Source organism: Paenibacillus sp. FSL R7-0216, assembly GCF_037969915.1.
In the GTDB taxonomy this organism is placed as follows: Bacteria; Bacillota; Bacilli; order Paenibacillales; family Paenibacillaceae; genus Fontibacillus; species Fontibacillus rhizolycopersici.
Genome location: NZ_CP150222.1, coordinates 4,402,501 through 4,457,734, shown reverse-complemented (window position 1 = coordinate 4,457,734; position 55,234 = coordinate 4,402,501). Strand labels below are relative to the sequence as shown.

Below are 55,234 nucleotides of genomic sequence, written 5' to 3'. Positions count from 1 at the left end.
CATCAATCGGTTGCTTCGCCGTAAACATCAGGACGAGGATGCCGATGCCCAGGAAATGTATCGTCCGAAGCGTTAAGAACGAATAACCCTATAACTATACGAAAAAGGCATGGATCTCCCGCGGGCGGAATGGATCGATGCCTTTTTGATATACACATTAACATTTACGTTTACGTTTACGATAAGTTGAATAACCCCAGCGTAGCGCATTTCTGCGACTCGCGCTCCACGATTTCCTCCATATTGATCCCCAGCAGATTGCAAAGGGCGGACATATAGAAAAGGTTACGTCCAAGCTCATTCGTAATCGCATCCCGGCAATTTTCGCACAGTTCGCCATGAACATGCTTGGCGATCGTTTCTTTGGCGTGTTGCAAATCCATGCCAGGCTCGAAGTCTTGTTTGGTGGCATGCAGCTCGATGCAACCGCATTCGGTTACCGATTTGGTCACGGAACGGACGGCAGCGGCGTTGGTTTGTCCCATCTTCGACATGACGTCCAACAGGCTGCGGTGACGGAGCAACAATTCAGAAACTTGTTCTTGAAAAGACTGAAGGCTTGGTGCGCTCATTTTCCATCCACCTCAATATTATGAATTGAATTCATTATATTCCACCTTTTCCTCCAAGATCAACCTGAAATCCCATAGCCAAGGGCTGTGTTTGAATATGGATTGGTTATTTTTTGGTAAAAAAGTTATCATCCACGGATTATGTGCCTCCAAATTGGTTCATACTGGCTAAAGAAGATACTTAACTAGGAGGTGAAGAGAGACGTGCTGAAAAAATACTTAATGATTCTAGCCGGTTTATGCGGGGCTTGGTTCGGTTACACGACCGGCGGTGTGTCCGGTGTGCTACCGGGTGCCGCCAGTGACTGGTTTCGTGAAATGAACCCGATCGCGGCAAATTTGATCTGGGCCGCAGCCGGTGCGCTACTGTTCTTGTTCCTGTTCTCCTTGGCTGCAGACGTCGTTTCTTCCAGAGTGAAATCGTGGATTTCCGCTTTGACGCGGATTCCGATGAATGAAATGGCTGCCGGTGCGGCCGGTTTGACTGCGGGACTTCTTCTTTCCTTAACGGTCTATCCCCTGCTGTCCTGGCTCGGTACGCTGGAGAGCATGGCTCAATTCGCAGTATCGGCGTTGTTTGGCTACATTGGGCTATACGTCGGACTGGCCAAGAAGGAAGAGCTGTCCTCACTTTGGAAATCCGGCAAATGGGGAGCGTCCGTTCCGGAAGAGGAGCGTTGGGCGGAGGAACACAAAATTTTGGATACCAGCGTCATTATCGACGGGCGGATCGCTGACATCTGCAAAACCGGCTTCATTGAAGGGACGATCGTTATTCCGGAATTCGTGCTGGAGGAGTTGCAGCATATCGCCGATTCCTCGGATCTGCTCAAGCGGAACCGTGGGCGGCGGGGACTGGATATTTTGAACAAGATCCAGAAAGAGCTGGACGTCAAAGTCATGATCTATGAAGGGGATTTCGAGGAAATCTCCGAGGTCGACAGCAAACTGGTCAAGCTGGCGAAAGTCCTGCAGGGGAAAGTGGTGACCAACGACTTCAACCTGAACAAGGTGTGCGAGCTGCAGGGCGTATCCGTGCTGAACATCAACGATTTGGCCAATGCGGTCAAGCCGGTCGTGCTGCCTGGCGAGGAAATTATGGTCCAGGTGATCAAGGACGGCAAGGAGCATGGACAAGGTGTCGCTTACTTGGATGACGGAACGATGATCGTCGTGGAAGGCGGACGCGATTACATCGGCACCATTACGGAGGTGCTGGTCACGAGCGTGCTGCAGACTTCGGCGGGACGAATGATTTTTGCCAAGCCAAAACTGTTGGAAAAAGCGCAGTAATTCGGTATGATGGGATTAACTACGCTGCGCTGGCCGCGGCGCGGGTGAATTCCGGACAAAGGTGAGGCAGAACATGATGGGTTTACAAGCAAGCGGCGATACGGGAGTCATCGTGGTGGCGGCAGGCCGCGGTACGCGTATGGGAACGGTGGAAAGCAAGCAGTATCTTATGCTGGACGGCAAGCCGATCTTTATCCATACACTGGAGGTTTTTCACCGTCATCCGTCGATTTCGCAAATCGTGCTTGTCACCGGGGAACAGGATGTGGACCGGTGCCGGTCATGGATCGCCGAGTATGGCATGGCCGAGCAAATACAAGTTATTCCGGGCGGGGCTGAACGTCAACACTCGGTGCGCCAAGGATTGCTGTCTCTCAGCACACCTTGGGTACTGGTGCATGACGGTGTCCGCCCTTTTGTCACGAGAGAACAGATTACGGCTTGTTGTGAAGCGGCCAGAACGTATGGAGCCGCCGTGCTCGCCGTACCCGTGAAGGATACGATCAAACTGGCGGACGAACAGGGATGGGTCGCGGCAACACTGGACCGGCGGAGTCTGTGGGCGATTCAGACGCCGCAGGCTTTTCGTCGCGCTGACCTGCTGGCAGCCCATGAGCGGGCTGCGGAGGATGAAATCGTCGGCACCGACGACGCGATGTTGGTCGAACGGCTGAGCATCTCCGTTAAGCTGGTGGAAGGGGCTTACGACAATATTAAGATCACGACACCCGAGGATCTGGGTTATGCGGAGTTTATCCGGGGGAAGAGGGAGTAGCGGAGCGTAGGTAGTCCTACGTGAGCAACGGAGCGATCGACTGAATTCAAGATTCGACGTCGAAAGACTTCCTCGAGTTACTTCGTGATTAAAAGGAAGTCAGGTTTTAAGCACCGAGAAGGTTGGATGAAGGAGGGAGGGAGTAGCGGAGCGTAGGTAGGCCTACGTGAGCAACGGAGCGATCGACTGAATTCAAGATTCGACGTCGAAAGACTTCCTCGAGTTACTTCGTGATTAAAAGATGACTGGGAGAGGATGGGAAGGATGTTTAGAGTAGGACAAGGCTTCGACGTGCATCAGCTCGTGGAGGGCAGGCCGTGTATCATCGGCGGGGTGCATATACCTTATGAGAAAGGATTGCTGGGACACTCCGATGCCGACGTGTTGCTGCATACGATCAGTGACGCGATTTTGGGTGCGATAGGTCTCGGAGATATCGGGCGTCATTTCCCGGACACCGATCCGGCGTTCAAAGATGCGGATAGCATAGTTCTGTTGCAGCGGGTGTGGGACATGGCGGTTGAGAAAGGTTACCGTCTCGGCAACCTGGACGCAACGATTATCGCGCAAAAACCGAAGATGGCCCCATACATTCCGCAAATGGTTGAGGTCATTGCTCGTACCCTGGGGACGGAGCCGGAGCTCGTCAATGTGAAAGCCACCACCACGGAACAGCTCGGGTTTACCGGACGCGGCGAAGGGATTGCGGCACAATGCATTGTGTGTCTTGTGCAGAATGTGCTATCATCGTAACTTGCATCGAGCTTTTTTTCATATCATGAAGAACTGCAATTTAGGGAGGGATTGAAATGGCTGAAGTCCGCGTGCGCTATGCGCCAAGTCCGACGGGTCATTTACATATCGGGAACGCCAGAACGGCGTTGTTCAATTATTTATTTGCTAGACATCACGGGGGGAAATTCATTATCCGCATCGAGGATACGGACGTGAAGCGCAACGTGGCCGGTGGCGAGGAAAACCAACTGACCTACCTCAAGTGGTTAGGCATGGATTGGGACGAAAGCGTGGACGTCGGCGGGAACTACGGGCCGTACCGGCAGACGGAGCGTCTAGATTTGTACCGTCCACTGGTACAGGACTTGTTGGACCGGGGTCTGGCGTATCGTTGCTACTGTACGGAAGAGGAGCTGGAGAAGGAGCGGGAAGAGCAAATGGCTCGCGGCGAAACCCCTCGGTATTCCGGGAAGTGCCGTCACTTGACGCCTGAGCAGCTAGCTGCGTTTGACGCAGAAGGCCGTCAGTACAGCATTCGCTTCCGCGTTCCGGAAGGCCGTACGTTTACATTTGACGATCTGGTCAAAGGACCGATCTCGTTCGAGTCCGAGGTTAGCGGTGATTTTGTAATCGTGAAAAAAGACGGAATCCCCACCTACAACTTCGCGGTCGTACTGGACGATCATCTGATGAACATTACCCATGTATTGCGTGGAGAGGATCATGTGTCCAATACGCCGCGTCAGCTCATGATCTACGATGCGTTTGGCTGGGAGCCGCCGGTATTTGGCCATATGACTTTGATCGTTGGGGAGAACCACAAAAAGCTGAGCAAACGCGACGAATCGGTGATTCAATTTATCGAGCAATATGATCAGCTTGGTTATCTGCCGGAAGCGATGTTTAACTTTATCGCCCTGCTCGGCTGGTCGCCGGAAGGAGAAGAAGAGATTTTCAGCAAGGATGAATTGATTTCGATCTTTGACGCAAATCGCTTGTCGCGTAGTCCGGCCGTGTTCGATACGAACAAGCTGGCCCATTTGAACAACCACTATATCAAGAACGCCGATCCGCAGCGGATTGCGTCGTTGGCCATCCCGCATTTGCAACGGGCCGGCAAGCTTCCAGTCGAGCTGTCGCCGGAGCTGCAGGCATGGGCCGGGGCGCTCGTCGCGTTGTACCAAGAGCAAATGACCGCGGCTTCCGATATTGTGGAGTTGTCGGAGATGTTCTTCCGCAATGAGCCGGCGTTAGACGAAGAAGGTGCCGCCGTGTTGGCGGAGCCGCAGGTGCCGACCGTGCTTGCCGCGTTTTTGGTGAAGATTGAAGGCCTTGCCGAATTCAGCGTGGAGAACATCGGCGCCTCGATCAAAGAGGTACAGAAGGAAACGGGCAGCAAGGGCAAAGGTCTATTCATGCCGATTCGCGTGGCGTTGACCGGACAGATGCATGGCCGCGACTTGAACCAGACGATTTATCTGCTTGGACAGGACAAAGTCATCGATCGGTTGAAGTCGCGTATCGCTGCTTTGTAAGGCGGCGGGGTCACTGGACGCAGGGATAAAGTGTCTGAGGCTCGTACTTATGCTAACGCTTGCCAGGAAGCTTATTTTTGGAAAAAGAGGCTTGTTTCATTTCTAACACTTGTTTGTATGCTTATAGGGACGATTCCTCCCCTTTTCGTTAATAAAATAAGGGGATAAGGTTGCAGGTAAGCGTTAGCGCAGAGCAAGTGCCTTTTTCGCCCAGATAGCGTTTGATATAAGCGTTAGGTACGTATTTTTTTCGGGTACCATTGTCAGTAGGCCGTCCATTAGGTAATATATAGGCAGGAATACCTTACAACTAGATGACTGGCGGCCATTAGCCGCCTTAATGCCACCGGCATAGATCGGGAGAAGTACGCGATCAGCCGTATCGTCCAGAGAGGATAACCGGGACCCTTCGGTGCGGACCGCGCAAAGAAGTTACCAGGCTGGAAGTTATCCGGATACGCGCTGGCGGAAATGCACCCGGGAGCCGCGAATGCGAACTCGCCTAGAGAGGCGAAGTAGCTTTCGCCGTTTCGTCCGCGTTAAGGATCTTGAGAGGGAGGAGTCGGCTTTTTATAGAGGCTGGCTCATCCAAGGCAGAGTGGAACCGCGTCGTTAGGCGTCTCTGTAGCGAAAGCTGCAGGGGCGCCTTTTTTGATTGGATCTGTCCGTATGCGATAGGAATAGAAGGTGGGGGGAAACTATGTTCAAAAGAATCCGATCCGATATCCAGGCGGTGTTCGACAACGACCCGGCAGCACGAAGCTGGTTCGAAGTGATCTTTACCTATTCCGGTCTGCATGCGATTTGGAGTCACCGGATTGCGCACTTTTTTTACCGCCGCCGCTGGTATACCGCTGCACGTACGATTTCGCAGATCAGCCGGTTTTTCACCGGCATCGAGATCCATCCGGGAGCGCGGATCGGCAATCGGCTGTTCATCGACCACGGGATGGGCGTTGTGATTGGGGAAACTTGCGAAATCGGGGACGATGTGGTTATCTATCAGGGAGTCACATTGGGCGGCAGCGGTAAGGAAAAGGGCAAGCGCCACCCGACCGTCGGCAACAATGTCGTTATCGGGTCGGGGGCAAAGGTGCTTGGTTCGTTTAAGATCGGAGACCAAGCGAACATCGGAGCAAACTCGGTTGTCCTGAAAGAGGTGCCTACCGGCAGCACCGTGGTTGGCATCCCGGGCAAAGTGGTTCGCCAGGACGGAAAACGCCTGGACCGCCTCAGCCATCAACTGCCCGATCCGATGGTTGACGCGATGCGCGAGATGCAGCGCGAGATCGAACAACTGCGAGGCGAGGTCCTCGAGCTCAGGGGGCAGCTTCGCGATAAGCAGCCGAGTGAGCTGTGAGCTACTGCTAGGCGAAAATCTTTTATGCGAGGGGTCTGGACGACCGGCGGGACAGCGGAACTTGAGGTCCCTTGATATTGTCGGTTATGCGATCGTGGTTTCCGAGTATAACGGACTCCAGAGACGTTAATGTGATGGAATACCAGCGGTCTCCATTGTAACGGACTGAGGTGACGTTATTTGCCCTGGATCAGCGACTTAGCATGTGAATTGGGCGAAATAGGGTCAATGGAGTCCGTTAAATCGGGAAATCCCCGGGAAATGGGAGAATAGCGTCTCTGAGGTCCGTTAGCGGTCGATAGCGACCGAATGAATTCAAGAATCGAGGGAGCAACGGAGCGACCGACTGAGTTCAAGATTCGACGCCGAGTCCACTCCCTTGAAATACTTCGTGATGGGAAGCCAATTTGAAAACGACCTCAGATAAATCAAGGTTTTCAAATGGGGTTATCAGCACCAAGAAGGTTGGATGAAGGAGAGAGGGAGTAGCGGAGCGTAGGGAGGCCTACGTGAGCAACGGAGCGACCGACTGAGTTCAAGATTCGACGCCGAGTCCGCTCCCTTGAAATACTTCGTGATGGGAAGCCGATTTGAAAACTACCTTAGATAAATCAAGGTTTCAAATGGGGTTATCAGCACCAAGAAGGTTGGATGAAGGAGAGAGGGAGTAGCGGAGCGTAGGGAGGCCTACGTGAGCAACGGAGCGACCGACTGAGTTCAAGATTCGACGCCGAGTCCACTCCCTTGAAATACTTCGTGATGGGAAGCCAATTTGAAAACTACCTTACAAGGAAGGAAAGTGCAGTATGGGATTGCAGATTTATAACACCTTAACCCGCGCCAAGGAAGAGTTCGTCAGCCTGACGCCCGGAAAAGTGAAGATGTATGTTTGCGGACCTACCGTCTACGGTTATATTCATATTGGGAACGCGCGGCCGATGATCTTTTTTGACGTGGTGCGCAGTTACCTGGAGAATCAACAATATGATGTGAATTACGTCGTAAACTTTACAGATGTGGACGATAAACTGATTCGCAAAGCGGAAGAAATGAACCTGACCGTACCCGAAGTGGCTGAGATGTTCATTGAGGCCTACTACGAGGATTTGGATGGTCTCGGGATTCCGCGCGCCACAGCCAATCCGCGGGTCACGGAGAACATGGAAGTGATCATCGATTTTATCCGCGACCTGGAACAAAAGGGATTTGCTTACGAAAGCGGCGGGGACGTGTTCTATCGTACGAACAAATTCCCGGAATACGGCAAGTTGTCCGGACAAAATATCGGCGAGCTGCAGTTCGGTATCCGCATTGACGTGGACGATCGCAAGGAAAATCCGGAGGATTTCGTGCTATGGAAAGCGGCCAAGCCCGGCGAAATTCACTGGAGTAGTCCATGGGGCGAGGGTCGCCCCGGCTGGCATATTGAATGCTCGGCAATGTCCCGGCAATTACTGGGCGATACGCTGGATATCCACGGCGGGGGTCAGGACCTGCAGTTCCCTCACCACGAGTGCGAGGTAGCGCAGTCGGAGGCCGCCACCGGCAAGCCGTTGGCGAATTACTGGATGCATAACGGATATATCAACATAGACGGGGAGAAGATGTCCAAATCGCTTGGCAATGGCGTACTTGTCAAGGATTTGCGCTCGCTATACAAGCGGGAAGCCATCCGTTACTTCATGCTGTCGACCCATTATCGCAATCCGCTGAACTTCTCTGAAGATACGATGCAGCAGGCGGAACGCAGTGTAGAGCGGATCAGCAATGCCGCAAACAATCTTCGTCATCGGATGAATGCGGCGCCACAAGGCGGAGATACGCAGGTCACGCCAGATTGGGCCGAGAAGCTGAAGGCGGTCCGCGCTTTGTTCCACGCCAAAATGCAAGATGACTTCAACACGCCGGACGCAATTACGGCGGTGTTCGAATGGGTGAGCGAGGTCAATACGCTGCTGCAGCAGCCGGTCGCCGGCCGCGGGGATCTTGAAGCGGCGCTGAAGCTGTTCGAGGAGATGAACGGCGTACTGCGCATCGCATTGCCGCCGGAGACTGAACTGCCCGGCGAAGAGATCGAAGCGCTGATCGCGGAGCGGGCCGAAGCAAGGAAGGCCAAGAACTGGACCCGTGCGGACGAAATCCGCGACCTGCTGGACGCTCGGGGCATCGTGCTCGAGGACACGCCGCAGGGCATGAGATGGCGGCGCAAATGAGCGGGCCGCACGGGCCAGGCGCAGGGCAAGGGGCGCTGACCGGGCCGCAGCCAGGGCAGACGGCTCCCGGCGAAGAGACCGCGACGTCCCAAAACGCCGCCGCGCTGCCGCCCCTTGCTCCTGAAGGCGGGGCCGCAGCCTCAGAGCTCGGCACATCCGCCGCGCTCTGGTTCCCCGACCCGCCCGCCAAGCCCGCCCGGCTGCTGCCGCCGCTGGCCCTCGCCTACATCGGCGACGCCGTCTATGAGGTCGCCGTCCGCCAGCATGTGATGGCCCGCCCGAATTTGCGGCCCCACCATCTGCATGGCCAGTCGACGAAGTACGTCTCGGCCAAGGCGCAGGCGCGGCTGCTGGAGTTGATCGAGCCGCTGCTCACCGAAGAAGAGAAGGACGTTGTCCGCCAAGGGCGCAACGCCAAGTCCGGCACGGTGCCTAAGAACGCCAACGTGCTGGATTATCGCCTCGCCACCGCTTTTGAGAGCTTGGTGGGGTACCTGTATTACACTGGAGCGCATGACCGCCTTCGCAGGTTGATCGCCCAAGGATTCGCTGATTTGGAGAATTATCGGGACCGCGGTTAATGACGCGTCACCATTGCATAGGAGGATTCCGATGGAGGAACAAGAATGGATCGGCGGCAAACATTCGCTGCTCGAAGCGCTGCATGCCGGCCGCACGATCAATAAAATATGGGTGGCCGAAGGCGCCCAAAAGCATCTGACCCAGCCCATCGTGGCTGAAGCCAAAAAACACGGCATCATCGTGCAGTTTGTGGACAAACGCAAGCTGGACCAAATGGCACCCGGCCTGCAGCATCAGGGCGTAGTTGCCCAGGTTGCCCCGTATGCCTACGCGGAGGTGGAGGATTTATTGGCCCGCGCGCAGGAACGCGGCGAAGACCCGTTCTTGCTGATTCTGGACGAGATCGAGGATCCGCACAACCTCGGTTCGATTTTGCGGACGGCCGAATGCACGGGGGTGCATGGGGTGATCATCCCTAAACGCCGCTCGGCAGCAGTGACGGCTACCGTGTCCAAAACCTCGGCCGGTGCCGTGGAGTACATCCCCGTCGCTCGGGTGACGAATCTGGTGCAGACGATGGAGCAACTGAAGGAAGCGGGCGTATGGATCGTCGGTACGGACGTAGGTGCAAAAGAAGAGATGTATCGCAGCGGCAACGTGCTGACCGGACCGGTGGCGATCGTCATCGGCAATGAGAACAAAGGCATGGGACGGCTGGTTCGGGAAACTTGCGACGTTCTGGTCAAGCTCCCGATGAACGGTCGTCTTAACTCCCTGAATGCCTCCGTCGCCGCCGGGGTTATCATGTACGAAGTGTTGCGCAGACGACGCGCTGAAGGATAAAGGCCATGCGCGATTTGCGCGATGTGCTATTGGTTGACGGATACAACATGATCGGCGGGTGGGCTGAACTGGCCGAACTGTCCAAACGGGACCTGCAGGCCGCAAGGGACAGATTGCTTGAGCGGCTCGCCGATTATCAAGCCTTTTCTGGAAGAAAGGTGATCGTCGTTTTTGATGCTTATCGGGTTCCGGGGCTTGGGAAGGCCTATTCCCAAAACAAGGTAGAGATGTATTTTACGAAGGAGAAGGAAACAGCGGACGAATGTATAGAACGGCTGGTCGGTGAGCTCAAGCACCGTCGTCGGCAGATTTATGTTGCAACGAGCGATATGGTAGAGCAACACGTGATTTTTGGTCAGGGGGCGTTGCGGGTATCGGCTCGAGAACTCTTAATCCAAGTGGAGCAAAGCGAGAAGGAAATCCAGGCTAAAATCGCCGAGCGCAGCGCGAATTCTAGCCGCAATACACTAGATGCCAAGCTGACGCCAGAGCAGCGTAAGCTGTTCGAACGATGGCGCAGGGAATGAAAGGGCATTCTCAAGTTCTGCTACCAAATGCCCTTGACAAAGTTCGACTTTACATCTTTTGGTACTTTTGCGGTTGACGCTAATATGCACCTTCATATATACTGTTCGTATTACTTGAATGAGTGACGGGGAACCGTGCGTTGCGGCCGGAGGGATTTGTGGTGAGTGTCAAACTCGAAACATGGGTAAGGTTTGACTATGAGATCCAAAGTGACGAAGACATTGTCGAGGCGGTTCGGGAAGGCGACAGTGAAGCGTTGGAGTACTTGATTAACAAGTATCGGAGCTTCGTGCGCGCCAAGGCTAGGTCTTATTTTCTCATCGGCGCCGATCGCGAAGACATCATCCAGGAAGGTATGATCGGACTCTACAAATCGATCCGGGACTTTCGGGGGGATAAGCTCGCTTCTTTCAAAGCGTTCGCGGAGTTGTGCATCACGCGCCAAATTATCACCGCGATTAAGACGGCAACGAGGCAGAAGCATATTCCACTCAACTCGTACGTTTCATTGGACAAGCCGATCTACGATGAGGAATCGGATCGGACGTTACTCGACGTCATTTGCGGCACTCAGGTGAGTGACCCGGAAGAGTTGATCATTAATCAAGAAGAGTTTACCGGCCTAGAGGACAAGATGTCCGAAATTCTCAGTGATCTGGAGCGTAAAGTGCTGATGCTGTATTTGGACGGTAGATCCTATCAGGAAATCGCAGTGGATTTGAATCGCCACGTTAAATCGATCGATAATGCCCTGCAGCGCGTAAAGCGTAAGCTGGAACGTTATCTGGAAGTGCGCGACGGCAGCATTTGAACTTATTTTCATTTTAATTAGGTCTTACATAAACAAGTAGACTCAAGGGTTGCCTGGTTGCAGGAGGCCCTTTTTTTACCACAAAATATCGACACTCCAAAGATTCAGAACGGCCGCAACTAAGCGGATTTACTGACCGAATCCCGTTTCTTCTCCCCTGCTTCTCTTCAGCGTTTCCCCTACGGATTTCTCTCTCAAGGGTTTATCTTCCAAATTCGTGAGCTATACTATAAATAATCGAAGAGGTTGGCTTGATGTCTCGTTGACACGGGTAGTGCCATGTGATAAAGTGTTTTAGGTAGGCCTAATTTTGTGTTTCCCTTTTTTAGGTGACAAACATTTGATTTAGGTCAATATAGAGACAGCTCATTTAGAATGTCTTCGGGAGGTGCACATCATGCGGGTAATAATTACGTTGGCTTGTACGAATTGCAAACAAAGAAACTACACGACAACGAAAAACAAGCGTAACCACCCCGACCGCATGGAGATGAAGAAATTTTGCAAGTTCTGTAACGAGCAAGTTCCTCATCGCGAAACCAGATAGTCTTTGGAGGTGTAGTCGCGCATGAAACGTAGTTTTAAGTCGTTGTTTTCTTTTTTCTCTGAGAGCTGGGCTGAGCTTAAAAAGGTTCGCTGGCCTAATCGTAAAGAGCTGACTAATTATACGCTGATTGTGCTCGGTACAATTACCGTTGTCGCGATTTATTTTTGGGTTCTGGACATCGGCATCTCTGCTGTGATCGAAGCGATAATTTAAGAAGGGTCCCTAGGTGGCTTGATATGGAAAAAAGATGGTATGTCGTTCATACCTATTCCGGGTATGAGAACAAAGTCAAAGCCAATTTAGAAAAACGCGTCGAGTCTATGGGCATGGAAGACAAGATATTCCGCGTTCTTGTTCCGATGGAAGAAGAAGTGGTAAACAAAGACGGGAAGAAGAAGACCGTCATGCGTAAAGTTTACCCCGGGTATGTCTTGGTGGAAATGATCCAAACCGACGATTCTTGGTATGTTGTTCGCAACACGCCGGGAGTCACCGGGTTTGTTGGCTCTACGGGTTCTGGTTCCAAACCTACGCCGCTGCTCCCTGAAGAAGTGGAACAGATCTTGGCGCATATGGGGATGGAGGAGCCGAAGCCGGTCATCGAATTCGAGCTCAAAGAATCCGTGCGCATCAAGGTTGGTCCGTTTGCCAATTTTGTTGGCTCGGTGGAAGAGATTCTTACCGAGAAAAGCAAGGTCAAGGTTCACGTCAACATGTTTGGACGAGAAACCCCGCTTGAACTGGATTACACTCAAGTGGAGAAGATATAAGGTTTCTTAGGGTTTCAAAGTGGGAGGGGCTGGTATCAGTTCCGTCTACCACAATTAGGGCAAGGAGGTGTTTTACATGGCGAAAAAAGTTATTAAAGTGGTAAAACTGCAAATTCCTGCAGGTAAAGCGAACCCTGCACCTCCGGTAGGTCCGGCGTTGGGTCAAGCAGGTGTCAACATCATGGCATTCTGTAAGGAGTTTAACGCACGTACCGCCGATCAAGCAGGTTTGATCATTCCGGTTGAAATTTCGGTGTTTGAAGACCGTTCTTTTACTTTCATCACCAAAACTCCTCCGGCAGCCGTTCTGCTTCGCGTTGCAGCGAAGATCGAGAAGGGTTCCGGCGAACCGAACAAGAAGAAAGTGGCTACCGTGAAACGCGACACCGTTCGTCAAATCGCGGAGCAAAAAATGCCTGACCTGAACGCAGCATCCGTTGAAGCGGCTATGCGTATGGTTGAAGGTACCGCTCGCAGCATGGGCATCACGATTCAAGACTAATCTTGGATCCTCGAATGGAGGTCAAACTCCATTCTCAAGTGGGAGGAGTTTCCGCTAATACCACAAAGGAGGACGAATTCATGGCTAAACACGGTAAGAAATACCTGGAAGCCGCTAAGCTGATTGACAGCGAAGCGACATATGAGCCTTCTGAAGCCGTTGAACTGGTGAAAAAGGCAGCGACTGCTAAATTCGACGAAACCGTTGAAGCTGCAGTTCGCTTGGGCGTAGACCCTCGTAAACAAGACCAAGCCGTTCGTGGTGTCGTTGTTCTGCCGCATGGCACGGGCAAAACCCAACGCGTATTGGTGTTCGCCAAAGGCGACAAAGCAAAGGAAGCGGAAGCGGCCGGAGCAGATTTCGTCGGCGATCAAGACATGATCAACAAAATCCAACAAGGCTGGTTCGAGTTCGATGTCTGCGTGGCTACACCGGACATGATGAGCGAAGTTGGTAAACTTGGCCGTCTGCTCGGCGGTAAAGGCCTTATGCCTAACCCGAAAGCAGGCACAGTTACGTTTGACGTAGCTAAAGCCGTTCAAGAAATCAAAGCGGGTAAAATCGAGTACCGTCTGGACAAAGCGGGCCAAATTCATGCGCCGATCGGTAAAGTATCGTTTACTTCCGAACAATTGAATGAGAACCTCAAAGCTCTCATCGACGCATTGAACCGGGCTAAACCGGCTGCTGCTAAGGGCGTTTACTTGAAGAATATCGCGATTTCTTCGACCATGGGCCCAAGCGCTCGCGTGAATACGGCCGTTTACAGATAATACCTCCCGCACTTTGCGGATCGGGGATTGACACACTAGTGTCGCCCTTGGTATACTGAAACAGTTGTTTTATGTGAGACTTAAATAAGAATATGCTTACCGTAGACAGTAGGTGCCGTAAGGCTTAATTCCCTACCGAGGTGTTGTGATAGAACGTCAATGGATACAGCGTTGCTGTGTGCAGATGATCCATCAAGCCTTCGTGATTCTGCGGAGGCTTTTTTCAATGCCTTGCGGAAGTAGCAAGAGGCTCATGAATCTAATAGGAGGTGTGCAGTTTGGCAAACGCAAATGTCATTCAAGCAAAACAAGAAGCCGTTGACGCTGTAACGTCTAAATTGCGCGAAAGCGCAACGACCGTCGTTGCGGACTATCGCGGATTGAATGTTGCTCAAGTTACTGAACTCCGCAAACAGCTTCGTGAAGCTGGCGTGGAATTCCAAGTGCTTAAGAACACGCTCGTTCGCCGCGCAACAGCTGCTGCGGAATTGACTGAGCTGGACGAAGTGTTGACCGGTCCTACGGCCATCGCGTTCAGTGCAGAAGATGCAGTGGCTCCAGCTAAAATCTTGAGCGATTTCGCCAAGAAGAACGATGCCCTGAAAGTGAAAGGTGGCGTGGTTGAAGGCCGTGTTGTTGGCGTCGACCAAATCAAAGCGCTGGCGGATCTTCCGTCCCGCGAAGGTCTCCTTTCGATGCTCCTCAGCGTGCTTCAAGCACCGGTGCGCAACTTCGCACTGGCTGTCAAAGCCGTCGCCGAGAAAGAAGAAGCAAGCGCGTAAGTTAGCCTTGCGAAAGCAAGTCATCTGATTCGCAAAAAATAAACTATTATATAATGGAGGTTCTACCATGAGTAAAGAAGCAATCTTGGAAGCAATCAAAGGTATGACCGTTCTTGAACTGAACGATCTCGTTAAAGCAATCGAAGAAGAATTCGGCGTAACTGCAGCAGCTCCGGTTGTTGTAGCTGGCGGCGGCGGCGGTGCTGCAGCAGCTGAAGAGCAAACTGAATTCGACGTAATCCTGACTAACGCTGGTGCTTCCAAAATCAACGTTATCAAAGTGGTTCGTGAAATCACAGGCCTCGGCTTGAAAGAAGCAAAAGACTTGGTTGACAACGCACCAAAACCACTGAAAGAAAAAGTGGGTAAAGAAGAAGCAGACGGCGTTAAAGCCAAATTGGAAGAAGCAGGCGCAACTGTAGAAGTGAAGTAATCACTACTTCTCCTATAACAAACCCCTTGAACTTGATTCAAGGGGTTTGTTGCCTATCACCCTCTTATTTGAGGGAGCAGGAATGGATATAATAGGGGACGGACCGTGAATTGATCCTAAGAAATAATGGAGGGAACACGTAATCATGTCAGATCACTACTACTCCAACAAGCCGACCGCAGCTCATGATCGTAAGACTTGGGACGCTAAGTTGAGGGGACAAACCTTTCGCTTTGTGAGTGATGCGGGCGTATTTGCCAAAGGGGGCGTTGATTTCGGAAGCCGTACATTGATCGAATCGATGGACATTCCGGAAGATTCCGAAGTGCTTGATGTTGGCTGTGGTTACGGACCGATTGGACTTGCGGCTGCCAAGCTGGCTAACCGGGGGCATGTGATGATGATCGACGTGAACTCACGTGCCGTGGAATTGGCCAAGGAAAATGCGGCTGCCAATGGCGTGAACAACGTGACGATTACGGAAAGCGATTTGTTCTCGGCCGTAGGAAACCGGCAATTTGACGTTGTGCTGACCAATCCACCGATTCGCGCCGGCAAAGCCACGGTTCATGCGATCTTTGAAGGTGCCTTTGAACGCTTGCGTTCAGGCGGATCCCTATGGGTAGTTATTCAGAAGAAGCAAGGTGCACCATCGGCGAAGGAGAAGTTGGAGACTCTTTTTGCACGGGTGGAGGAAGTGACGAAGGAGAAGGGGTACCGCATCTTTAAAGCGGTCAAAGCCTGAGATGGAATTAAGGTTGACTTGACAAAATCGATATGTTATTATTATAAAATGTCAGCATTAGGATGCCCTCGGTGGCTTTAGTTTGGTGAAATGTCAATAGCTTTGCGAAAACAATGCATAAAAATGTGTTGTTTTACGTATAATATGCACATTTTGGATAAACTAATAAATACGGGGACATCAGAGCAGAAACAGACACGGATAAATGATGCTCTTTTTTCGAAAGCATTCGATAAGGGCTTTTCTTTATTTGTGGATGAATCCGTATGGTCCTATTATAAGGGCACAAACACGGGTTCGCAATGTATTTTTAAAGTGAGTAGACATGAGGGGTGAGTTTAAGTTGGCAGGACATCTTGTTCAATATGGTCGACGCACTCGGCGTAGTTATGCGCGAATTAACGAGATACTCGAAGTACCGAACCTGATCGAAATCCAGCAGAAATCCTATGAGTGGTTCTTGGAAGAAGGCCTTCGGGAAATGTTCCAAGATATCTCGCCGATTCAGGATTTCACCGGGAATCTGGTGTTGGAGTTTATCGATTACAGCCTGGGCGAACCGAAGTATACGGTGGATGACGCGAAGGAACGCGACGTTACCTATGCGGCGCCGCTTCGGGTAAAAGTCCGGCTTATTAATAAGGAAACCGGCGAAGTCAAAGAGCAGGAAGTATTCATGGGAGATTTCCCGCTGATGACCGAAACCGGCACGTTCATTATTAACGGTGCGGAACGGGTTATTGTCAGCCAGTTGGTTCGCTCTCCTAGCGTCTATTTCAGCACGAAAGTGGATAAGAACGGTAAGAAAATGTATACCGCAACCGTTATTCCGAACCGCGGCGCTTGGCTCGAATTGGAGACGGATGCGAAGGATATTATTTACGTGCGGATCGATCGTACTCGTAAAATTCCGGTGACCGTGTTGCTTCGTGCGCTTGGTTTCGGAACCGATGCGGAAATTTTGGAGTTGCTCGGCAACGACGAATATATCCGCAATACGCTTGACAAGGACAATACGGATTCGACGGAGAAAGCGCTGATCGAGATTTACGAACGTCTGCGTCCAGGCGAGCCGCCGACACTAGAAAATGCGAAGAGCTTGCTCGTGGCCCGCTTCTTCGATCCAAAACGTTACGATCTGGCCAATGTCGGTCGTTACAAAATCAATAAAAAGCTGCATATCAAAAACCGTTTGTTCAACCAACGTCTCGCTGAGTCGTTGATCGATACGAACACGGGTGAAATCATTGCCGAAGCCGGCCAAATGGTGGATCGTCGTCTGTTGGACGAGATTTTGCCGCATCTTGAGAACAACGTTGGTTTCAAGAATTACCATGTTGCCGGCGGTGTGCTTGATGCAGATGATGTACCTCTGCAAACCATCGACGTATTCTCGCCGATTGAAGACGGTAAAGTGGTTAAGGTGATCGCGAATCGCAACATCGATAAATCGGTGAAGCATATCACTCCTGCTGATATTATTTCTTCAATCAGCTATTTTATCAATTTACTGCACGGCATCGGCAGCACGGACGATATCGACCATCTTGGCAACCGCCGTTTGCGTTCGGTCGGTGAGCTCCTGCAGAACCAATTCCGCATTGGCTTGTCCCGGATGGAACGCGTCGTGCGCGAAAGAATGTCGATTCAAGACGCTAATGTGATCACGCCGCAAGCTTTGATCAACATTCGTCCGGTCATCGCATCGATTAAAGAGTTCTTCGGCAGCTCGCAATTGTCGCAGTTCATGGACCAAACGAACCCGCTTGCTGAGTTGACTCACAAACGCCGTTTGTCCGCACTGGGTCCTGGTGGTTTGACTCGGGAACGCGCCGGCATGGAAGTCCGTGACGTTCACCCGTCCCACTATGGACGGATGTGTCCGATCGAAACGCCGGAAGGTCCGAACATCGGTTTGATTAACTCCTTGTCGACGTTTGCGAGAATTAACGAGTACGGCTTTATTGAAGCTCCGTATCGTTGGGTTGATCCGAAGACAGGAGTCGTTACCGATCAAGTCGCTTACCTGACGGCAGATGAGGAAGATAACTATATCATTGCCCAGGCCAATGCGAAGTTGACCGAAGATAACAAGTTCGAAGACGAATCGGTTATCGTTCGTTACAACAAACAGTCGGATAACATCTTGACCATGCCGAGCAGCCGTGTAGATTACATGGATATTTCGCCGAAACAGGTCGTATCCGTCGCGACGGCGCTGATTCCGTTCTTGGAAAATGACGACTCGAACCGTGCGCTTATGGGTTCGAACATGCAGCGTCAAGCGGTACCGTTGCTCATTCCGAAGGCTCCGCTCGTCGGAACCGGGATGGAACATAAATCGGCCAAAGACTCTGGTGTCTGCATTGTGTCGAAATATGATGGGATCATCGAGCGTTCGGCGGCTAACGAAATTTGGCTGCGCCGCGTTGAAGTCGTGGATGGCAAGGAAGTCAAAGGCGACCTTGTTAAACATAAATTACACAAATTTATGCGTTCTAACCAAGGAACCTGCATTAACCAACGTCCGATTGTGAAGCGGGGAGAAGTCATCAAGAAAGGTGACATCCTGGCGGATGGTCCTTCGACCGAAATGGGTGAATTGGCACTCGGCCGTAACGTAGTCGTTGCCTTCATGACTTGGGAAGGCTACAACTACGAGGATGCGATCCTGCTTAGTGAGAAGTTGGTGAAGGAGGATGTATACACTTCGATCCACATCGAGGAATACGAATCCGAAGCCCGCGATACGAAGCTGGGGCCGGAAGAAATTACCCGCGACATTCCGAATGTCGGCGAAGAAGCGTTGCGTAACCTGGATGAACGCGGGATTATCCGCGTCGGCGCAGAAATTGCCGCTGGCGATATCCTGGTCGGGAAAGTGACGCCGAAGGGCGTAACCGAACTGACGGCAGAAGAACGCCTGTTGCACGCGATCTTCGGGGAGAAGGCTCGCGAAGTCCGCGATACTTCTCTGCGAGTGCCGCACGGTACGGACGGGATTGTCGTCGATGTGAAGGTGTTCACCCGCGATAACGGTGATGAATTGCCGCCGGGCGTGAATCAACTCGTTCGCGTATACATTGCGCAAAAACGGAAAATCTCCGAAGGCGATAAAATGGCCGGACGCCATGGTAACAAAGGGGTCGTGGCTCGTATTTTGCCGGAAGAAGATATGCCGTTCATGCCGGATGGAACACCGGTACAGGTTGTCCTGAATCCGCTGGGCGTACCTTCGCGGATGAACATTGGGCAGGTGCTGGAAATCCACCTGGGTATGGCTGCATTGCAAATGGGTATTCACGTAGCTACGCCGGTATTCGACGGAGCGAACGAAGAAGATGTGTTTGACACGATGGAAGAAGCCGGTATGCAACGTAACGGTAAAACGATCCTATACGACGGCCGGACAGGCGAACCGTTTGAACGCGAAGTCACCGTCGGCGTCATGCACATGATTAAACTCGCACACATGGTTGACGATAAAATCCATGCTCGTTCGACAGGTCCTTACTCGCTCGTTACGCAGCAGCCGCTGGGTGGTAAAGCTCAGTTCGGCGGTCAGCGTTTCGGGGAGATGGAAGTGTGGGCGCTGGAAGCTTATGGCGCCGCTTATACGCTGCAAGAGATTCTTACCGTCAAATCGGACGACGTGGTGGGCCGGGTGAAAACCTACGAATCCATCGTCAAAGGAGAAAACGTGCCTGAACCGGGCGTGCCTGAATCGTTTAAGGTCTTGATCAAGGAGCTGCAAAGCTTAGGTATGGACGTCAAGATCCTGACCGAGAACGAAGAAGAGATCGAGATGAAAGAGATCGACGACGAGGACGATGCGTCGGGCGACAAGCTTAGTCTCAATCTGGAAGGCGCAGAAGTCGGCGTAGAATAGAGCGTTATACAGTCAAATCAGGACTTGGTTAAGGAGGGATGCTCCTTGTTGGACGTCAACAACTTCGAGTTTATGAAAATTGGGCTTGCTTCCCCAGATAAAATTCGTTCTTGGTCCCGCGGAGAAGTGAAGAAACCGGAAACGATCAACTACCGTACGTTGAAACCAGAGAAGGAAGGGCTGTTCTGCGAAAAGATTTTTGGCCCAACCAAAGACTGGGAATGTCATTGCGGTAAATATAAACGCGTTCGCTACAAAGGCGTCGTCTGCGACCGCTGCGGCGTTGAGGTTACTCGCGCTAAAGTGCGCCGCGAACGGATGGGGCATATCGAACTGGCAGCGCCGGTGTCTCATATTTGGTACTTCAAAGGGATCCCGAGCCGGATGGGCCTTGCGCTCGACATGTCTCCGCGTTCCTTGGAAGAGATCATTTATTTTGCATCTTATGTCGTAACGGATCCAGGCGAAACGCCGTTGGAGAAAAAACAACTATTGTCCGAGAAAGAATACCGCAGCTACCGCGAGAAATACGGCTACGGATTCCAAGCCGGCATGGGTGCGGAAGCGGTGAAGAAGCTGCTCCAGGATCTCGATATCGACAAAGAACTTGATTTTCTGAAGGAAGAATTACGCACGGCCCAAGGTCAACGCCGTAACCGTGCAATCAAACGTTTAGAAGTCATCGAAGCGTTCAAAAGCTCCGGCAATGAGCCGGAGTGGATGATCCTCGACGTGCTTCCGGTGATTCCGCCGGAACTGCGCCCGATGGTTCAGCTCGATGGCGGCCGTTTTGCAACGTCCGACTTGAACGATTTGTATCGCCGCGTCATCAACCGGAACAACCGGTTGAAACGTCTGCTTGACCTGGGCGCGCCGGACATCATTGTTCAAAACGAGAAACGCATGTTGCAGGAAGCTGTTGACGCTCTGATCGACAACGGTCGCCGCGGGCGTCCAGTTACAGGTCCGGGCAACCGTCCCTTGAAATCCCTGAGCCATATGCTCAAAGGGAAACAAGGTCGGTTCCGGCAGAACCTGCTCGGGAAACGGGTTGACTACTCCGGTCGTTCTGTTATCGTTGTAGGCCCGTATCTGAAAATGTACCAATGCGGTTTGCCGAAGGAAATGGCGCTGGAGTTGTTCAAGCCTTTCGTCATGAAAGAGCTGGTTAACAAAGGTTTGGCCCATAACATCAAGAGCGCAAAACGCAAAGTTGAACGTGTCAGTCCGGAAGTTTGGGACGTGCTCGAAGAAGTCATTAAGGAGCATCCGGTTCTCTTGAACCGCGCACCTACGCTTCACCGTCTCGGTATCCAGGCGTTCGAACCGATTCTGGTTGAGGGCCGTGCCATCCGTCTGCATCCGCTCGTTTGTACGGCGTACAATGCCGACTTCGACGGTGACCAAATGGCTGTTCACGTGCCGTTGTCTGCGGAAGCTCAAGCGGAAGCTCGTATCTTGATGCTGGCATCGGGCAACATTTTGAACCCGAAAGACGGTAAACCTGTCGTTACGCCTTCGCAGGACATGGTCCTCGGCTCCTACTATCTGACGATGGATAACAAGGAAGCCAAAGGCGCCGGCATGATTCTGTCTTCGATTAACGAAGCGGTATCGGCTTATCAACGCGGAACGGCTTCTCTGCATGCGCGGGTAGCGATTCCAACTAAAGCGTTGGGCAAAACCAGCTTTACGGAAGCACAGCAAAATGCTTTGCTGATCACGACCGTGGGTAAAATCATTTTCAATGAGATTTTCCCGGCTAGTTTCCCATATATCAACGAAGCAACTCGGGTGAACTTGTTCCAAGGAACGCCGGATCATTACTTTATCCATGATAAAGGCGCCAATGTTCTGGAACGTATCATGGCTGCTCCGCTAGCAGGCGGTGTCGGCAAGGAATACCTCGGCGAAATTATCGGCCGCTGCTTCGAAATCTACCATACGACGGAAACCTCCGTCATACTGGACAGAATCAAGCAAACCGGTTTTACTTACTCGACTCGTGCGGGTGTAAGTATCGCGGTGGCGGACGTTATCGTGCCTCAGGAGAAGCAGGAAATCCTGCGTGATTCCGATGAGAAAGTCCGTGTTGTAACGAACCAATACCGTCGCGGTTTGATCACCAACGAAGAACGGTATGACCGCGTTATTGATATCTGGTCTAAATGTAAGGATCAAATCACCGAAGTGCTCATGAAATCGATGGATCGCTACAATTCCATCATGCTCATGGTTGACTCCAAGGCACGCGGTAACAAATCGCAGATCACCCAGCTGGGCGGTATGCGGGGTCTGATGGCCAACCCGGCGGGTCGGATCATCGAGCTCCCAATTAAATCGAACTTCCGCGAAGGCCTGACCGTCCTCGAGTACTTCTTGTCGACGCACGGTGCGCGTAAAGGTTTGGCCGATACCGCGCTGCGGACTGCCGACTCCGGTTACTTGACACGCCGACTTGTCGACGTGGCCCAGGACGTTATCGTTCGCGAAGAAGATTGCGGTACGGATAAAGGCTTTACCGTTAGCGTGATTCAAGATGGTAAAGAAGTCATCGAGGACCTGTACGACCGGATCGAAGGCCGCTACTCGTTTGAAACGATCAAGCATCCGAAAACGGGTGAGATCATCATTCATCGCAATGAATTGATCGACTCCGATAAAGCGCATGAAATCGTAAATGCAGGCATTGCTAAGCTGCAGATCCGTTCCGTGCTCAGCTGCCGTGCCCGTCATGGCGTGTGCAAGAAGTGCTACGGACGCAACCTGGCCACCGGGAAACACGTGGAAATCGGGGAAGCTGTCGGGATCATCGCGGCTCAATCGATCGGTGAACCAGGGACACAGCTCACCATGCGTACGTTCCATACCGGGGGCGTTGCGGGTGACGATATTACCCAAGGTCTTCCGCGGATTCAGGAGTTGTTCGAAGCTCGGAATCCGAAAGGTCAAGCAACGATCAGTGAGATCGACGGCGTGATCAAGGAGATCCGTGAAGCCAAGGACCGCCGCGAAATCGAGGTTCAAGGCGAAGCAGAAACGAAGGTTTACTCCGTCACTTACGGTTCTCGTTTGCGCGTCAGCGAAGGCGATGAAATCGAAGCTGGCGACGAGTTGACGGATGGTTCGATCGACCCGAAAGAAATTTTGCGCATCAAAGGGATCCGCGGCGTACAGAACTACATTCTGCAGGAAGTACAACGCGTATACCGGAACCAAGGCGTAGAAATCAACGATAAGCACGTTGAGGTTATGATTCGCCAAATGCTGCGCAAGATCCGGATCGTCGATGCCGGCGATACGCCGCTCTTGCCAGGCTCTTTCGTTGACCTGCACGAGTACGAAGTCGCCAACAAAGACGCGATCCTCTCCGGGAAAGAGCCGGCGGTTGCCAAACCGGTTCTGCTCGGGATTACGAAAGCGTCGCTGGAAACCGACTCCTTCCTGTCCGCCGCTTCCTTCCAGGAAACGACGCGGGTGCTTACCGACGCTGCCATCAAAGGTAAAGTCGATAAGTTGCTCGGTTTGAAAGAGAATGTTATCATCGGTAAGCTGATTCCGGCCGGTACCGGCATGAATCGTTATCGCAGCATTCAATTTGAAGAACCGGAGCAAGACGAGAAAGCAGAAGAAAGCCTAGAGCCTGTTTCCGTAGAGTAACTAATTAAACGAAGCTATTACCGGCGCGGCCCTGAAGCAAGTTGTTTCCGGGGCGCGCCGGCCTGTTTTCTTAGGTGAAATCCGCTGAATAATTTGCTTGACATCGGCTATAGCGGAGTGATACTATATCATAGTGCGTGAGTAAGGATAAACCCTGTGCTTTGGAGGACGTCATGATGTCTAATGATAAAGGACTACGGGACGCACCGGTTAAGATCGGCAGCAAGCAAACCATGCGAATGGTCGAGCTTGGACGGGCCGAGGAAGTTTACGTTGCTGAGAATGCAGATCCGCGTCTTACATCAAGGGTCGTCGCTTTATGCAACCAACACGCCGTCAAAGTCACATATGTGGATACGATGGCCAATCTCGGCAAGGCTTGCGGGATTGAAGTGGGAGCGGCGATGGCTGCGATTGTAAAGTCATAGTTGATCGAAAATGTTTTTGCTAATGAGGGTGACTCCTTGGCAAAAACATTTCCTTTGTTCTTTTATGAACCGCCTGGGTCTGTGGGCTTAATCAAGAGCTTTGTAAAGTGAAATGAATTCTGAGGAAGGGGGTGGCAACAACATGCCAACTATTAACCAATTAGTACGTAAGGGACGCCAAGATAAGGTGTACAAATCCAAATCGCCAGCATTGCAAAGAGGTTTTAATGCTCTGAAACGTGAGGCTACGGATTTGAGTTCTCCGCAAAAACGCGGTGTCTGCACTCGTGTAGGTACGATGACTCCGAAGAAACCGAACTCCGCACTTCGTAAATATGCCCGTGTTCGTTTGACGAACCGTGTAGAGGTGACGGCTTACATTCCAGGGATCGGTCACAACCTGCAAGAACACAGCGTGGTGCTGATTCGTGGCGGCCGGGTCAAAGACCTTCCAGGTGTGCGTTACCATATCGTACGCGGAGCTTTGGATACCGCTGGGGTTAACAATCGGATGCAAGCACGTTCCAAATACGGCGCGAAACGTCCGAAAGCGAAGAAGTCCTAAGATCATTCGCGATCGAAAGATGGCTTTCTGAACTAGCATTTCAATGAAGGTTCAAAAAGTTGGGTTTGGAGCACCGAGAAGGTTGGGTGAAGCTAGGGACTGAGTAGCGGAGCGTAGATAGATCTACGTGAGCAACGGAAGGCCCGGCTGAATTCAAGATTCGATGTCGAATAAGCTTCTCTGTTCCTGCCTCGTGATCGCAAGACGACTTTTTGAATTACAACTTGGTTTTAATTATTGTTGAAAGGGGGATAACAAACTATGCCACGCAAAGGTCCAGTTACGAAGAGAGACGTGTTGCCAGATCCGGTGTATAACAGCAAATTGGTTACTCGCTTGATCAACCGCATCATGCTTGACGGTAAACGCGGCGTTGCTCAAAGCATTCTGTACAATGCGTTCAACCTCATTCAAGAACGTACGGGGAATGACCCTATGGAAGTGTTTGAAGCAGCGATCAAAAATATCATGCCTGTACTGGAAGTTAAAGCTCGTCGTGTCGGCGGCGCAAACTACCAGGTTCCAATCGAGGTTAAGCCAGAGAGACGTACATCCTTGGGATTACGTTGGCTCGTTAACTACTCCCGCAACCGCGGTGAGAAAACGATGGAAGAACGTTTGGCTGCTGAGATCATCGATGCATCCAACAACACAGGCGCTTCCGTGAAGAAACGCGAAGATACGCACAAGATGGCGGAAGCGAACAAAGCGTTCGCGCACTACCGTTGGTAGGATAACGCCCGTATTTCAAAATTTATATTTTGAAGGGAGACAGATTCATGGCAAGAGAGTTCTCCTTGAAAAATACACGTAATATCGGGATTATGGCGCATATTGACGCCGGTAAGACAACCACGACGGAACGGATCTTGTTCTACACAGGCCGTACGCACAAAATCGGGGAAGTTCACGAGGGTGCTGCGACAATGGACTGGATGGAACAAGAACAAGAGCGCGGAATCACGATTACGTCCGCTGCGACGACCGCTCAATGGAAAGGTCACCGCGTAAATATCATCGATACCCCGGGACACGTCGACTTCACCGTTGAAGTCGAACGTTCCCTGCGTGTATTGGACGGGGCTGTAGGCGTGTTCAGTGCTAAAGAAGGCGTTGAACCGCAGTCTGAAACCGTTTGGAGACAAGCTGACCGTTATGGTGTTCCACGGATCGCTTACGTCAACAAAATGGATATCATCGGTGCTGATTACCTGAACGTTGTCAAAGATATGCGCGAGCGTCTGCAAGCGAATGCAGTTGCAATCCAACTGCCGATCGGTGCGGAAAACGACTTTGTCGGGATTATCGATATCGTTGCGCAAAAAGCGTTTATGTATAAAGATGATTTGGGTCAGGATATCGAAGAAACAGAAATTCCTTCTGAATTCGTAGCACAAGTTGAAGAGCTTCGTGCGGAACTAGTTGAGAAGGTTGCTGAGCTGGACGAAGACTTGACGATGAAATACCTCGAAGGTGAGGAAATCACCGTTGAAGAACTGAAAGCAGCGCTCCGTAAGGGTGTTGTCGAAGTGAAAATCTTCCCGGTTATCTGTGGATCTTCCTACCGTAACAAAGGGGTTCAGCTGATGCTGGATGCCGTTATCGATTACTTGCCAGCTCCAATTGACGTACCAAGCATCCAAGGTCACTTGGAAGACGGTACGGAAGTGGAACGTCACTCTTCCGATGAAGAGCCGTTCTCGGCGCTTGCATTTAAAATCATGACCGACCCTTATGTGGGTAAGCTGACGTTCTTCCGCGTATACTCCGGTATTTTGCAATCCGGTTCCTATGTGTTGAATGCAACGAAAGGCAAACGCGAACGGATCGGACGTATCCTGCAAATGCACGCCAATAGCCGTCAAGAGATCTCCGAAGTTTACTCCGGTGATATCGCGGCAGCTGTTGGTTTGAAAGATACGGGGACAGGTGATACACTGTGTGATGAGAAGGCACCGGTTATTCTTGAATCGATGAACTTCCCTGATCCGGTTATCGAAATCGCCGTTGAACCTAAGACGAAAGCTGACCAGGATAAAATGGGCGTTGCTCTCGGTAAACTGACGGAGGAAGACCCAACGCTTCGTGCTCATACGGATGAAGAAACGGGACAAACGATCCTTGCTGGTATGGGTGAGCTTCACCTTGATATCATCATCGACCGGATGCGCCGCGAATTCAAAGTTGAGACGAACGTAGGTAAACCACAAGTTGCTTATCGTGAAACGTTCAAAGCTCCTGCACGCGTCGAAGGTAAATTCGTTCGTCAGTCCGGTGGCCGCGGTCAATACGGTCACGTATGGGTTGAATTCGAACCGCTGGAACCAGGTACTGGTAACCAATTCGAGAGTAAAATCGTCGGTGGTTCCGTTCCTAGAGAGTATATCGCTCCGGCACAACAAGGTATTGAAGAAGCTATGAAGAATGGCGTACTCGCAGGCTTCCCGCTTGTAGACGTTAAAGCCACGATCGTAGACGGTTCTTACCATGATGTCGACTCCAGTGAAATGGCGTTTAAAATCGCCGGCTCTATGGCCCTGAAAGCGGCTAAAGAGAAGTGTCAACCGGTTCTGCTTGAGCCGATCATGAAAGTCGAAGTAACGGTGCCAGAGGAGTACATGGGTGACGTTATGGGTATGCTGAACTCTCGCCGTGGCCGTATCGAAGGTATGGACTCTCGCGGTGGAGCGCAAATTATCCGTGCGAAAGTGCCTCTCTCCGAAATGTTCGGTTACTCGACAACTCTTCGTTCCGGTACGCAAGGACGCGGCGTATTCTCGATGGAACTTTCTCACTATGAAGAAGTTCCAAGAAGTATCTCCGAAGAAATCGTATCCAAGAACAAAGGCGGAGAGTAATTTAATGTATTTGCTGGTCGGGAGACCCGTTCTTCCGATCGGTCACACATAACAATCCATATTTTAAGGAGGAACTGTTTAAAATGGCAAAGGCTAAATACGAACGTACAAAACCGCACGTTAATATCGGTACGATTGGTCACGTCGACCATGGTAAAACAACTCTGACTGCAGCCATCACGACTGTATTGTCCAAAACATATGGCGGTGCTGCTGTAGCATTCGACCAAATCGACAAAGCTCCAGAAGAGCGCGAACGCGGTATCACAATCTCGACGGCACACGTTGAGTATGAAACCAACAACCGTCACTACGCACACGTTGACTGCCCAGGACACGCCGACTATGTTAAAAACATGATCACCGGCGCAGCTCAAATGGACGGCGCAATCTTGGTTGTATCCGCAGCTGACGGCCCAATGCCGCAAACTCGCGAGCACATCCTGTTGTCCCGTAACGTAGGCGTTCCTTACATCGTCGTGTTCCTGAACAAATGCGACATGGTTGAAGACGAAGAGTTGCTCGAATTGGTTGAGATGGAAGTTCGTGACCTGTTGAACGAATATGAGTTCCCAGGCGACGACACTCCGATCATCCGTGGTTCCGCTCGTGAAGCTCTGCAAAACCCAGAAGGCGATTGGGCTAAGAAAATCGTTGAAATGTTCGAAATCATCGACGAGTACATTCCGTTGCCAGAACGTCCAGTTGACAAACCGTTCCTGATGCCTGTCGAGGACGTATTCTCGATCACTGGCCGTGGTACAGTTGCTACGGGTCGTGTTGAACGCGGTACGGTTAAAGTCGGCGACGAAATCGAAATCGTGGGTATCCACGAAGAAACGAAAAAATCCGTCGTTACTGGCGTTGAAATGTTCCGTAAATTGCTCGATTCCGCTCAAGCGGGCGACAACATCGGCGCATTGCTCCGCGGTGTTGACCGTAACCAAATCGAACGCGGTCAAGTATTGGCTAAACCAGCTTCCGTTAATCCGCATACTGAGTTCAGCGCTCAAGTATACGTATTGACTAAAGAAGAAGGCGGACGCCATAAGCCGTTCTTCTCCGGCTACCGTCCTCAGTTCTACTTCCGTACTACGGACGTAACTGGCATCATCAACCTGCCAGAAGGTACTGAAATGGTTATGCCTGGCGATAACATCGAAGTTACCGTTCAACTGATCTCCCCAATCGCGATCGAAGAAGGAACTCGCTTCTCCATTCGTGAAGGCGGACGTACAGTTGGATCCGGTGCCGTTGTTAACATCAGCAAATAATAAGGCTTAATCAGCCTGAAAGAAGGAGCTGCACTCCGGTTTCGGAGAGCAGCTCCTTTTATTTTATGGAAAACAAAAACTTCAGATATTATGCTTGCGTTTCGCCTATCTTTTCTATATAATAGTGAATGTTGTTCTGTGACGTTGCGATGATGTGAGAGGTTACTGACACACCCGGCCCCTTTGCCATGGGAGGGGTGCCAGAAAATTTTCACGGAGTATGTCCGATACTAAATTGGGCGATAGAAGGAGGGACTAAAATGGCAAAGCAAAAAATTCGTATTCGTTTGAAAGCTTACGACCACAGAATTCTTGATCAATCCGCAGAGAAAATCGTTGAAACGGCAAAACGTTCGGGTGCTGGCGTATCCGGGCCGATTCCGCTGCCAACTGAGAAACAAGTGATTACTATTCTCCGTGCGGTACACAAGTACAAGGATTCCCGGGAACAATTCGAACAACGGACGCACAAACGTCTGATCGACATTGTGAACCCGACTCCACAAACTGTGGATGCCTTGATGCGCTTGGACCTGCCGTCCGGTGTAGATATCGAAATCAAATTGTAATACCTACTATATGTAAGGTAACCAGGAAAGGAAAAGAGGTGTCAACATGAAAGGTATCTTAGGGAAAAAACTTGGAATGACTCAAGTGTTTACTCCGGAAGGGAACGTAGTTCCTGTAACGGTTATTGAGGCGAGTTCTAACGTGGTTCTGCAGAAGAAAGATCTGGAGAATGACGGCTATGAAGCGATCCAAATCGGTTATGCCGATAAGAAGGAAGCAAGAGCGAACAAACCGGAAGTTGGGCATGCGAAGAAAGCAGGCGCAACGCCTAAGCGCTACGTTCGCGAGATTCGCGGTGTTGATTTGGCAGGATACGAGGTTGGCCAAGAGGTCAAAGTCGATATTTTTGCTGAAGGCGAATTTGTTGACGTAACAGGTATTTCGAAAGGTAAAGGGTTCCAAGGCGTAATCAAACGCTGGGGACAAAGCCGCGGCCCGATGGCTCACGGTTCCCGTTACCATCGCAGACCAGGTTCGATGGGTTCCATCCAAGCGAACCGTGTTCCTAAAGGCAAACACCTTCCAGGACATATGGGCAGCGAAACCGTAACGATCCAAAACCTCGAAATCGTGCGCGTGGATGCAGAACGCAACGTACTGCTTGTTAAAGGCTCGATTCCAGGTCCTAAAAACAGCTTCGTTAAAATCAAACAAACCATTAAGAAATAATTAGCCCTCAAGAAAGGAGGAACAACAAATGCCAAAAGTAGCACTTTTCAATATTAGCGGTAGCCAAGTAGGCGAAGTGGAATTGAATGACGCCGTATTCGGAATTGAACCGAACGCGCATGTCCTTCATGAAGCTGTAGTCATGCAGCGCGCTTCTCTGCGTTTTGGTACGCATAAAGTTAAAGGACGCTCCGAAGTTCGTGGCGGCGGTCGTAAACCTTGGAAACAAAAAGGTACAGGGCGGGCTCGTCAAGGCTCCATTCGCGCTCCTCAATGGAAAGGCGGCGGCGTGGTATTCGGACCAACTCCGCGCAGCTATTCCTACAAACTGCCTAAGAAAGTTCGTCGTTTGGCGATCAAATCGGCGCTCTCGTCGAAAGTGATCGATCAGGACATCATCGTATTGGATACACTTGCGATGAACGCTCCTAAAACGAAAGAATTCGCGGCGATTTTGAACAACCTGAAAGTGGAACGCAAAGCTTTGATCGTAGCGCCTAGCTATGACGACAATCTGGCGCTTTCCGCACGCAATATCCCAGGTGTTAAATTCGTAGCGGCAGACGGCATTAATGTTCTTGACGTGCTGACGCACGACAAACTGATCATTACGAAGGAAGCAGTTCAGAAGGTAGAGGAGGTGCTCGCGTAATGAAAGATCCTCGCGATATTATCAAACGCCCGGTGATTACGGAACGTTCTACGGAATACATGAACGACTTGAAATATGTCTTCGAAGTAGATCTGCGTGCCAACAAAACCGAAGTCAAACAAGCAATTGAGTCGATTTTCGGTGTGAAGGTTAAGAACGTTAACACCCTGCGTGTTCCCGGGAAGTTGAAACGTTACGGACGCTACTCCGGATACACTCCTGAGTGGAAGAAAGCTTTTGTTACATTGACTGCGGACAGCAAGCCGCTTCAATTCTTTGAATCGGTATAAAATCGTTTAAAGTAAGGAGGGAAATCTCGTGCCAATCAAAAAGTACAAACCGACATCCCCGGCAAGACGCGCCATGAGCGTGTCGACCTTCGAAGAAATTACGACGGATCAACCGGAGAAATCTTTGCTTGCGCCGCTGAGCAAAACGGCTGGCCGCAACAACCAAGGTAAAATTACTGTTCGTCACCACGGCGGCGGGCATAAACGTAAATACCGCATCATCGACTTCAAACGGAACAAAGATGGAATTCCAGGCCGCGTTGCTACGATCGAATACGATCCAAACCGGACTTCGAACATCGCTTTGATCCATTATGCCGATGGCGAAAAACGCTACATCATCGCTCCTAAAGGTTTGAAAGTGGGCGACGTGATCGAATCTGGCGTAGGCTCCGACATCAAAATCGGTAACGCTATGCCGCTGGAGAACATCCCGGTAGGTACTGTAATCCACAACATCGAGCTGAAACCAGGCAAAGGCGGACAACTCGTTCGTGCTGCTGGTACAGAAGCTCAATTGCTCGGTAAAGAAGAGAAATACGTTACGATCCGCCTGTCTTCTGGCGAAGTACGTAAAGTCTTGAAAGTTTGCCGTGCAACGATCGGTTCCGTGGGTAACGGTGACCATGAGCTCGTGAAAATCGGTAAAGCAGGACGCAACCGCTGGCTCGGACAACGTCCGGAAGTGCGCGGTGTCGTCATGAACCCGAACGATCACCCTCACGGTGGTGGTGAAGGTCGCGCTCCAATCGGCCGTAAATCTCCGTTGTCTCCTTGGGGCAAACCGACCCTGGGTTACAAAACTCGTAAAAAAGGCAAAGCATCTGATAAATATATTGTTCGTGGTCGCACGAAGTAATCCGCATATCGCGGATCACTTCGCGGCTTGAACGAGCGTAACATGCAGCGCATTGTGAAGGGAGGATAAATGAATGAGTCGCAGTCTGAAAAAGGGACCTTTTATCGACGGTTACCTGCTTAAGAAAGTCGAGGAAGCGAGCGCTTCGAGCAAGAAGGTCGTGATCAAAACTTGGTCCCGTCGCTCCACGATCTATCCGCAATTCATTGGTCAAACGTTTGGTGTTTATGATGGCCGCAAGCACGTACCGGTGTATGTGACCGAGGATATGGTCGGACATAAACTGGGCGAATTTGCTCCAACCCGGACCTACAAAGGTCATACGGATGACGATAAGAAAACGAGACGTTAATAACGATAAGTTCTTCGTTTGAGAGGAGGTAATACTACATGGAAGCTAAAGCACATGCAAGATCGATTCGTATTGCTCCCCGCAAAGCTCAGCTCGTTATCGACCTGATCCGCGGTAAGCAAGTTGGCGACGCGATCGCGATTCTCCGCCATACGCCAAAGGCGGCGTCCCCGATCGTTGAGAAGCTTTTGAACTCGGCGATTGCCAATGCTGAACATAACTATTCTATGGATGTAAATAAATTGGTGATTACGCAAGCTTACGTAAACCAAGGTCCGACGATGAAACGTTTCCGTCCACGGGCAATGGGACGTGCTAGCCGGATCAACAAACGCACCAGCCACATTACTTTGGTGGTATCCGAAAAATAAGGAGGGAAAACGTGTGGGCCAAAAGGTAAATCCGGTCGGATTACGAGTAGGGATTATCCGTGATTGGGAATCCAAATGGTACGCAGGCAAAGATTTTGGTGATCTCTTGCTGGAAGACGTAAAAATTCGTGAGCACCTGAAAAATAAACTGAAAGACTCCGCGGTATCTCGGATTGAGATCGAGAGAGCGGCAAATCGTGTGAACGTTACGATCCACACAGCCAAGCCGGGTATGGTTATCGGTAAAGGCGGTTCGGAAGTAGAAAACCTGCGCGGAGCAATTACGAAAATCGCAGGCGGTAAAAAAGTTCACATTAACATTTCCGAAATCAAACACCCCGATCTTGACGCAATCTTGGTTGCTGAAAGCATCGCACAACAATTGGAACGTCGCGTTTCTTTCCGTCGTGCGCTGAAACAAGCGATTCAAAGAACGATGCGTTCAGGAGCTAAAGGGATTAAAACGGCAGTCAGCGGTCGTCTCGGCGGTGCTGAAATTGCTCGTACGGAAGGCTACAGTGAAGGAACTGTTCCACTTCATACGCTCCGCGCCGACATCGATTACGGTACGGCAGAAGCGCATACAACTTATGGCCGCATCGGCGTAAAAGTATGGATTTATCGTGGAGAGGTTCTTCCTACGGCTAAGAAACAACAAGCTGCTCAGGAAGGAGGCAACTAATCATGTTGGTACCTAAACGCGTAAAACACCGCAAACAACAACGCGGTAATATGAGAGGCCAAGCAAAAGGCGGCACTGAACTTAACTTCGGCGAATACGGCCTGCAAGCTTTGGAGCCGACTTGGATCACGAACCGTCAGATCGAAGCAGCGCGTATCGCGATGACTCGTTACATCAAACGTGGCGGTAAAGTATGGATTAAGATTTTCCCTGACAAGCCGATTACTCAAAAGCCTCTTGAAGTCCGGATGGGTAGCGGTAAAGGTAACGTAGAAAAATGGGTCGCAGTTGTGAAACCGGGCAAAATCATGTTTGAGCTTGCCGGTGTATCGGAGGAAATTGCACGCGAAGCGATGCGTCTTGCCGCCCACAAACTGCCGATCAAAACGAAGTTTGTGAAACGTGAAGAATTGGGTGGTGAAGCAAATGAAAGCTAATGAACTTCGCAACTTAACCACTGCTGAAATCGAACAAAAAATCGCAGGTTTTAAAGAAGAACTCTTTAACCTCCGTTTTCAGTTGGCTACCGGCCAACTCGATAACCCGACTCGGATCCGCGATGTGCGTAAGGAAATAGCTCGTGCTAAAACCGTTATCCGTGAAAGAGAACTTGGGATTATCAGTTAAGAAGCGCTAAATGCGTAAGCGAAGCGCCTAAGTCCAGGAAGGAGGCTAACCATGAGCGAACGTAACAGCCGTAAAGTGCAAATTGGTAAAGTCGTCAGCGACAAGATGGACAAAACGATCGTTGTTGCTGTAGAAACCTACAAAAAGCATGATTTGTACCACAAACGTATTAAATATACGAAGAAGTTTAAAGCGCATGACGAGAACAACACCGCGAAAATCGGAGATACCGTCAAAATCGCCGAAACTCGTCCGTTGTCCAAAGACAAACGCTGGAGACTCGTTGAAGTCGTTGAAGAAGCGGTTATCATTTAATAGCACGGTAGCTTAGACCGAAAGGAGGAAATATCCATGATTCAACCATTTACACGTTTGCAGGTTGCTGACAACTCCGGCGCGAAGGAACTGATGTGTATCCGCGTTTTGGGTGGTACGGGTCGTCGTACAGCACAAATCGGAGATCTGATCGTTTGTTCCGTCAAACAAGCAACACCAGGCGGCGTTGTCAAAAAAGGTGATGTAGTCAGAGCGGTTGTCGTTCGTACGAAACGTTCGGTTCGTCGTAAAGACGGTTCCTACATTGCATTCGATGAGAACGCAGCGGTTGTTGTTAAAGAAGATAAGAGCCCACGCGGAACGCGTATCTTCGGACCTGTCGCTCGCGAACTTCGCGACAAAGACTTTATGAAGATCGTTTCCTTGGCTCCGGAAGTTATCTAAGAACACCCCATAAACAAACGGGGAGCCCGATTTAACAGGAGGTGTAAACCAAGTGCCTAGACTGAAGAAGATTCTTGAATCTCATAACAATAAGCTGCACGTCAAAAAGGACGACACGGTCATCGTGATTTCCGGTAAAGACAAAGGCAAAAAAGGCCGCGTCATCGCCGCTTATCCTCGCGAAAACCGCGTTCTTGTGGAAGGCGTGAACATGGTTAAGAAACATCAAAAACCAAATCAACTGAATCCACAAGGCGGCATTATCGAGAAAGAAGCTCCGATTCACGTTTCGAACGTAATGCATGTTGATCCGAAGAGCGGAAAAGTAACCCGTATCGGTTACAAAGTATTGGACAACGGCAAGAAGGTTCGCGTAGCGAAGAGATCCGGAGAAGTAATCGACTAATCCAGTAACGTTAAGAAAGGAGGTCCATGATTCATGGCAGCAAGAATGAAAGAACGCTTTTTGAACGAAGTAACACCTGCTTTGGTTCAAAAATTCAACTATACAACGGTAATGCAAGTACCGAAGATCGAGAAAGTCGTTATCAACATGGGTGTTGGTGACGCTGTAGCGAACTCCAAAGTGCTTGATTCCGCAGTAAACGATATGCAGTTGATCGCTGGTCAAAAGCCGGTTATCACCCGTGCGAAGAAATCCATCGCCGGTTTCAAACTGCGTGAGAACATGCCGATCGGCGTGAAAGTAACCCTTCGCGGTGACCGCATGTACCATTTCCTCGACAAACTGTTTAATGTAACGCTTCCGCGTGTCCGTGACTTCCACGGCGTATCGACGAAAGCATTCGACGGTCGCGGCAACTATACGCTGGGCCTGAAAGAGCAACTGATTTTCCCAGAGATCGAATACGATCAAGTGGATAAAGTGCGTGGTATGGATATCGTCATCGTAACGACGGCGAAAACCGACGAAGAATCCCGCGAGCTCTTGACGCAACTCGGCATGCCGTTTGCTAAGTAAAAGTCCATTTTCTCCGAAACTATTTAGGAGGTGTCAGGCTAAGTGGCTAAAACTTCGATGAAAGTTAAACAACAACGTACACCTAAATTCAAAGTTCGGGCTTATACCCGTTGTGAACGTTGTGGTCGCCCACATTCGGTATTGCAAAAGTACAAGATTTGCAGAATTTGCTTCCGTGAATTAGCTTATAAAGGCCAGATTCCTGGCGTGAAAAAAGCAAGCTGGTAATTAATCAACAACGGGAAGGAGGTTTACACGTATGACTATGTCAGATCCAATTGCAGATATGCTTACTCGTATTCGTAACGCCAATACGGTGCGTCACGAGACGGTTGAACTGCCTGCGTCCACGATCAAGAAACAAATCGCTGAAATCCTGAAGCGTGAAGGTTTCATCCGTGACGCTGAATATATCGATGATAACAAACAAGGGATCATCCGTATTTTCCTGAAATACGGCCCGAACAACGAACGCGTCATCTCTGGACTTAAGAGAATCAGTAAACCAGGCCTTCGCGTGTACACGAAAAGTAACGAAGTTCCTCGTGTCCTCGGCGGCTTGGGTATCGCGATTATCTCCACTTCCAAAGGTGTCATGACTGACAAGGAAGCTCGCCAGTCCAAAGCCGGCGGCGAAGTTGTCTGCTACGTTTGGTAATTAACGTCTTATAACAAGGAGGTGCAATAAATGTCTCGTATTGGTCGCAAACCAATTACAGTACCAAGTGGTGTGGATATCACACTTGATAATAGCGTCATTACGGTAAAAGGGCCAAAAGGCACTTTGACTCGTGAGCTTCATAAGGACATCAAGGTATCGGTTGACAGCAACGTGATTACCGTTGAACGTCCTTCTGATAATAAGCTGCATCGTTCTCTGCATGGCACGACTCGCTCCGTCGTGAGCAACATGGTCAACGGGGTAACGGAAGGCTTCTCCAAAACGCTCGAGCTGGTTGGTGTCGGTTATCGCGCAAGCTTGTCCGGCAACAAACTGGTTTTGAACGTAGGCTACTCCCACCCGGTGGAAATCACCCCGGAAGCGGGCATCGAATTTGAAGTACCTTCGAATACGAAGATCATCGTTAAAGGGATCAATAAAGAGCGCGTAGGCGAATACGCTGCTAAAATTCGTTCCGTCCGCGCACCTGAGCCATACAAAGGCAAAGGGATCAAGTATGAAGGTGAACGCATCATTCGTAAGGAAGGTAAAGCCGGTAAGAAGAAATAAGTTTCTTCTTAACGCGCCTGTCCTTCTGGCGTCTTGAAATGAAATGTCCGATAGTGGTAAACCGAAGGGAGTGAAATGGAAGTCATGATTACAAAAGGTGATAAGAATAAAGCACGTCTGAAAAGACATCTGCGTGTGCGTAGAAAAGTCCAAGGAACGGCAGCTCGTCCAAGACTGAACGTATACCGTTCTTCCAAACATATCTACGTACAATTGATCGACGACGTAGCAGGCGTAACGCTGGCTAGCGCATCGACGGTTGATAAAGAGCTGAGCAGTTCGATCGGCAACGGAGGCAACGTGGAGTCCGCTCGCAAAGTTGGCGAATTGATCGCTAAACGCGCTCAAGAAAAAGGGGTCAAAAACATTGTGTTTGACCGCGGAGGATACTTGTACCATGGACGGATTCAGGCACTGGCTGACGCAGCCCGCGAAGCAGGCCTGGAATTCTAAAAATAATCACTAAAAGGAGGTTAACGACTTGCGTGTAGATCCGAACACTTTAGAACTGACAGAAAGAGTTGTAAACATTAACCGCGTAGCTAAAGTAGTTAAAGGCGGACGCCGTTTTAGCTTCAGCGCGCTCGTGGTTGTCGGCGACGGCAAAGGTTGGGTTGGCGCCGGGATCGGTAAAGCAGGCGAAGTGCCTGACGCGATCCGCAAAGGCATCGAAGATGCGAAGAAAAACCTTGTGCATGTTCCGCTCGTAGGCACAACGATCCCTCACCAAGTAATCGGGCATTTCGGAGCTGGCCGCGTTCTTCTGAAACCGGCGTCCGAAGGTACCGGGGTTATCGCTGGCGGTCCGGTTCGTGCGGTTCTCGAGCTGGCAGGCGTAGGCGACATTTTAACTAAATCCTTGGGTTCTTCGAATTCCATCAACATGGTCAACGCAACTTTGGAGGGCTTGTCCCGTCTGAAACGCGCTGAGGATGTTGCGAAATTGCGCGGTAAAACCGTCGAAGAACTTCTCGGTTAAGGAGGGAATCTCATGGCTAAACTGCAAATTACCCTCGTGCGTAGTTTGATCGGTCGTCCGGAGAACCAACGTACTACCGTGAAAACATTGGGTCTTCGCAAAATCAACCAATCCGTTGTTCACAACGACAACCCAGCCATTCGTGGCATGGTTAATCAAGTGAGCCATCTGGTATCGGTTAAAGAAATCGAAGCCTAAGGATATCGTAAGTTTTTAAGTGCCAACAATAAATAAGGAGGTGCAACGAACGATGAAGTTACATGAGCTTTCCCCAGCTCCTGGCTCCCGCCAAGAACGCAAACGCGTCGGCCGCGGTACAGGTAGCGGCATGGGTAAAACATCTACTCGCGGTCACAAAGGTCAAAACGCTCGTTCTGGCGGTGGTGTGCGTCCAGGCTTCGAAGGCGGTCAAAACCCGCTGTATCGTCGCTTGCCAAAACGCGGGTTCATCAATCCGACGCGGAAAGAGTATGCGATTGTTAACATCGAAGATTTGAACAACTTTGCGGCGGATACGGAAGTGACTCCTGAACTGTTGTTTGAACAAGGAATCGTGAAAGACGCGAAAAGCGGCATCAAGATTCTCGGCAACGGTGAAGTTACTGTCAAGTTGACAGTTAAAGCGAATAAGTTCTCCCAATCTGCGGTAGAGAAAATCGAGGCTGCCGGCGGTAAAACCGAGGTGATCTAATGTTTAAAACCATTAAGAACATATGGCATGTTCAAGACCTTCGCAACCGCATTTTGTTTACGTTGTTTATTTTCCTCATTTACCGGATCGGTTCTTTCGTTCCGGTTCCGGGCGTTAATAAAGACGTCTTCGAGGCGACGAACACGGCAGGCAGCGACTTGTTAGGGTTCTTGAACACCTTCTCGGGCGGCGCCCTGAAGAACTTCTCTATTTTCGCCCTCGGGATTATGCCTTATATCACGGCTTCCATCATCGTGCAACTCTTGTCGATGGACGTCATTCCGAAATTTGCGGAATGGGCCAAACAAGGGGAACACGGCAAGAAAAAAATGGCTCAAGTGACTCGTTACGGTACTGTCATTTTGGCCGTGATTCAGGCTTTCGCCACATCGATTGGTTTTAACCGGTTGTATGGTACGGAAATGGTGCCAAACGCAACGTTTGGTGACTATCTGGTCATTGCAATCGTGTTAACGGCAGGTACATCGTTCCTGATGTGGTTAGGTGAGCAGATTACCGAAAGAGGGATCGGCAACGGGATTTCGCTCATCATCTTCGCCGGGATTGTCGCAACGATCCCATCGCATATCACGACAATTGCTCAATCCGAGTTTATTGTTGAAGGTCAAGCGTTTATCAACGTGGTGAAGTCCATTGCGATTATCCTCGTCTGCGTATTGATCGTGATCGGCGTCATTTACATCCAACAAGCGATTCGGAAAATTCCGGTACAATACGCTAAACGCGTAGTCGGCAATAAAATGTATGGCGGGCAGAATACCCATATTCCGCTCAAAATCAATGCTGCCGGCGTGATTCCGGTCATTTTCGCCGTTTCCTTGCTGCAATTCCCAGTGGTTATCGCCAGCTTCTGGTCGACGCACACTTGGGCGCAATGGATCAGCAACAACTTGTCTACCAACCGTCCGCTCGGGATGGTGCTTTATGTGGTCATGATCGTCGGCTTCACGTTCTTCTATACGTTCGTACAGATGAACCCGCAGCAGATGGCTGAGAACATGAAGAAAAACGGTGGATATATTCCAGGGATCCGTCCGGGTAAAACGACGGAAACCTATCTTACTCGGGTATTGACCCGTCTGACGATGACCGGCGCTATTTTCCTAGCCGCTATCTCCATCCTTCCTATGGCTTTGGGGGCTTTGGCAGGACTGCCGCGTACGGTTCTGATTGGCGGTACTTCGATTCTAATCGTTATCGGCGTTGCGCTGGATACGATGAAGACCATCGAAGGCCAATTGATCAAACGTCACTATAAAGGTTTCATCAATAAATAGTCGGTAGGTACCAGGAACAGGGACGTGCAAACGCCCTTGCCTGGCACCTAACTGCGCTATTTCTTGTTGTAGAGAAGTCTTGGAGGGAGTGAGAAACATGAACCTACTATTCATGGGGCCTCCCGGAGCAGGAAAAGGAACACAAGCCGAGGTCATTGTTAACGAATTCGGTATTCCTCATATCTCTACTGGCGACGCATTTCGCCTGGCAATCAAACAGGGAACACCTGTGGGGATGAAAGCGAAGGAATATATGGATCAGGGACTTCTGGTACCTGATGATGTGACAGTGGGGATTGTTCGCGAACGCTTGCAGCAGCCCGATTGCGAAAAAGGTTTTTTATTGGATGGTTTTCCAAGAACCCTCTCGCAAGCGGAATCGCTGGAAGAGCTGCTTGAAGGCCTGGGTCGCAAGCTGGACCACGTCATCAACCTGAAAGTGGACCGGAACAAGCTGCTGGCGCGGTTGACCGGACGCCGGATTTGCAAATCCTGCGGTGCTACTTATCATGTGATCTTTAATCCTCCGGGGCAGGAGGGTGTTTGTGATAAATGCGGCGGCGAGTTGTACCAACGCTCGGATGATAACGAGGAGAGCGTAGGCACTCGTTTGGACGAATATATCAACAAAACCGCACCGCTTCTGAAGTTCTACGAAGATAAAGGCCTGTTGCGTCAGGTAGATGGTGAACAGGAAATCGATGCGGTTTCGAAAGAAATCGTGTCACTACTGCGAGGTTAGGTGTAATGATCATTTGTAAATCCGAAACGGAACTAGGCTTTATGCGAGAAGCTGGGCGGATCGTAGCGGAAACGCACAGGCTCATGGCGGAATCGATTGAGCCTGGAATTACGACGGGGGAACTCGATCAACTCGCCGATAAATACATTCGCAGTCAGGGCGCCGTGCCATCCTTTAAAGGTTACAACGGTTTTCCTTACAGCATTTGCGCTTCGGTCAACGAAGAATTGGTACACGGATTTCCCGGCAAACGCAAATTGAACGAAGGCGATATCATCACTTTAGATATCGGCGCGGAGTATCGTGGTTTCCATGGGGACTCGGCGTGGACTTATCCGGTTGGCGAAATATCGGAGGAAGCCAAGAAGCTCTTGGAAGTTACCGAAGGATCTCTGTATGCGGGCCTTGAGCTCGTTAAACCGGATGTTCGATTGTTCACGATCTCGCATGCGATTCAGCAATTTATCGAAGCTGCCGGTTTTTCCGTCGTTCGGGAATATGTCGGTCACGGCATTGGCGCGAGCTTGCACGAAGAACCGCAAATTCCGAATTATGGTTTGCCTGACCGGGGGCCCCGGCTTAAGCCCGGGATGGTCCTGGCGATCGAACCGATGGTTAACATGGGGAAGCGATATGTAAAAACGCTGGAAGACAACTGGACAGTGGTCACGGTCGACGGTTCCCTCTGCGCTCATTTTGAGCACACGGTAGCTGTAACGCCGGACGGAATGGAAATTTTCACGAAGCTGAATGCGTAGGTGATGAACGTGAAAGAACGCTCGGAGCCGCAGGTCGGTCAGTTGGTGAAAGTTCTCAAAGGCAGAGATGCCGGGGCGATTTATGTGATTGTCGGGATTCTAGACAACAGATTCGTCTGGATCGCGGATGGAAACAAACGCAAGTTTGATGAACCCAAACGTAAAAACGCCCAGCATCTTGAGCTACTGCCCATAGTTAGCAGCGAGGTTGTTCATAGTTTGCAGGAAAGCGGACGGGTGACAAACGGGAAACTGCGGCATGCAGTTCTTGTTTATCAGAACTCCGCCGATTCTATGGCTGAAGAGAAAGGAGACTGACTGTGGCTAAAGAAGATGTCATTGAAGTCGAAGGCGTGGTCATTGAACCATTGCCGAATGCTACATTCAAAGTGGAGCTGGAGAATGGGCATCAAATTCTCGCCCACGTTTCCGGTAAGCTGCGGATGCACTTTATCCGCATTTTGACGGGGGACAAAGTGGTCGTTCAGCTTTCGCCTTATGATTTGTCGAAAGGCCGTATCACTTACCGCAAATAGACTATACCAATTACGGTAAAGTTGTGGTACAATATTCAGGTTGAGTTGTTTCAGAGAGTAGTTTATGATTAGAATGCCTGCGATTCGAGTTTTGCTTCGCAAAACAAAGCGTATGCTTTCGATCCCAGTTTTACTTCTGTAAAACTTTTAGGAGGTAATCAGCATGAAGGTAAGACCTTCTGTAAAGCCGATTTGCGAAAAATGCAAAGTCATTCGTCGCAAAGGCAATGTCATGGTGATTTGCGAAAATCCGAAACACAAACAAAAACAAGGTTAATTGAAGGGGGTGTAGCGTAAAATGGCACGTATAGCTGGTGTGGATTTGCCACGTGATAAACGCGTTGAGATCGCCTTAACTTACATTTTCGGAATCGGTAAAACGACTTCCCAGAAAATCCTGAGCACAACAGGCATCAATCCGGACACTCGTGTTCGTGATTTGACGGAAGATGAGGTTAGCAAACTACGCGAAACGATCGACAAAACGGTCAAGGTTGAAGGCGACCTGCGTCGTGAAATTTCCTTAAATATTAAACGTTTGATCGAGATTGGCTGCTACCGCGGAGTGCGTCATCGTCGCGGCTTGCCGGTTCGTGGACAACGTACGAAAACGAATGCCCGTACTCGTAAGGGTCCTCGTCGTACTGTAGCGAACAAGAAGAAATAAGAAGGGGGGATAACAGACAATGGCTAAACCAAAAAAAGTCGTACGTACAAAACGTCGTGACCGGAAAAATATTGAATCTGGTGTGGCTCATATTCGCTCCACCTTCAATAATACGATTGTAACCATTACGGATCCGCATGGTAATGCGATTTCCTGGGCCAGCTCCGGCGGCCTCGGATTTAAAGGTTCCCGTAAGTCGACTCCGTTTGCCGCGCAAATGGCTGCTGAATCTGCTGCCAAAGCTGCGATGGAACATGGCATGAAGAGTGTTGAGGTTATGGTTAAAGGCCCTGGTGCTGGCCGTGAGGCCGCTATCCGCTCCTTGCAAGCGGCAGGCCTTGAAGTCAACATGATCAAAGACGTTACTCCAATTCCTCATAACGGCTGCCGTCCTCCAAAACGCCGCCGCGTTTAATGAAGCCGCGCTGAAGCCGTGGTATAACAACAGCGTCAATTGGGAACAATGGTTGTTTAGGCATACTACGTTTCAAACTTCAGCAAAATAGGCAGATTCAAAGGAACGACGTTTTGAAGGAGGGGTACTTTCGTGATAGAAATCGAAAAGCCAAAAATCGAGACCGTAGAAGTTAACGATGAAGGCACCTATGGGAAATTTGTAGTAGAACCACTTGAACGTGGGTATGGCACCACACTGGGCAACTCGCTTCGCCGGATTTTGCTCTCTTCTCTGCCGGGTGCTGCGGTAACCTCGGTCCAAATCGATGGAGTTCTGCATGAATTCGCGACCGTACCGGGCGTTATGGAAGACGTTACGGAGATCATTCTGAACCTGAAGGCTCTCTCGCTGAAAATTCATTCGGATGAGGAAAAAATCCTCGAAATCGATGCAGAAGGCGAAGGAGTCGTAACGGCAGGAGATATCCGTGCGGACAGCGACGTGGAAATTTTGAATCCGGACTTGCATATTGCTACGCTTGAACCGGGTTCGAGACTCCACATGCGCGTTTACGCAGGCCGTGGTCGTGGTTACGTTCAGGCAGATCGAAATAAACGAGATGATCAACCGATCGGTGTCATTCCCGTCGATTCGATCTATACCCCGATTACACGGGTCAATTACGTGGTGGAGAACACCCGGGTTGGCCAAGTGACTAACTACGACAAGCTTACGCTTGAAGTATGGACCGATGGCAGTATCAGACCTGAAGAAGCGGTTAGCCTCGGCGCCAAAATTTTGACCGAGCATCTCTTCTTGTTCGTTGGTTTAACGGACGAAGCGAAAGACGCGGAAATCATGGTCGAAAAGGAAGAAGACAAGAAAGAAAAAGTGCTTGAAATGACGATTGAAGAGCTTGATCTCTCCGTTCGTTCCTATAACTGCCTCAAACGTGCCGGCATTAATACGGTACAAGAGCTGACGACGAAAACCGAAGAAGATATGATGAAGGTGCGTAACCTGGGTCGTAAATCTTTGGAGGAAGTTCAAGAGAAGCTTGAAGAGCTTGGTTTGGGATTGCGTACTGAAGAATAAGTTAGCTTAAATCGTTCTAGCGAAGGAGGGAAAACTCATGGCATACCAAAAGTTGGGCCGCGATTCCAGCGCGCGTAAAGCATTGTTCCGTGACCTGGTAACCGACCTGTTCTTATACGAACGCATCCAAACGACGGAGGCGAAAGCGAAAGAAGTTCGTTCGATCGCTGAGAAACTGATCACCAAAGCAAAACGTGGTGACCTGCACGCCCGTCGTCAAGTGGCAGCTTATGTTCGCCGCGAATCGATCGATGGCGAGCAGGATGCAATCCAAAAGCTGTTCAACGAACTGGCAACACGTTATTCCAGCCGTCCAGGCGGATACACTCGTATCCTGAAGCTGGGACCTCGCCGCGGCGACGCTGCACCTATGGTTTACCTGGAACTGGTAGACCGCGCATAATTCAGGGGATCCCCTAACTAGCGTGTAAAACTCTCTGTCGGCTCGCCTTATGGCTAAGCTTTCGGAGAGTTTTTTTACTGGGATTCAAACAAGAAAGGAAGGGACCGATGCGCAACTTGCTGATGACCGTCAGCTATGACGGAACGAACTATTTCGGTTTTCAAACCCAGCCGGGTGGAAACACGGTTCAGGATCATATCGAGGAAGCCATCCGTCAGTTGACGGGAGAACAATTGAAGATCCATGGTTCCGGGCGAACGGATGCTGGGGTACATGCCCGGCAACAACCGTTCCATTTTCACACCGCTTCGCAAATTCCTGTGGAACGCTGGTGTTTGGCGCTAAACGGGCGGCTCCCTTCCGATATACGCGTATTAACAGCTCGGGAAGTCCCGTTGGATTTTCATTCCCGGCGCTCGGCCAAACGTAAGACCTACCGCTATACCATCAATGCCAACCGAATCACGGATGTATTTCAACGGAATTATCAGTTTCACCATCCAGGCAAGTTGAACATCGAGGCGATGCAGCAGAGTCTGCCTTTCTTGCTTGGAACCCATGATTACACCTCGTTTGCTTCGCGTCACTCCACGAAGGCCAGCCATGTTCGTACCATTTATGATGCCCGGATGATAGTGGATTCATCAGCGAATGTAGCAGGCACAACGGGCCAGGGAATCCTCCATTTATACGTAACCGGCAACGGGTTCCTGCAGCATATGGTCAGAATCATCGTAGGGACGTTACTTGAAATAGGCGAAGGTAAACGCACGCCGGTATCCATGAAGACGATTCTAGAGGCGAAGGACCGGAAAGCCGCAGGCCCAACGGCCGAAAGCAAGGGACTTATGCTCTGGAGTGTCGAATATGACGAAATATCGGGGTGAAGGTGTGAAGACTGAAACCTTAGAGACGGCTATCCGTAACTTATTAAAAAGTAAGATAGTTCGATGAATCTAAGGAGGGTTTTACCTTGAAATGTCCAGTATGTAACGATGTGCGTATGAGAGAAGTGGAGAAAGACGGCGTTCTGATCGATGTATGTCCGGATTGCAAAGGCGTATGGCTTGACCGTGGAGAGCTAGAGAAGCTGATGAGCGAAATTCGGGATATCCGACCGGCTTTTAACGAGTGGTACGAGCACCGGGAGGATCGATACGAGGATCACCGCAACTCGGGACATTATGAGAAGCCCAAGTCGTCTTCAGGATACCCTCAGCAGGGACACTATAAGCCCAAGAAGAAGAAGTCGGCGCTGGACATCTTTGGAGATTTGTTCGATTGATCAGGTTCCCGGATTATTGGGGGATATTCTGAAAAAAGACTTGCGTATTAATTGCGCTTCCTGTAAAATAAAAGTTGTGTTTTCTTGATGGCTATCCCACAGCCCCCAATCGAGAAAACCGCTCAAGTCAGATTTTAAGCTTGCTAAACATGAACGAAACGATCGAAGATAAATCTGCTGGAGAGGTCAAGCGACCCGAAGAGCAAGATCGTTTTCAGCAGGATGAACCATTTCGGACGAACTTGAAGGAGGATCTTTACATGCGTACCACTTATATGGCGAAGCCAGCCGAAGTAGAGCGCAAATGGCACATTATCGATGCCGAAGGCAAAACGCTGGGCCGCTTGGCTAGCGAAGCTGCTGCTCTTATCCGCGGTAAACACAAACCACAATTCACTCCACATGTTGACGGCGGTGACTTTGTTATCGTCATTAACGCGGAGAAAATTGCCTTGACTGGCAAAAAGATGGATAACAAAAAGTACTATCGTCATTCCCTGCATCCGGGCGGTTTGAAAGTGACCGTTGCCAAAGATATGCTGAGAACGAAACCTGAACGTGTAATCGAGTCCGCCGTTCACGGCATGCTGCCTAAAACTCGCCAAGGCGAGAAAATGAAGCTGAGACTGAAAGCTTACGCTGGCACAGAGCATCCACATGCGGCACAAAAACCTGAAGTTTACGAACTTCGCGGATAATTAAAAGGGAGGACAGTTTCATGGCACAAGTACAATACTATGGGACAGGTCGTCGTAAACATTCGGTAGCACGTGTTCGCCTTGTACCGGGTGAAGGACGCATTGTCATCAATAAACGCGACATCAACGAATATTTTGGTCTGGAAACGCTGAAGCTGATCGTAAAACAACCGTTGACTTTGACGGAAACGCTCGGTAACTACGACGTAATCGTCATCGCTCATGGTGGCGGGATCTCCGGTCAAGCCGGCGCAATCCGCCACGGGATTTCCCGTGCTCTGCTTAAGGCAGATCCGGAATTCCGTCCTGCATTGAAGAAAGCAGGATTCCTGACTCGTGACCCACGGATGAAAGAACGTAAGAAATACGGCCTCAAAGCAGCTCGCCGTGCTCCTCAGTTCTCGAAACGTTAATCTTTACTTTGCATTCGAAAAGCCCTTTTCCGTTACGCGGAAAAGGGCTTTTTTATGCTATCTGCGCTCGATGTAACAATGTGCAATAATTCACATACATTACCTGTCAACCATGTTACCATCTTCTTGGAAATGACAACAAGATAGTGGGGGTAATTATTTTGAAGAAAAGCATGAAAATCGTTGGGACAGTCCTTATTCTTGCCCTGGCATTAACGGCGTGCGGAGGAAATAACAAAGAAGCCGCTAATAATGCAACGACAAGCAACAATGGCTCGAATGACGCCGCTGCGACAACCAATAACTCGGCGGCCACCGGTACGTATCAAGATGGTACGTACAAAGGGATCTATGACCGCAAGGACGTCCGGAATTGGACGGCGTATGTCGAGGTTACCGTGAAGGACGGCAAGATCGAGAAAGCTTACTACGACTATACAAATGAAAACGGCGATTTGCGCACCAACGACGAGAACTACACGAGTGCATTTAAAGCGGCTAATAAAATGACACCGCGGGAAGCTTTCGATCAACTCGGAGGTAAACTGGTTGAGGTTCAAGATGCAGCGAAGGTAGATGCCGTGACAGGTGCTACGCACTCTTCCAGAAACTTCAACGAGCTGGCTGCTGCCGCTTTGGAACATGCCAAGACGGGTGATACCAGTGATGCGATCGTTAATCTGTACGAAGATGGCACCTACAAGGTTGAGGCCGATGCGTTTGACGACCATGGCTGGAAACCGCAGCTAGAGCTGACCATCAAGGACCACAAGGTCGATTCCGTTGCTTTTGACTACGTGAATGAGGAAGGCAAGCTGAAAACCGAAGACGCAGATTATAAAGCCGCTATGGAACCTAAATCGGGAACCTATCCAGCGAAATACACCGAAGAGCTTGAGAAACAACTTGTCGATAAGCAATTGATCGGCGACGTTGACGCCATTGCTGGAGCGACTACATCCTCCAATAACTTTTCTGCGCTTGTAGAATACGCATTGGACGACATGGCCGAAGTCGGCGACATGGAGTTAAAAGCGATCAAAATCGAAGAATAATTGGATAGGACGACTAATAGGATAACTAGTGACCTGGCTTCTCTATGGAGAGGTTAGGTCTTTTTTTCATTTTGGTTTTTTTAGTATTGACTTATAAGGCGAATGACATATACTTAAAAATATAATTCTAATCAGATTAGTTGGAATAATGTTTTGATTTACCATGTTTAGCTTAATGCGGGAGGTCTGAGGAAAGTGAATCTATTGGAAAAAGAGCAGTTGATTGCGGCCAAGGCCGACGAGTTCGAGTCATCCACACCCCAAGAAATCATCGCCTGGGCGGTTGAAACGTTTCCGAATATCACCTTTGCCTGCAGCTTTGGCGCCGAGGATGTCGTTCTGGTGGATATGCTGCAACAAATCAGCCCATCCACCGACATTTTTTACTTGGACACGGACTTTCATTTTAAAGAAACTTATGAGACAAGGGATGCGATTGCTGCCAAATACGGGCTGGAATTCGTTCGGGTATCGCCGAAACTGACGCCGGAGGAACAGGCGGCCCAGTATGGGGAGGAACTGTGGAAGTCGGATCCAAACGCCTGCTGTAATGTACGTAAGGTTGAACCACTGACACGGGTTTTGGGGCGCTATGAGGCCTGGATTACAGGGATTCGCCGCGATCAGGCCCCAACTCGAGCGAATGCGAAGAAAATCGAATACGATGCCAAGTTCGGACTGGTCAAGTTTAATCCAATCGCGCATTGGACATCCGATGACGTATGGAATTATATTCGTGAACATGAGCTCATTTATAATCCTTTGCATGACCGCAATTATCCCAGCATTGGCTGTGAATATTGTACGCGTCAGGTAATGCCTGGCGAAGACCCTCGTGCGGGACGCTGGTCCGGTACGGAGAAGACGGAATGTGGCCTGCATAAATAAAACGGACGGATTCGGAAGATTTCAAAAGTGGAGGAGATACGGGTGACGACAATATTACCACATGGCGGAAGCTTAGTACATCGACTGGTTACTGGAGAGCAACGGGATCATCTCTTGGAGACAGCTAAGGGACTTCCGGCTATTCCGATCAGTAACTGGGCCATATCCGACCTCGACCTCATTGGGGTAGGTGCTTTTTCGCCATTAACTGGATTTATGAACGAAGAAGATTATCGATCCGTTGTCGACCGCATGCGGCTAGCGAACGGAACGGTCTGGAGCATCCCGATCACCCTCTCCGTCGCCCGTGAGCAGGCGGAAGGCCTAGAGATCGGAGAGCAGGTTGCCTTGGTTGGGGAACAGGACGGGGTCATCTACGGCCTTTTGGAAATTGGCAGCGTATATCATGTTGATCAGGCGGAGGAAGCGCGGAAGGTATTCAAAACCGATGATTCCGAGCATCCCGGGGTTAAGAAACTGCTTGAGCGCTCCCCATACTATGTCGGTGGCTCTGTTCAGGTGTTAAATCGTCCAGAACCGGCACGCTTCAAGGAGTTTTATTTCGATCCAGCCGAGACGCGTCGTATTTTTGCCGAGAAGGGGTGGAAGACCGTCGTTGGTTTTCAGACTCGGAATCCGGTTCATCGGGCTCACGAATATATCCAGAAAAGTGCAATGGAAATCGTGGATGCCTTATTTCTTAATCCGCTAGTGGGTGAAACCAAATCGGATGACGTACCTGCGGATGTCCGGATGAAGAGCTATTTGACCCTACTGGATAACTATTACCCCGCAGACCGTACGTTTCTGGGCGTTTTCCCTGCAGCAATGCGCTATGCCGGACCGCGTGAAGCGATTTTTCATGCAATGGTACGCAAAAACTACGGGTGCACCCATTTTATCGTTGGCCGAGATCATGCGGGTGTTGGCGATTACTATGGCACGTATGAGGCACAGGAAATTTTCTCGAATTTCACTCCCGAGGAGTTGGGGATCTCTCCCCTATTCTTTGAACATAGTTTCTTCTGCACGAAGTGCGGGAATATGGCTTCCAGCAAAACTTGCCCGCATTCGAAAGAAGATCATTTGACCTTATCCGGTACGAAGGTTCGCGGATTGCTGCGTGATGGGATCTGCCCGCCGCCTGAATTTACCCGGCCCGAGGTTGCCGAGGTCCTGATTGACGGGATGAAGCAGCAGGTCCACAACTAAACGCGCATCTGGCTTTAAGTGCAAGTTCAAACCGCTTAAAGGGCCTCCAAGAGTCATATTTGTCCACCTTGTCCCATATCATGAGTAATGTCATGAAGGAGAAAGGTGGCTTTTTTTATGCGCGATCGAGATAAGGTGACGTTATGGATTTCCCTGAACCACATCAAAATAGCGCTGATCGGCGTCGGCCTTGCTGCCATGATCCTCGGGATGGCTTTCTACCACGTGCCGTCGCAGAAAGCATGGAATTACTGGAGTCTGCCGTTGGCGGGTCAGATTATCGCTCTGGATGCGGGCCACGGCGGGCCGGACGGCGGAGCCAGCAGCAAACAGGGGCTGATTGAGAAAGATATCAATTTAGCGGTCTCCTTATACCTGCGCGACTATTTGCAGCAGGCCGGTGCGGTTGTCGTTATGACGCGCGAGGAGGACAAAGACCTGGCGGGCGGGAACACGAAGGGCTACAGCAAACGGAAGACAGAGGACTTGAAAACCCGCGTCCGCTTCATTGAGGAGCGGCAGGCCGATCTGCTTGTGAGTATCCACATGAACAGCATCCCTTCGCCACGCTGGAGGGGCGCGCAAACTTTCTACTACCCCAATCACGAAAATAGCGCTAATTTGGCCGCCCTCGTACAAGAAGAGTTAAGGCGGAATCTGGAAAACACCGATCGGGTCGCCAATCGTTCGGACAAGAAGGTGTATCTGCTTGAAGCGGTACATATTCCTTCCGTGCTGGTGGAGGTTGGTTTCTTGTCTAATCCGGGGGAAGCGGAATTGCTCGGCAGCGAAACGTACCAGCGAAAAGTAGCCGCCTCAATTTATCAGGGGATCCTGCGATATTATTCCGGCGAAAAAGTACAAACCCCGGCAGACGATGTCAGGTAATGATATAATATACCTCATAATGGACCAGCTAAGTTAATTATCTGATGAAGTCGAGGTGCTGTCAGTGATAACGAAGGAGCAGCTTCAGGCGGCATTGCGCCCTGTAGCCGAACCAACCACGGGTCTCAGCCTGGTGGAATTGCAGTGGATTCGCGACATCATGATCAAGGAAGGCCGCGTATCGTTAACGGTTGTCGGCTTTGAGAAAGGCAGCGAAGCGCAGGCCGAAGCAGAACGAGACATCCGCTTTCGCTTATCCGAAGCAGGCGTGGGGGAGGTTCATCTCCGTTTCCGTGAAGCATCGGAACAGGAGAGGGAGGCCGCATTCAGCTCGGCCCGCCATCCATCTGAACCGGCTCAAAGCGAGCGGGAAGAACTAAAAGGTCATGGGGCCGGATTGGAACAGCTGCCGATTCTTGATCCGAGGTCCGGCGTTCAATTTATAGCCATAGCCAGCGGCAAGGGCGGGGTTGGCAAATCGACGGTCACGGTCAATTTGGCAGTGGCTCTGGCGCGGCAAGGCAAGAAGGTCGGATTGATAGACGCCGACATTTACGGCTTTAGCGTCCCTGACATGATGGGGATTGAGGAAGCGCCGCTTATCGAGGATGGTGAAATTGTACCGGTCGAACGGTTTGGGGTCAAAGTGATGTCGATGGGCTTCTTTATCCAGGACAATAACCCCGTGATATGGCGCGGACCGATGCTTGGCAAGATGCTCCGGCAATTCTTCAGCGACGTCCGGTGGGGCGAGCTGGATTATTTGCTGCTTGATTTCCCGCCGGGCACGGGCGACATTGCCCTGGATGTACACCAGATGATTCCGCAGAGCCGGGAGATCATCGTAACGACGCCGCATGCTACGGCAGCATTCGTCGCCGCTCGGGCAGGGACGATGGCCCTGCGTACCGAGCATGAAGTGCTGGGCGTCGTCGAAAATATGGCCTACTACGAATGCTCCAAATGCGGCGATAAGGATTATATCTTCGGCCGCGGCGGGGGCGCTCGATTGGCGGAGTCTCTGCATACGGAACTGCTGGCGCAAATTCCACTCGGAGCGCCGGACAACTATCCGTCGGAACCGGATTTTTCTCCATCCGTGTATAAATCAGACTCCTCCGTCGGCCGACTGTACGATGAACTGGCTCAGCGCATTACCCTTATATGCGAAAAAGACTGACCCATTACGGGCCAGTCTTTTTTTGTGATGGGCTTCAGGTTAGGAACCTCCGCCGCCACCACTATTGCCGCCATCTTTACTTTGGCCGCCTTCTCCGCCGTCATCGCTAGAACCGCCGCCTTCATTTTGTTTCGGCTCTTTTTCTACCTTCGGTTGCAGTTGCTCTTGAACGACGGTCTTTAACAGCTCAAGGACTTCCATCTTGAACAAGGGACTTTGCATTGCTTCCTGCATCACGGTCATCGATTGCTTGCGATAATCCGGCGTTTTGGTTAAATCAAGGAACATCTTCATGACTTCCGGCGATTTCAGAATATCGCTGACGGATTTTTGATACGTCGGATCCTTGATCAATTGCATATGGAGCTCCTTGCTTTGCGAGTTAACCGCTTTAGCAAAGTCTCCGGCAAACTGCGGATCGGTCATGATCTTCTCGATTTCCTTCTTATATTCCGGTGAGGTGATGGTTTCCTTGACCGCCATGCGGACTTCGTTGGAAGTTTGGGACGGAAGAATCATTTTTACCCCAAACGTTCCGCCGCCGCTTCCACCGCTTCCACCGGAACCGCCCGAGCCGGACCCGGAATCGGAGCCCGATTCGGAGCCGCCGCCACTCTCACCGCCGCTGCTGCCGCTTTCACTGCTGCTCGGGGGAGTGCTTAGCGCCTCATAAATGGCCTTTTTACCTTCATCTGTCTTAAGGATATCGATGACCATGGATTTCGTTTCCTTATATCCTCCACCTTGGGAAGAGGAGGAGGAGCTTTGTTCAGAACCGCAAGCGGCTAGCGGAAGAGTAAATGTGCATAAGAAGCATAAAATCCAACGGGTACCCCGCCATTTCATGGTTCCCTTCCTCCTTATCATCATTGCTGAAGTTAGTATGCGGCTTAAAAACGGAAATATCCCAACGAAAAGCTTAAAAACAATGGTTTTTTACCGGGATCGTTGGTAAAATATTTCGTTAGTGGAGGTGTAAGGGGCTTGAACTTAAAAAAATGGCTTTATTTATTTGGGACCACCTTGGTCGTTGGGGCGGCGGGATCGCTAATCGTCGGTTTGCTGTTGCAATGGACGGATACGCTGCAATACAAGGGCCTAACTGATATTTTGGTGAATGTCGGGATCTTGTTGGGCGTCGGCGTCATGGTAAGTGTATATTCCCAGATGGGCTTTTTCGCATATTTAATGATCAATTATATGGGGAATGGCGTTTTTTCCAAAAGAACGTGGCAATACATACAGTTGGTTTTGACCGCCTTGGCGCTGCTGGAGCTGATGTTCTTCCGGATTTTTGTAGGCGGCGAACAAGAGGGGGTATTCGACCTCGTATTAGGCATCATTCTTCTTATTGTGGCTGCCGGTACCGCCTTTTATAAGGCGAAGTTGACGAATGCAACCGCCTGGATTCCCACACTGTTCTTCATGATTGCCGTAACGATTGTTGAGACCGTTGGCGTATTGAAAATTGGCGTTAATTCCGCGACTGCTTGGATTGTTGCGCCTTTAATCGCTTGCAATGCTTATCAAATTTTGATTTTACAGCGAGTTCTGAGTTCGGGAAATTCGAAAACCCAAAAAAGCCCAGCCTAGACTGGGCTTTTTTGCTGCCAATTACCACCCGGCGGCGTATTCCAATTGCTCCTGAAGCCAGGCTTGGTCGCGAACTTCATTGCCCTGCACGCTGGCTTCCTGTAGCAGATCCGTTACGGTTACGAATTCATAGCCTTGCTTGCGCAGCTCGTCAATGATAATCGGCAGCGCCTCCTGCGTCTGCTTGACCGAATCGCTGGCATGCAGGAGAACGATGTCTCCCGGATGGGCTTTTTTTACGACGCGATCGACGATGGTCTGCACGCCTTTATTCATCCAATCCTGGGAGTCGGTATCCCACTGAATGACCTTATAGCCTTGATTTGCGGCGATCTTTAGCACGCGCTTGTCGAAGTCGCCGTTGGGAAGCCGCAGCAGCTTGGGAGCTTGGCCGGTCACTTCGGTCAGAATCGTGTGGGCCGTGGAAATTTGCCGGGATATTTCCTTATCGCTCAGGCTGCTGTAATTCGTGTGTTTATGCCCGTGGCTTCCGATTTCAAAGCCTTGCTGCTGAATCGCCTTAACGATTTCCGGATGGGTCTTGCTCCAGGGGGAAGATAGGAAGAAGGTCGCTTTTTGCACGTTCTTCTCCTTTAACACTTTGAGAATCGGCTCGGCCCGCGTATCGCCCCAACTGATATCGAAGGTGAGGGCTATGACTTTTTTGTTCGTGGACACGCTATAAATGGCCGACGGGGCGCTTTCCTCGGAAAACACCGTAACCTGCCCTTGTTCCACGTAAATGACGCCGGCAGCAAAGAGGGCCGCGGCGAAAACAAAGAAAAAGCGTTTGATTTTCTTCCCGTTAAGGACATAGAAGAAGTTGTTCATGAACAGTAAGCCCCTCTCGTCATCAGAATGAATGATCTTGAACTGATCCGCTTGTACCAATGTATGCTTGTTCCAAAGCTTTATGACGCTTTACGTCGATTACATATTTGAAGGAGACCTGATGCGATGTTTTCGATCCGTGGATTTGGAAGTGATTTACGCAAATATAAGAGGGCAATGCTTCTTTCGATTCTCATTTTTGCAGCAGGAGTGGCGCTGGGAGCAGGAAATGTGGATCTGATCACCCGTTGGGTTATGCCTGACATCGAGCGGCTTGGCGAGATTAGCCGGAGTTTGGCGCAGTCCGATCATCCTGAACTGAACTTTTTTCTGTTTATTTTCTTCAATAATGCGGTAAAAAGTATTATGGTCATTTTGCTGGGGGCCATTTTCGGGATATTGCCGGCTTTCTTCCTGCTGATGAACGGCTTGGTACTGGGGTTTGTGGTGACGGCAGCTGGGGCTGAAGGAGGAAATGTTTTGAATCTGATCGTACGGGGATTGCTTCCTCATGGCGTCATCGAAATCCCCGCCATTCTGATCGCAGCCGGCTTCGGGATGCAATTCGGATATCTGATTCTTAAAAGCTTGGGGGAGGTCGGCTCTAGAGACGCTTCTGAACGTACAGTCGACTGGAGGGGCTTTTTGATCTCTGCCGGCCGGGGAGCGATCTGGATCGTTGGAATGCTGCTGATCGCCGCGGTCATTGAGAGTACGTTAACCTTTTATTTGGCCCAACATTCATAATTTTCCCAAAAAGTGAGCATAACATTAAAGCGTCTTTAGAAGGACCTATACCTTATAACAATGGCTGAATAAGGAGTGTTGCGCGTGCTGGGAATGTTGTTTAGCGACAAAGAATGCAAAGAACTCGACTATGTGCTGCGAAAAGAGCTAGATGAGATGCTATTGGATATGAGCGATACCCGGCTGGATCAGGATATCCGGCATGCCATCGCCAATCGGTACAAAACGATCTTCCGTATGTATGCCCGATTTGCACCCTCCAAGGAATTATCGAAATACGCCCGCCGCGCTCGTTTCCCGCAAGCTAGAGAATAGGCTAAGTTTGGGGTTGACGGCGGGACCGCCCTTATGGTAAATTAGCATTCGTCCCAGTTTTGGGGGACAAGCTGCAGAAGGCAGGAAGACATTGGTAAGAAAAAAGTTTGGTCGAACCTCTTGCAAAAAGCTTGCCGACTGTGAT

The 55,234-nt window shown here is 50.5% G+C and carries 72 protein-coding genes and 1 other annotated feature (1 of these 73 cut by a window edge); of the genes, 69 read left to right on the top strand and 3 right to left on the bottom strand.

From position 1 onward, the window contains the following. Positions 1-76: the 3' portion of a CDP-diacylglycerol--serine O-phosphatidyltransferase gene (pssA, locus tag MKZ15_RS20640; protein ID WP_339817737.1), read on the top strand. The gene continues 656 nt to the left of window position 1, outside the view; only the last 76 of its 732 coding nucleotides appear in the window; its start codon lies beyond the left edge, outside the window; it ends in the stop codon at positions 74-76. A 100-nt stretch (positions 77-176) separates the two neighbouring features. Here pssA and MKZ15_RS20635 read toward each other — a convergent pair whose 3' ends face one another. After that, positions 177-572 (bottom strand): DUF1573 domain-containing protein, encoded by a 396-nt coding sequence (locus MKZ15_RS20635; RefSeq protein ID WP_155608362.1) that lies wholly within the window; start codon positions 570-572, stop codon positions 177-179. Between the two features lie 204 nt (positions 573-776). Here MKZ15_RS20635 and MKZ15_RS20630 point away from each other — a divergent pair, with 204 nt between their 5' ends. The 65 genes from MKZ15_RS20630 (at position 777) to MKZ15_RS20310 (ending at position 51,603) form a co-directional block, all read left to right on the top strand. After that, a complete protein-coding gene (locus MKZ15_RS20630) occupies positions 777-1,865 on the top strand; it encodes a PIN/TRAM domain-containing protein (protein ID WP_193418656.1) in 1,089 nt (362 codons plus the stop codon). Between the two features lie 76 nt (positions 1,866-1,941). Continuing rightward, the gene (ispD, locus tag MKZ15_RS20625; RefSeq protein ID WP_339822537.1) at positions 1,942-2,640 is read left to right on the top strand and encodes a 2-C-methyl-D-erythritol 4-phosphate cytidylyltransferase; all 699 of its coding nucleotides are present in this window, start codon (positions 1,942-1,944) and stop codon (positions 2,638-2,640) included. A gap of 264 nt (positions 2,641-2,904) precedes the next feature. Further along, positions 2,905-3,393 carry a 2-C-methyl-D-erythritol 2,4-cyclodiphosphate synthase gene (ispF, locus tag MKZ15_RS20620; RefSeq protein ID WP_339817733.1) on the top strand — a complete coding sequence of 163 codons (489 nt, stop codon included), beginning with the start codon at positions 2,905-2,907 and terminating at the stop codon, positions 3,391-3,393. 56 nt (positions 3,394-3,449) lie between these two features. Continuing rightward, positions 3,450-4,910, top strand: coding sequence for a glutamate--tRNA ligase (gene gltX / locus MKZ15_RS20615; RefSeq protein ID WP_339817731.1), 1,461 nt, complete (start codon positions 3,450-3,452; stop codon positions 4,908-4,910). Positions 4,911-5,610: 700 nt separating this feature from the next. Then, on the top strand, positions 5,611-6,270 hold the full coding sequence (cysE, locus tag MKZ15_RS20610; protein ID WP_213624147.1) for a serine O-acetyltransferase: 660 nt from the start codon (positions 5,611-5,613) through the stop codon (positions 6,268-6,270). Positions 6,271-7,076: 806 nt separating this feature from the next. Continuing rightward, complete coding sequence (gene cysS, locus MKZ15_RS20605; RefSeq protein WP_339817728.1) at positions 7,077-8,483, top strand: cysteine--tRNA ligase; 1,407 nt, start codon at positions 7,077-7,079, stop codon at positions 8,481-8,483. A 104-nt stretch (positions 8,484-8,587) separates the two neighbouring features. After that, a complete protein-coding gene (locus MKZ15_RS20600) occupies positions 8,588-9,064 on the top strand; it encodes a Mini-ribonuclease 3 (protein ID WP_239484081.1) in 477 nt (158 codons plus the stop codon). Between the two features lie 31 nt (positions 9,065-9,095). Then, positions 9,096-9,848, top strand: a complete 753-nt coding sequence (rlmB, locus tag MKZ15_RS20595; RefSeq protein ID WP_213624145.1) for a 23S rRNA (guanosine(2251)-2'-O)-methyltransferase RlmB — start codon at positions 9,096-9,098, stop codon at positions 9,846-9,848. Positions 9,849-9,853: 5 nt separating this feature from the next. After that, positions 9,854-10,375 (top strand): NYN domain-containing protein, encoded by a 522-nt coding sequence (locus MKZ15_RS20590; protein WP_155608368.1) that lies wholly within the window; start codon positions 9,854-9,856, stop codon positions 10,373-10,375. Positions 10,376-10,536: 161 nt separating this feature from the next. After that, complete coding sequence (gene sigH / locus MKZ15_RS20585; RefSeq protein WP_193418666.1) at positions 10,537-11,187, top strand: RNA polymerase sporulation sigma factor SigH; 651 nt, start codon at positions 10,537-10,539, stop codon at positions 11,185-11,187. 397 nt (positions 11,188-11,584) lie between these two features. After that, positions 11,585-11,734: a 50S ribosomal protein L33 gene (gene rpmG / locus MKZ15_RS20580; RefSeq protein WP_071784256.1), complete on the top strand. Its 150-nt coding sequence runs from the start codon at positions 11,585-11,587 to the stop codon at positions 11,732-11,734. 21 nt (positions 11,735-11,755) lie between these two features. Beyond that, complete coding sequence (gene secE, locus MKZ15_RS20575) at positions 11,756-11,947, top strand: preprotein translocase subunit SecE (protein WP_009226623.1); 192 nt, start codon at positions 11,756-11,758, stop codon at positions 11,945-11,947. Positions 11,948-11,970: 23 nt separating this feature from the next. Beyond that, positions 11,971-12,504: a transcription termination/antitermination protein NusG gene (gene nusG, locus MKZ15_RS20570; RefSeq protein ID WP_193418668.1), complete on the top strand. Its 534-nt coding sequence runs from the start codon at positions 11,971-11,973 to the stop codon at positions 12,502-12,504. A gap of 76 nt (positions 12,505-12,580) precedes the next feature. Next, complete coding sequence (rplK, locus tag MKZ15_RS20565; protein ID WP_016310704.1) at positions 12,581-13,006, top strand: 50S ribosomal protein L11; 426 nt, start codon at positions 12,581-12,583, stop codon at positions 13,004-13,006. 80 nt (positions 13,007-13,086) lie between these two features. Further along, positions 13,087-13,779 carry a 50S ribosomal protein L1 gene (gene rplA, locus MKZ15_RS20560; RefSeq protein WP_155608371.1) on the top strand — a complete coding sequence of 231 codons (693 nt, stop codon included), beginning with the start codon at positions 13,087-13,089 and terminating at the stop codon, positions 13,777-13,779. A gap of 81 nt (positions 13,780-13,860) precedes the next feature. Beyond that, positions 13,861-14,013: a sequence feature (ribosomal protein L10 leader region), on the top strand. Positions 14,014-14,057: 44 nt separating this feature from the next. Next, positions 14,058-14,561 (top strand): 50S ribosomal protein L10, encoded by a 504-nt coding sequence (gene rplJ, locus MKZ15_RS20555; RefSeq protein ID WP_193418670.1) that lies wholly within the window; start codon positions 14,058-14,060, stop codon positions 14,559-14,561. A gap of 67 nt (positions 14,562-14,628) precedes the next feature. Further along, positions 14,629-14,994, top strand: coding sequence for a 50S ribosomal protein L7/L12 (rplL, locus tag MKZ15_RS20550; protein ID WP_155608373.1), 366 nt, complete (start codon positions 14,629-14,631; stop codon positions 14,992-14,994). Positions 14,995-15,139: 145 nt separating this feature from the next. Beyond that, entirely contained in the window at positions 15,140-15,739 is a 600-nt protein-coding gene (locus MKZ15_RS20545) for a class I SAM-dependent methyltransferase (RefSeq protein ID WP_193418672.1), read from the top strand. Between the two features lie 343 nt (positions 15,740-16,082). Further along, on the top strand, positions 16,083-19,628 hold the full coding sequence (gene rpoB / locus MKZ15_RS20540) for a DNA-directed RNA polymerase subunit beta (protein ID WP_155608375.1): 3,546 nt from the start codon (positions 16,083-16,085) through the stop codon (positions 19,626-19,628). Between the two features lie 45 nt (positions 19,629-19,673). Then, entirely contained in the window at positions 19,674-23,288 is a 3,615-nt protein-coding gene (gene rpoC / locus MKZ15_RS20535) for a DNA-directed RNA polymerase subunit beta' (RefSeq protein ID WP_339817720.1), read from the top strand. 176 nt (positions 23,289-23,464) lie between these two features. Continuing rightward, on the top strand, positions 23,465-23,716 hold the full coding sequence (locus MKZ15_RS20530) for a ribosomal L7Ae/L30e/S12e/Gadd45 family protein (RefSeq protein WP_193418678.1): 252 nt from the start codon (positions 23,465-23,467) through the stop codon (positions 23,714-23,716). A gap of 142 nt (positions 23,717-23,858) precedes the next feature. Continuing rightward, positions 23,859-24,281, top strand: a complete 423-nt coding sequence (rpsL, locus tag MKZ15_RS20525) for a 30S ribosomal protein S12 (protein WP_018753998.1) — start codon at positions 23,859-23,861, stop codon at positions 24,279-24,281. A gap of 261 nt (positions 24,282-24,542) precedes the next feature. Beyond that, positions 24,543-25,013 carry a 30S ribosomal protein S7 gene (rpsG, locus tag MKZ15_RS20520; protein ID WP_091234482.1) on the top strand — a complete coding sequence of 157 codons (471 nt, stop codon included), beginning with the start codon at positions 24,543-24,545 and terminating at the stop codon, positions 25,011-25,013. 47 nt (positions 25,014-25,060) lie between these two features. Continuing rightward, positions 25,061-27,139, top strand: a complete 2,079-nt coding sequence (gene fusA / locus MKZ15_RS20515) for an elongation factor G (RefSeq protein WP_193418680.1) — start codon at positions 25,061-25,063, stop codon at positions 27,137-27,139. Positions 27,140-27,222: 83 nt separating this feature from the next. After that, positions 27,223-28,413 (top strand): elongation factor Tu, encoded by a 1,191-nt coding sequence (gene tuf / locus MKZ15_RS20510; RefSeq protein ID WP_155608379.1) that lies wholly within the window; start codon positions 27,223-27,225, stop codon positions 28,411-28,413. A gap of 260 nt (positions 28,414-28,673) precedes the next feature. After that, on the top strand, positions 28,674-28,982 hold the full coding sequence (gene rpsJ, locus MKZ15_RS20505; protein ID WP_009226637.1) for a 30S ribosomal protein S10: 309 nt from the start codon (positions 28,674-28,676) through the stop codon (positions 28,980-28,982). Between the two features lie 46 nt (positions 28,983-29,028). Then, a complete protein-coding gene (rplC, locus tag MKZ15_RS20500; protein ID WP_155608380.1) occupies positions 29,029-29,652 on the top strand; it encodes a 50S ribosomal protein L3 in 624 nt (207 codons plus the stop codon). Positions 29,653-29,680: 28 nt separating this feature from the next. Continuing rightward, a complete protein-coding gene (gene rplD, locus MKZ15_RS20495) occupies positions 29,681-30,304 on the top strand; it encodes a 50S ribosomal protein L4 (RefSeq protein WP_155608381.1) in 624 nt (207 codons plus the stop codon). After that, entirely contained in the window at positions 30,304-30,594 is a 291-nt protein-coding gene (rplW, locus tag MKZ15_RS20490; protein WP_155608382.1) for a 50S ribosomal protein L23, read from the top strand. Before rplD ends, rplW begins: the two co-directional genes overlap by 1 nt. A gap of 28 nt (positions 30,595-30,622) precedes the next feature. After that, a complete protein-coding gene (gene rplB / locus MKZ15_RS20485; protein WP_193418682.1) occupies positions 30,623-31,453 on the top strand; it encodes a 50S ribosomal protein L2 in 831 nt (276 codons plus the stop codon). A 73-nt stretch (positions 31,454-31,526) separates the two neighbouring features. After that, a complete protein-coding gene (rpsS, locus tag MKZ15_RS20480; protein ID WP_059048886.1) occupies positions 31,527-31,805 on the top strand; it encodes a 30S ribosomal protein S19 in 279 nt (92 codons plus the stop codon). A gap of 38 nt (positions 31,806-31,843) precedes the next feature. Then, on the top strand, positions 31,844-32,176 hold the full coding sequence (rplV, locus tag MKZ15_RS20475) for a 50S ribosomal protein L22 (protein WP_059040325.1): 333 nt from the start codon (positions 31,844-31,846) through the stop codon (positions 32,174-32,176). A gap of 13 nt (positions 32,177-32,189) precedes the next feature. Then, complete coding sequence (rpsC, locus tag MKZ15_RS20470) at positions 32,190-32,858, top strand: 30S ribosomal protein S3 (protein ID WP_193418684.1); 669 nt, start codon at positions 32,190-32,192, stop codon at positions 32,856-32,858. Positions 32,859-32,860: 2 nt separating this feature from the next. Further along, complete coding sequence (rplP, locus tag MKZ15_RS20465) at positions 32,861-33,295, top strand: 50S ribosomal protein L16 (RefSeq protein ID WP_059040326.1); 435 nt, start codon at positions 32,861-32,863, stop codon at positions 33,293-33,295. Beyond that, positions 33,285-33,485, top strand: coding sequence for a 50S ribosomal protein L29 (gene rpmC / locus MKZ15_RS20460; protein WP_018753986.1), 201 nt, complete (start codon positions 33,285-33,287; stop codon positions 33,483-33,485). Before rplP ends, rpmC begins: the two co-directional genes overlap by 11 nt. Before the next feature lie 51 nt (positions 33,486-33,536). Next, positions 33,537-33,800 carry a 30S ribosomal protein S17 gene (gene rpsQ / locus MKZ15_RS20455; RefSeq protein ID WP_036619522.1) on the top strand — a complete coding sequence of 88 codons (264 nt, stop codon included), beginning with the start codon at positions 33,537-33,539 and terminating at the stop codon, positions 33,798-33,800. Positions 33,801-33,836: 36 nt separating this feature from the next. Further along, positions 33,837-34,205 carry a 50S ribosomal protein L14 gene (gene rplN / locus MKZ15_RS20450; RefSeq protein ID WP_009226648.1) on the top strand — a complete coding sequence of 123 codons (369 nt, stop codon included), beginning with the start codon at positions 33,837-33,839 and terminating at the stop codon, positions 34,203-34,205. A gap of 52 nt (positions 34,206-34,257) precedes the next feature. Beyond that, positions 34,258-34,611: a 50S ribosomal protein L24 gene (gene rplX, locus MKZ15_RS20445; RefSeq protein ID WP_009226649.1), complete on the top strand. Its 354-nt coding sequence runs from the start codon at positions 34,258-34,260 to the stop codon at positions 34,609-34,611. A gap of 33 nt (positions 34,612-34,644) precedes the next feature. Further along, the gene (gene rplE, locus MKZ15_RS20440; protein WP_155608383.1) at positions 34,645-35,187 is read left to right on the top strand and encodes a 50S ribosomal protein L5; all 543 of its coding nucleotides are present in this window, start codon (positions 34,645-34,647) and stop codon (positions 35,185-35,187) included. A gap of 42 nt (positions 35,188-35,229) precedes the next feature. Continuing rightward, the gene (locus tag MKZ15_RS20435) at positions 35,230-35,415 is read left to right on the top strand and encodes a type Z 30S ribosomal protein S14 (protein ID WP_009226651.1); all 186 of its coding nucleotides are present in this window, start codon (positions 35,230-35,232) and stop codon (positions 35,413-35,415) included. A gap of 31 nt (positions 35,416-35,446) precedes the next feature. Next, positions 35,447-35,845 carry a 30S ribosomal protein S8 gene (gene rpsH, locus MKZ15_RS20430; RefSeq protein WP_128630038.1) on the top strand — a complete coding sequence of 133 codons (399 nt, stop codon included), beginning with the start codon at positions 35,447-35,449 and terminating at the stop codon, positions 35,843-35,845. Positions 35,846-35,875: 30 nt separating this feature from the next. After that, positions 35,876-36,418: a 50S ribosomal protein L6 gene (gene rplF / locus MKZ15_RS20425; RefSeq protein WP_155608384.1), complete on the top strand. Its 543-nt coding sequence runs from the start codon at positions 35,876-35,878 to the stop codon at positions 36,416-36,418. Between the two features lie 84 nt (positions 36,419-36,502). After that, positions 36,503-36,871, top strand: a complete 369-nt coding sequence (gene rplR, locus MKZ15_RS20420; RefSeq protein WP_155608385.1) for a 50S ribosomal protein L18 — start codon at positions 36,503-36,505, stop codon at positions 36,869-36,871. 28 nt (positions 36,872-36,899) lie between these two features. Then, positions 36,900-37,397 carry a 30S ribosomal protein S5 gene (gene rpsE, locus MKZ15_RS20415; protein WP_009226655.1) on the top strand — a complete coding sequence of 166 codons (498 nt, stop codon included), beginning with the start codon at positions 36,900-36,902 and terminating at the stop codon, positions 37,395-37,397. A 12-nt stretch (positions 37,398-37,409) separates the two neighbouring features. Further along, on the top strand, positions 37,410-37,595 hold the full coding sequence (rpmD, locus tag MKZ15_RS20410; protein WP_155608386.1) for a 50S ribosomal protein L30: 186 nt from the start codon (positions 37,410-37,412) through the stop codon (positions 37,593-37,595). A 52-nt stretch (positions 37,596-37,647) separates the two neighbouring features. Continuing rightward, entirely contained in the window at positions 37,648-38,088 is a 441-nt protein-coding gene (gene rplO, locus MKZ15_RS20405; protein ID WP_059040331.1) for a 50S ribosomal protein L15, read from the top strand. Further along, positions 38,088-39,386, top strand: coding sequence for a preprotein translocase subunit SecY (gene secY, locus MKZ15_RS20400; protein ID WP_155608387.1), 1,299 nt, complete (start codon positions 38,088-38,090; stop codon positions 39,384-39,386). Before rplO ends, secY begins: the two co-directional genes overlap by 1 nt. 97 nt (positions 39,387-39,483) lie before the next feature. Next, positions 39,484-40,128: an adenylate kinase gene (locus MKZ15_RS20395; RefSeq protein ID WP_155608388.1), complete on the top strand. Its 645-nt coding sequence runs from the start codon at positions 39,484-39,486 to the stop codon at positions 40,126-40,128. A 5-nt stretch (positions 40,129-40,133) separates the two neighbouring features. After that, the gene (map, locus tag MKZ15_RS20390) at positions 40,134-40,886 is read left to right on the top strand and encodes a type I methionyl aminopeptidase (RefSeq protein WP_059040334.1); all 753 of its coding nucleotides are present in this window, start codon (positions 40,134-40,136) and stop codon (positions 40,884-40,886) included. A 3-nt stretch (positions 40,887-40,889) separates the two neighbouring features. Continuing rightward, positions 40,890-41,204, top strand: a complete 315-nt coding sequence (locus tag MKZ15_RS20385) for a KOW domain-containing RNA-binding protein (protein ID WP_155608389.1) — start codon at positions 40,890-40,892, stop codon at positions 41,202-41,204. 2 nt (positions 41,205-41,206) lie between these two features. Further along, the gene (infA, locus tag MKZ15_RS20380) at positions 41,207-41,422 is read left to right on the top strand and encodes a translation initiation factor IF-1 (RefSeq protein ID WP_193418686.1); all 216 of its coding nucleotides are present in this window, start codon (positions 41,207-41,209) and stop codon (positions 41,420-41,422) included. Between the two features lie 163 nt (positions 41,423-41,585). Continuing rightward, a complete protein-coding gene (rpmJ, locus tag MKZ15_RS20375) occupies positions 41,586-41,699 on the top strand; it encodes a 50S ribosomal protein L36 (protein ID WP_003333770.1) in 114 nt (37 codons plus the stop codon). Between the two features lie 21 nt (positions 41,700-41,720). After that, positions 41,721-42,089, top strand: a complete 369-nt coding sequence (gene rpsM / locus MKZ15_RS20370; protein WP_036712625.1) for a 30S ribosomal protein S13 — start codon at positions 41,721-41,723, stop codon at positions 42,087-42,089. A gap of 19 nt (positions 42,090-42,108) precedes the next feature. Further along, entirely contained in the window at positions 42,109-42,504 is a 396-nt protein-coding gene (gene rpsK, locus MKZ15_RS20365; RefSeq protein WP_018753969.1) for a 30S ribosomal protein S11, read from the top strand. Between the two features lie 132 nt (positions 42,505-42,636). Beyond that, positions 42,637-43,581: a DNA-directed RNA polymerase subunit alpha gene (locus tag MKZ15_RS20360; protein ID WP_059040337.1), complete on the top strand. Its 945-nt coding sequence runs from the start codon at positions 42,637-42,639 to the stop codon at positions 43,579-43,581. 37 nt (positions 43,582-43,618) lie between these two features. Then, positions 43,619-43,984: a 50S ribosomal protein L17 gene (gene rplQ, locus MKZ15_RS20355; RefSeq protein WP_059040338.1), complete on the top strand. Its 366-nt coding sequence runs from the start codon at positions 43,619-43,621 to the stop codon at positions 43,982-43,984. A 107-nt stretch (positions 43,985-44,091) separates the two neighbouring features. Beyond that, positions 44,092-44,871 carry a tRNA pseudouridine(38-40) synthase TruA gene (truA, locus tag MKZ15_RS20350; protein ID WP_193418688.1) on the top strand — a complete coding sequence of 260 codons (780 nt, stop codon included), beginning with the start codon at positions 44,092-44,094 and terminating at the stop codon, positions 44,869-44,871. Between the two features lie 86 nt (positions 44,872-44,957). Beyond that, complete coding sequence (locus MKZ15_RS20345; RefSeq protein WP_155608392.1) at positions 44,958-45,269, top strand: zf-TFIIB domain-containing protein; 312 nt, start codon at positions 44,958-44,960, stop codon at positions 45,267-45,269. A 260-nt stretch (positions 45,270-45,529) separates the two neighbouring features. Further along, positions 45,530-45,967, top strand: a complete 438-nt coding sequence (rplM, locus tag MKZ15_RS20340) for a 50S ribosomal protein L13 (protein ID WP_155608393.1) — start codon at positions 45,530-45,532, stop codon at positions 45,965-45,967. A 20-nt stretch (positions 45,968-45,987) separates the two neighbouring features. After that, a complete protein-coding gene (gene rpsI / locus MKZ15_RS20335) occupies positions 45,988-46,380 on the top strand; it encodes a 30S ribosomal protein S9 (RefSeq protein WP_068783673.1) in 393 nt (130 codons plus the stop codon). 161 nt (positions 46,381-46,541) lie between these two features. Beyond that, positions 46,542-47,435: an FMN-binding protein gene (locus tag MKZ15_RS20330; RefSeq protein ID WP_339817689.1), complete on the top strand. Its 894-nt coding sequence runs from the start codon at positions 46,542-46,544 to the stop codon at positions 47,433-47,435. Positions 47,436-47,630: 195 nt separating this feature from the next. Continuing rightward, positions 47,631-48,323, top strand: a complete 693-nt coding sequence (locus MKZ15_RS20325; RefSeq protein WP_339817686.1) for a phosphoadenylyl-sulfate reductase — start codon at positions 47,631-47,633, stop codon at positions 48,321-48,323. Positions 48,324-48,365: 42 nt separating this feature from the next. Beyond that, positions 48,366-49,535: a sulfate adenylyltransferase gene (gene sat / locus MKZ15_RS20320; RefSeq protein ID WP_339817684.1), complete on the top strand. Its 1,170-nt coding sequence runs from the start codon at positions 48,366-48,368 to the stop codon at positions 49,533-49,535. 117 nt (positions 49,536-49,652) lie between these two features. Next, positions 49,653-50,423, top strand: coding sequence for an N-acetylmuramoyl-L-alanine amidase CwlD (cwlD, locus tag MKZ15_RS20315; RefSeq protein ID WP_155608399.1), 771 nt, complete (start codon positions 49,653-49,655; stop codon positions 50,421-50,423). 64 nt (positions 50,424-50,487) lie between these two features. Next, entirely contained in the window at positions 50,488-51,603 is a 1,116-nt protein-coding gene (locus MKZ15_RS20310) for an Mrp/NBP35 family ATP-binding protein (protein ID WP_339817681.1), read from the top strand. Between the two features lie 39 nt (positions 51,604-51,642). Here the strand turns inward: MKZ15_RS20310 and gerD are convergent, their stop codons facing one another. Then, positions 51,643-52,449: a spore germination lipoprotein GerD gene (gerD, locus tag MKZ15_RS20305; protein WP_155608400.1), complete on the bottom strand. Its 807-nt coding sequence runs from the start codon at positions 52,447-52,449 to the stop codon at positions 51,643-51,645. Positions 52,450-52,587: 138 nt separating this feature from the next. Between gerD and MKZ15_RS20300 the strand changes: the two genes are divergently transcribed. After that, on the top strand, positions 52,588-53,196 hold the full coding sequence (locus tag MKZ15_RS20300; RefSeq protein ID WP_213624137.1) for a KinB-signaling pathway activation protein: 609 nt from the start codon (positions 52,588-52,590) through the stop codon (positions 53,194-53,196). 21 nt (positions 53,197-53,217) lie between these two features. On the opposite strand, the gene pdaB is transcribed toward MKZ15_RS20300, so the two are convergent. Next, positions 53,218-54,027 (bottom strand): polysaccharide deacetylase family sporulation protein PdaB, encoded by an 810-nt coding sequence (pdaB, locus tag MKZ15_RS20295; RefSeq protein ID WP_339817677.1) that lies wholly within the window; start codon positions 54,025-54,027, stop codon positions 53,218-53,220. A 126-nt stretch (positions 54,028-54,153) separates the two neighbouring features. Here pdaB and MKZ15_RS20290 point away from each other — a divergent pair, with 126 nt between their 5' ends. Next, positions 54,154-54,774, top strand: coding sequence for a stage II sporulation protein M (locus tag MKZ15_RS20290; protein WP_339817675.1), 621 nt, complete (start codon positions 54,154-54,156; stop codon positions 54,772-54,774). Between the two features lie 84 nt (positions 54,775-54,858). Beyond that, entirely contained in the window at positions 54,859-55,089 is a 231-nt protein-coding gene (locus tag MKZ15_RS20285) for a hypothetical protein (RefSeq protein WP_059040349.1), read from the top strand. The last annotated feature ends 145 nt before the right edge of the window (positions 55,090-55,234 follow it).

What these genes read in the sequence shown, in the direction of transcription:
- MKZ15_RS20635 (WP_155608362.1), bottom strand. Translation starts at nt 572, where the DNA reads ATGAGCGCACCAAGCCTTCAGTCTTTTCAAGAACAAGTTTCTGAATTG.
- ispD (WP_339822537.1), top strand. Translation starts at nt 1,942, where the DNA reads ATGGGTTTACAAGCAAGCGGCGATACGGGAGTCATCGTGGTGGCGGCA.
- ispF (WP_339817733.1), top strand. Translation starts at nt 2,905, where the DNA reads ATGTTTAGAGTAGGACAAGGCTTCGACGTGCATCAGCTCGTGGAGGGC.
- gltX (WP_339817731.1), top strand. Translation starts at nt 3,450, where the DNA reads ATGGCTGAAGTCCGCGTGCGCTATGCGCCAAGTCCGACGGGTCATTTA.
- cysE (WP_213624147.1), top strand. Translation starts at nt 5,611, where the DNA reads ATGTTCAAAAGAATCCGATCCGATATCCAGGCGGTGTTCGACAACGAC.
- cysS (WP_339817728.1), top strand. Translation starts at nt 7,077, where the DNA reads ATGGGATTGCAGATTTATAACACCTTAACCCGCGCCAAGGAAGAGTTC.
- rlmB (WP_213624145.1), top strand. Translation starts at nt 9,096, where the DNA reads ATGGAGGAACAAGAATGGATCGGCGGCAAACATTCGCTGCTCGAAGCG.
- MKZ15_RS20590 (WP_155608368.1), top strand. Translation starts at nt 9,854, where the DNA reads ATGCGCGATTTGCGCGATGTGCTATTGGTTGACGGATACAACATGATC.
- rpmG (WP_071784256.1), top strand. Translation starts at nt 11,585, where the DNA reads ATGCGGGTAATAATTACGTTGGCTTGTACGAATTGCAAACAAAGAAAC.
- secE (WP_009226623.1), top strand. Translation starts at nt 11,756, where the DNA reads ATGAAACGTAGTTTTAAGTCGTTGTTTTCTTTTTTCTCTGAGAGCTGG.
- nusG (WP_193418668.1), top strand. Translation starts at nt 11,971, where the DNA reads ATGGAAAAAAGATGGTATGTCGTTCATACCTATTCCGGGTATGAGAAC.
- rplK (WP_016310704.1), top strand. Translation starts at nt 12,581, where the DNA reads ATGGCGAAAAAAGTTATTAAAGTGGTAAAACTGCAAATTCCTGCAGGT.
- rplA (WP_155608371.1), top strand. Translation starts at nt 13,087, where the DNA reads ATGGCTAAACACGGTAAGAAATACCTGGAAGCCGCTAAGCTGATTGAC.
- rplL (WP_155608373.1), top strand. Translation starts at nt 14,629, where the DNA reads ATGAGTAAAGAAGCAATCTTGGAAGCAATCAAAGGTATGACCGTTCTT.
- MKZ15_RS20545 (WP_193418672.1), top strand. Translation starts at nt 15,140, where the DNA reads ATGTCAGATCACTACTACTCCAACAAGCCGACCGCAGCTCATGATCGT.
- MKZ15_RS20530 (WP_193418678.1), top strand. Translation starts at nt 23,465, where the DNA reads ATGTCTAATGATAAAGGACTACGGGACGCACCGGTTAAGATCGGCAGC.
- rpsL (WP_018753998.1), top strand. Translation starts at nt 23,859, where the DNA reads ATGCCAACTATTAACCAATTAGTACGTAAGGGACGCCAAGATAAGGTG.
- rpsG (WP_091234482.1), top strand. Translation starts at nt 24,543, where the DNA reads ATGCCACGCAAAGGTCCAGTTACGAAGAGAGACGTGTTGCCAGATCCG.
- fusA (WP_193418680.1), top strand. Translation starts at nt 25,061, where the DNA reads ATGGCAAGAGAGTTCTCCTTGAAAAATACACGTAATATCGGGATTATG.
- tuf (WP_155608379.1), top strand. Translation starts at nt 27,223, where the DNA reads ATGGCAAAGGCTAAATACGAACGTACAAAACCGCACGTTAATATCGGT.
- rpsJ (WP_009226637.1), top strand. Translation starts at nt 28,674, where the DNA reads ATGGCAAAGCAAAAAATTCGTATTCGTTTGAAAGCTTACGACCACAGA.
- rplC (WP_155608380.1), top strand. Translation starts at nt 29,029, where the DNA reads ATGAAAGGTATCTTAGGGAAAAAACTTGGAATGACTCAAGTGTTTACT.
- rplD (WP_155608381.1), top strand. Translation starts at nt 29,681, where the DNA reads ATGCCAAAAGTAGCACTTTTCAATATTAGCGGTAGCCAAGTAGGCGAA.
- rplW (WP_155608382.1), top strand. Translation starts at nt 30,304, where the DNA reads ATGAAAGATCCTCGCGATATTATCAAACGCCCGGTGATTACGGAACGT.
- rpsS (WP_059048886.1), top strand. Translation starts at nt 31,527, where the DNA reads ATGAGTCGCAGTCTGAAAAAGGGACCTTTTATCGACGGTTACCTGCTT.
- rplV (WP_059040325.1), top strand. Translation starts at nt 31,844, where the DNA reads ATGGAAGCTAAAGCACATGCAAGATCGATTCGTATTGCTCCCCGCAAA.
- rplP (WP_059040326.1), top strand. Translation starts at nt 32,861, where the DNA reads ATGTTGGTACCTAAACGCGTAAAACACCGCAAACAACAACGCGGTAAT.
- rpmC (WP_018753986.1), top strand. Translation starts at nt 33,285, where the DNA reads ATGAAAGCTAATGAACTTCGCAACTTAACCACTGCTGAAATCGAACAA.
- rpsQ (WP_036619522.1), top strand. Translation starts at nt 33,537, where the DNA reads ATGAGCGAACGTAACAGCCGTAAAGTGCAAATTGGTAAAGTCGTCAGC.
- rplN (WP_009226648.1), top strand. Translation starts at nt 33,837, where the DNA reads ATGATTCAACCATTTACACGTTTGCAGGTTGCTGACAACTCCGGCGCG.
- rplE (WP_155608383.1), top strand. Translation starts at nt 34,645, where the DNA reads ATGGCAGCAAGAATGAAAGAACGCTTTTTGAACGAAGTAACACCTGCT.
- rpsH (WP_128630038.1), top strand. Translation starts at nt 35,447, where the DNA reads ATGACTATGTCAGATCCAATTGCAGATATGCTTACTCGTATTCGTAAC.
- rplF (WP_155608384.1), top strand. Translation starts at nt 35,876, where the DNA reads ATGTCTCGTATTGGTCGCAAACCAATTACAGTACCAAGTGGTGTGGAT.
- rplR (WP_155608385.1), top strand. Translation starts at nt 36,503, where the DNA reads ATGATTACAAAAGGTGATAAGAATAAAGCACGTCTGAAAAGACATCTG.
- rpmD (WP_155608386.1), top strand. Translation starts at nt 37,410, where the DNA reads ATGGCTAAACTGCAAATTACCCTCGTGCGTAGTTTGATCGGTCGTCCG.
- rplO (WP_059040331.1), top strand. Translation starts at nt 37,648, where the DNA reads ATGAAGTTACATGAGCTTTCCCCAGCTCCTGGCTCCCGCCAAGAACGC.
- secY (WP_155608387.1), top strand. Translation starts at nt 38,088, where the DNA reads ATGTTTAAAACCATTAAGAACATATGGCATGTTCAAGACCTTCGCAAC.
- MKZ15_RS20395 (WP_155608388.1), top strand. Translation starts at nt 39,484, where the DNA reads ATGAACCTACTATTCATGGGGCCTCCCGGAGCAGGAAAAGGAACACAA.
- map (WP_059040334.1), top strand. Translation starts at nt 40,134, where the DNA reads ATGATCATTTGTAAATCCGAAACGGAACTAGGCTTTATGCGAGAAGCT.
- MKZ15_RS20385 (WP_155608389.1), top strand. Translation starts at nt 40,890, where the DNA reads ATGAACGTGAAAGAACGCTCGGAGCCGCAGGTCGGTCAGTTGGTGAAA.
- rpmJ (WP_003333770.1), top strand. Translation starts at nt 41,586, where the DNA reads ATGAAGGTAAGACCTTCTGTAAAGCCGATTTGCGAAAAATGCAAAGTC.
- rpsM (WP_036712625.1), top strand. Translation starts at nt 41,721, where the DNA reads ATGGCACGTATAGCTGGTGTGGATTTGCCACGTGATAAACGCGTTGAG.
- rpsK (WP_018753969.1), top strand. Translation starts at nt 42,109, where the DNA reads ATGGCTAAACCAAAAAAAGTCGTACGTACAAAACGTCGTGACCGGAAA.
- rplQ (WP_059040338.1), top strand. Translation starts at nt 43,619, where the DNA reads ATGGCATACCAAAAGTTGGGCCGCGATTCCAGCGCGCGTAAAGCATTG.
- truA (WP_193418688.1), top strand. Translation starts at nt 44,092, where the DNA reads ATGCGCAACTTGCTGATGACCGTCAGCTATGACGGAACGAACTATTTC.
- rplM (WP_155608393.1), top strand. Translation starts at nt 45,530, where the DNA reads ATGCGTACCACTTATATGGCGAAGCCAGCCGAAGTAGAGCGCAAATGG.
- rpsI (WP_068783673.1), top strand. Translation starts at nt 45,988, where the DNA reads ATGGCACAAGTACAATACTATGGGACAGGTCGTCGTAAACATTCGGTA.
- cwlD (WP_155608399.1), top strand. Translation starts at nt 49,653, where the DNA reads ATGCGCGATCGAGATAAGGTGACGTTATGGATTTCCCTGAACCACATC.
- gerD (WP_155608400.1), bottom strand. Translation starts at nt 52,449, where the DNA reads ATGAAATGGCGGGGTACCCGTTGGATTTTATGCTTCTTATGCACATTT.
- pdaB (WP_339817677.1), bottom strand. Translation starts at nt 54,027, where the DNA reads ATGAACAACTTCTTCTATGTCCTTAACGGGAAGAAAATCAAACGCTTT.
- MKZ15_RS20290 (WP_339817675.1), top strand. Translation starts at nt 54,154, where the DNA reads ATGTTTTCGATCCGTGGATTTGGAAGTGATTTACGCAAATATAAGAGG.